Here is a 45,931-nt window from a genome sequence, read left to right on the forward strand (position 1 = left end):
CCAGCAGCGCGCGCACCTCCTGGGCCCCGGGCGACTTCCGATGCACCGGGCGGTACCAGCCCATCCGAAGCAGCTGGGCGATGCCGCGTGCATCCTTCCGATCGGTCTTCACCGTCATGGCCGAAAGCGCCGCCTTCACGTGGCGGGTTTCGAGCAGCACCGCCTCAAACCCCGCCTCGCTCAGCCCGGCATGGAGCCATTGCGACAAGGGACCGGCCTCCAGCCCGATCCGCGCCACCTCCAGGCCGAGGCCGCCAAACCAGGCGATCAGCGCCTCCGGCTCGCTCGCAACCTTGGCCTCGCGCACGATCTTGCCGCCGCCATCCACCACGCACACGCTGCTGTCTTTCAGCGATACGTCGATCCCGGCATAGTACTCCATGGCTGTCCCTCGATGATGCCTGGGGCCGACCCGTTCGGACCCCGTTCCACACACCATCACTCTGAGGGACAGCCGCCCTACCGCCCAAGCCCAGGCGGCCGGCCCATTACGGCATCTAGGTGTCTGGTTGTGAGACCTCCTTGGCATCCTCAGCGATGAGGCATGCGAGGGCGATGTCCTCTGGGCCGGCTCGACCTTCGGGTGTCTCAGGTTTGGGTCTGGCGAGCTTTCGTCGCGCCCGGAGGCGCTCCTTGACGACCTGGTCGGGCGTCCTGCCGTCGAGGACGCGCTGTCGGCGGGCATTATAGGCGGCGTTGAAGCCCCGGAGCAGCTGCTCGAGTTGGGCGTGGGACCAGATGGTGATGCCGAGCACCTCGCTGCCCACCCGGCCGTTGAACCTCTCCACCATGCCATTCGTCTGGGGCGAGTAGGGCCTTGTATGGCGGTACTCCGCGCCGAGCTCGGCGCAGACCCGGGCGAAGGCGGGTGTGAAGCAGCTGCCGTTGTCGGTCAGCACGTGGGTAAGGCGGAAGGGGAAGGCCTTGGCTGCCTCGCGCAGAAAGGCGATGGCGCTGCGCTCGGTCTCGTCATCCTTGACGGCCAGGTGGACGGAGCGGGACCGGCGGTCGATGGCGACATAGAGGTAGCGCTTGCGGCGCTCGCCGTTGGCGGTCTGCAGCTTCGGCAGGTGCTTGATGTCGATGTGAATGAAGCCGAGGTCGTAATCCCGGAAGGTGCCCTTGCCCCGGACGGGCCGGTCAGAGGTGGGAGGACGCCTGCGGCTCAGCCCCTCGGCGCGGAGGATCCGCCAGATGCTGTCGCGGTTCAGGTGCGGCAAGAAGTGGGTCACCACGAAGGTGAGGTCGTCGAGGGCGAAGTGGGTGCTCTCCCGCAGGGCGCAGACCACCGCGCGCTCCTCCTCGGTCGTCTTCCAGGGCAGCTTGTGCGGCCGGGCAGAATGATCCAGGCAGTCCGCAGGTCCTCGCTTGCGCCACTTGCGGATGGTCTCGCTGCTCACCCCGAAGCGGCGGGCCAGGACACCCGAGGGCTCGGAGGAGCGGGCGATCTCAGCCCGGACGGCGGGGGTGGTACGGGCATTGGGGTGGATCTGGAGCATGGCTCACCTTCCTCCCGGCACGGTGCCCTTCAGGCGCTCGAAGCGACCCGCATAGTCTACAATGGCCAGGCTCACCGGATCCCAACAATGTTCCGCGACCTGACAGCTAGGCTTCGGCACGCGGCTGCAACACCTGCTGGAGCGGGAGGGACGGAGGGACGCGCTGGGCCGCAGCTGCAGGCGAAGCTGTTCCCCGCTCACGGCCCGCGGCCGCGTGACCTGGAGGGCACTCCGGGTGGTGAGAAGAAAAGCCGGGGCTCGCCGTAAGCTGGCGTGAACACGGGCGCCCATCCGCGGCTCCGGCGCTGGCAACTGTCTTCGGAGCGCGCACCTGACGGGATTTCGTGATGGCTCGCTGGCAAGCAGCGGGCAATGCGGCAGCGCCTTGAGCCGCTGCTACGCCTCCTTGGCCTTCGGTCGATCTACCTGAGGAAGGCTCATCAGGGGCACTCGAGCAAGTGCGGGTCGGGCTGGGAACCGCGCGCCAACGCTGGGCGGTGGGTTGGACGGCAACCCCGCTATGCTGTGTCGGCGGGAGTGGCTGCCGATGCCGAGGAGGAGCGTGGCACCACCGTACACGACGTGCGCCGCGAGCGGGGTTAATACCAAGTCCCGGAGAGGGCGACTCCTCTGGGATTCCCTTGGTGTCGCTGATCTGATTCAACATGGCGATCCTGGGAGGTTCGCCATGCCCATTCCGCTCCGGGCTGATTTCGACGCGGCTGGTCTGCGATCTGCGGCCCGTCGGACGAGGGACGCAGCCCAGGCCCGCCGGCTGCTGGCCTTGGCTGCGGTCTACGACGGGGCACCCCGCAGCGAGGCGGCCCGGATCGGCGGGGTGACCCTACAGATCGTGCGGGACTGGGTGGTCCGGTTCAACGCCGAGGGGCCGGCCGGTTTGGTCGACCGCAAGGCGCCAGGCCAGCCGTCGCGCTTGAACGACACCCACCGGACGGCGCTGGCGGCGATGCTTGAGAGCGGCCCGACGCCGGCCATCCACGGCGTGGTGCGCTGGCGCCTGATCGATCTGTGCCAATGGCTCTGGGAGGAGTTCCAGGTCTCGGTGGCCAAGCAGACCTTGAGCCGAGAGCTGCGCGCCCTGGGCTGGCGCAAACTCTCCGCTCGGCCGCGCCATCACGCCCAGGCCGAGGGGGCGATCGCGCTTTTTAAAAGACCTTCCCCGCCGTCCTGGAGGAGGTCGCCCGCGAGAAGGGCGTCGATCCCGGCGCCGTAGAGGTCTGGTTCGCCGACGAGGCCAGGGTGGGCAGAAGAACAAACTCACCCGGCGCTGGGCCAGGCGCGGTACCCGGCCCGCGGCGCCACAGGATCAGCGCACCGCCTCGACCTACCTCTTCGGCGCGATCTGCCCAAAGGCGGGCAAGGGTGCGGCTCTGGTGCTGCCCCACTGCAACGTCGCCGCCATGACCCTGCACCTCGCCGAGATCGCAGCCGCGGTGGCGCCCAGTGCACATGCCGTGCTCCTGCTCGATCAAGCGGGATGGCACCTGTCCAAGCGGCTCGTCGTTCCGCCCAACATCACCCTCGTCCCGCTGCCGCCGAAGTGCCCTGAACTCAACCCGGTCGAAAACATCTGGCAGTTCATGCGCGAGAACTGGCTCTCGAACCGGATCTTTCGATCCTACGACGACATCGTCGACCATTGCTGCCACGCGTGGAACAAGCTCACCGACCAGCCCTGGCGCATCATGTCCATCGGAACGCGCGACTGGGCGCATGGGTCCTGATCAGCGGGACTTGGTATAAGCCCGCCGTGCTCGACGCAGTGGTCCGATGGGCGGCATCGCGGTTCGGGGAGGCTGGCGTGGGCGCCATCCCCTCGTTTCGCTGTCTGCCACATTGCGGTTCATGTGCATGGCCACGGCGGTGGCGGCTGTTTCACTCGGCTACCCGCTTACCGGGCGGATCTCGGGCGCGCCGTTCTGCTCGGGGCGGAACTGCTGGCGGCGGCAGACATCCTTGGAACGGCCGCAGCATCGCCCCCCTCGAGAACCTGGGTGCGCTGGGGCTGGTGGTTCTCATCCGAACCTTCCTGAGCGTCGAGATTGAGGGCACTTGGCCATGGCGTCGTCAAGCCCCGCGGCCCGGCACACCGGGGGAGCGTGCGACACTTCACTCCTGGATGGCGCGGGGACGCCGCTCAATTCGGCGCCGGGGAAGACTGCCGCATCTCTCTCGGGGCCCGACAACGTCAACTCGAATTGAGCACTCCTCTGCACCCAGCTGCTCCGCCGTGGAGCGGCGCACTAAGACCGGACCACGTGGAGGAGACCCCGAGACGGCCGGGGCGGGCTCCTCCGCTTCCATGGAATCGTCCTCCGGGCGCGCCGCCCGCCGCCTACGCAGTCAGTTTACGCTCACTCGGACTGTGCTTCGGACCGGCAAAGTCTCGCCCGGCACACGAGCTGCGAGGGTCGCAGTCCATGCGCCAGCCATGGGCAGTTGCGCATGTACTCGGTAGACACCGTTACCCTCGTCGACCGCAATCACCGGCGGCGGGTTGGAACCCTCGGTCATCGTCCAGGATGAAATCTTGTAGCCGGACATGAACATGTCGAAGCGGTGTTCGTAAACGGTGGCGCCACTCACCGGCTGGCCTTCCGGCAGCTTGACCAAGCGCACCCGAAGCTGGGCGTCGGGACCTCGTCGAACCTGGGAATCAAGGACTTCGAAGCGGTAGTTGTCCGCAGTTTTCTCGGTAGGTGAAGCACAGCCCGCGGCAACGATGGCAATCGCCATGGCGGCAGTGCGAAGCACGACATTTCGCATTGGCTACTCCAGACAGGTTCAGAGCTTGCCCCGGTATCGGGCGACCAAACGATGTGTGACCGTGCGATTCCTCATTGTTAGATGTCAGAAACATTGATCCTTCGTCCGCGTCAAGCGCGGAGCCGAACAGTCATCAACGGCTAAGCGCCTTCCTCTCCGGATTTCGAAGATGGCGCCGCCGACCTTGTCTCTCGATGAGTGCTGAATCGAGCGTGAACTTCGGAAAACCGTAGCGGCCAGAATGTACGGACGGGCCGAAGTTTAACATCGCTAGAAGGATTACAGGCTTACAACGATTTATTGCAGCGGCGGCCTGTTCGGACATAGGTGCGTTGACAAGATGCCAGTGCAGGACCCTAGTTTTTTCAACCCGAATCGCATGATCCCGCGCAGTCGGGGGTTCCAAAGATAGCAAGTATAGGAGAGTGCAATGTCTTTTGCCCGAGGCGTGGCGGTCGCAGCGGTTGTGGTGGCGGGATGGCTCTCGGCTTCGGCTGCGCAGGCGCAGAATGCCGTCGAGTTCATCCGCAACCAGAATGACCTGAACATCTTTGCTCGCATCATTGAGCGCAGCGGCTTGACCGAGCGTCTCTCTGGTCCTGGGCCCTTTGCCATCTATGCGCCGACTGACGGCGCGTTTAGGCAGCACCCGTATGCGCATCGGGAGGCAGTGGATCGCGCGCCGCAGCCCGAACTGCAGCGCCTGGTTCTCTCCCACGTGGCGCAGCATACGCGTGAGGAGAGCCTCGTGTCCGGTTCGGGGCCGCGTAGCGAACAGATGCTCTCGGGCGCCAACGTACGCTTTGAGCGTCAGATCCAGGAAGGCGGTGAAGGTGGAAGGTCCGGGGGGGTCACCATCAACGGCATCGGCGTTCTGGACAACAGCCGGGTGTCGAACGGCATCGTTCACCGCCTGAACGGGGTGCTTACCCTGAACTGACCGGCAGCCTGCCCCAATCCCCTCAACTACTGGCGGGTGCAGCAGGTCCGTTCAGGGCATCGGCTGCAGCCGCCAGCACGCATAACCTCATTTGCCCCACATCTGGCCAGAGCCCCGGTCTCGACAGCATCGGGGCGTGCCACTCCATGGGGAGGCGCGCCAGGGGAAGGCATACGTGTTGAAGCTAGCTCCCGCTGCATTACGGCACCTTGTGGCCCGATCCAGTCGGCCGTCGGTGCAGAGGCAGGTTGCGTGGACAGCAAGCGAATTTAAAACTTGCTTCCGTTGCCGGCCGACCCGATTACGGTATCTAGTTCGGCGGATTCAGGGCCACGGCGCGCAGCGCTTCGCTTCCTCTTGAGGTCTGGAGGGCAAGGAAGAGCGCGTCCGATACGATGACACCGCACCTAACCGGCTGGATGAAGATTCGGGCACCACATGCCGGAGTTGGTCTCCCCGGGAAGTGCGGTTGAAGAACCTCCGCTCCGTCCGTCGCAGCCGCCGGCAGATTGTGACAGAGATCCGCGAAGGAGCCCTGGCGCCGCCTAGAGGGATATCCCCTGGAGGCCGTGGTCTACTCCACCACCGAGCAGCGGCATAACTCCAAGGGAGCGGGCAACGGCTTCTTTGGAAACCGAAGCTGCGCATCCCGGACATCCATGAGAACCCCGGGGATCTGCAGCCCTTCGGTCACCCACTCGATACCCGCATGCCCAGCAACAGGTCATCGCGGCCATCCACAATGGCTATCGCTCGCTTAGGTTAAGCCATGAAGCCAATCCGCACCATCGCTCGATGGCTTATTGGAGCTGGGCGCCGGAGGAAGGCGCGCCGCGTGGCGCCTCGCTCTCGCGCGCGGATTCAGATGCAGTCTCGCTCGGCCCCTGATGCGCGCCGTGCCCATGGTGCATGAACAAGTGCATCAGAGGGCAGGCGAGTAGGAGAAGATACGGGAGTGCGCCAAGGGCGTGCTCGTAATGTTCACGGAGCACATAGAATGCGATGATCAGGCCGAAGCCGATCACGGTGATACCGCCCTTGCTGCGCCACCAGGACAATTGAGAAAGACCGTGCATCATGACGCTCCTTGCCTCGTCTTCCACGACCTTGGCGGGAGGCACGGCAAGCCGCCTTGACCTGGGTCAAACCTGGGTGGTGTTGCTCTACTGCGCCGTGCTCAGTGCCGTGCCCAGAGGCGGTCGCCGCCGGACGCGCCAAAGAGGACAACCTCGTAGGGTGTGCCCGGAATGTCCATTCCCGGCGAGGACGGCGGCATGCCAGGCGCGGCCAGTCCTTTGGCGCGCGGGCGTTCGGCGAGCAGACGGCGCACATCGGGAGCTGGAACATGCCCCTCGATCACGTAGCTCCCGATAGTGGCCGTGTGGCAGGACTGGAGAGCATCCGGCACGCCGTTGGCGGCCTTGACCGCCCGGAGATCGGCAATGTCATGCACGGTGGCCTCGAAGCCTGCGGCCCGCATGTGGCTGACCCAGCCCTCGCAGCAGCCGCAGCTCGGATCCTTCCACATCTCAAGCTTCAGCCTTTGGGCCGCTTTAGCCATGCCGACCGGCAGCATCGCCGCGGCCAGCGCCAATCGAAGGATGGATCGCCTGCTTCCCGGAATCAGAAGGAATGTTCCGCTCATCACATGCTTCCTTGCAAGGTTCGGCGTGTTCTAGCAGTCAGCGCTCGATGCTGCGCCTCTGCATCTCCGTCCGCTCGGTGTGGAGCGGCGTGGCTCTATGGTCCCTCGGCGATCTCGTCGAGAATGGGGCACTCTGGCCGATGGTCGCCATGGCAGGCCTCAGCCATCTTTTCCAGCGCCTCGCACATCTGGGTCATCTCGGCGATCTTGGCCCTGAGCTCGGCCACATGCTCGGTCGCAATCCGCTTCACGTCCGCGCTCGCCCGGTCCTCGTCCTGCCATAGGCCGATGAGCTGCTTGATGCGTTCGAGCGGAAGCCCAAGGTCGCGCGCTCTCCGGACGAAGCGCAGCGTGTTCACGTCCCTCGCCGAGTAGACGCGGTAACCGGTTTCAGTTCGAGCCGCTTTCGTGAGTAGGCCTATGCTTTCATAGTACCTGAGCATCTTCGCCGAGACGCCGGACGCCTTCGCTGTCTGTCCGATGTTCATGACGACCTCCACTGCAGGACTCGGGGCCCCGACAACGACAGGACCGTCGGTCCTCCCACGGTGGGAATGTCAAGCTCTGTCTGCAGGAGGTTCTTGCCGCCACACTTGGCCATTTAACGAGTGGGAGAGCTCTTGACCCTCCCATAGTGGGAAGCACCACCTTACGAGTCTTCTGACGGAAACACGGACTCGCGCCACGCGGGTCACAGCGGGGATCAAGGATGAGCGGGCAGCACTCCAGTCACGGGCACGCACATCATCATGGATCGGGCCACGGCCACGATCATCCGACCATGATCGCCGATGACGGTCGTGTCACCGATCCAGTCTGCGGGATGAAGGTGGATCCGGCCACTTCGACGCACCGGCTGGAGCATGGCGGGACGACGTTCCACTTCTGCTCCGCCGGTTGCCGGTCGAAGTTCGAGGCTGACCCCGAGAAATACCTCAGGCCCAAGACGGCAGCCCAAGCCGTCACGGCTCCCAAGGGCGCCATCTACACCTGCCCCATGCATCCCCAGATTCGGCAGCAGGAGCCGGGCAACTGCCCAATCTGCGGGATGGCGCTGGAGCCGCTGGAAGTGACGGCCGACGCCGCTCCGAACCACGAGCTGGCCGACATGACCCGGCGGTTCTGGATCGGGCTGGCGCTGACCGTGCCCGTGGTCATCCTGGAGATGGGCGCCCACATCCCCGGGCTTGGCCTGCACCAGCTAGTGTCGCCCAGGATGTCCGTCTGGATCCAATTCCTGTTGGGGACGCCGGTCGTGCTCTGGGCGGGATGGCCGTTCTTCGTTCGCGGCTGGCAGTCGGTGGTGAACCGCAGCCTGAACATGTTCAGCCTGATCGCCCTCGGGACCGGCGCCGCCTACCTCTACAGCCTGGTCGCGACCTTCGCGCCCAGCATTTTCCCCGAGGGCTTCCGGGGCATGGATGGCACGGTCGCCGTCTACTTCGAGGCGGCCGCGGTCATCACCGTGCTCGTGCTGCTCGGCCAGGTGCTGGAATTGCGTGCCCGGGAGCAGACTGGCGGCGCCATCCGCGCCCTGCTCAACATGGCGCCCAAGACCGCCCGGCGCCTCAAGGAGAACGGCGAGGATGAGGAGATCCCGCTGGCCGACGTCCAGGTCGGCGACCGGCTGCGGGTGCGGCCGGGCGAGAGCGTGCCGGTAGACGGCGAGATCCAGGAGGGGGGTGGTGCTGTGGACGAGTCCATGGTCACTGGCGAATCCCTGCCCGTGGAAAAGGCGCCCGGCTCCAAGGTCATCGGCGGCACGGTCAACGGCACCGGCTCGCTGGTCATGCGGGCGGACAAGGTCGGCTCCGACACCATGCTGTCGCGCATCGTGGCCATGGTCGCCGAGGCCCAGCGCAGCCGGGCGCCCATCCAGCGCATGGCCGACACCGTGTCCGGCTACTTCGTGCCCGCGGTCATCGCCATCGCGGCGGTCGCCTTCATCGCCTGGGCGGTCTGGGGACCGTCCCCCGCGCTCTCCTACGGGCTGATCGCCGCTGTCTCGGTGCTCATCATCGCCTGCCCCTGCGCGCTCGGCCTGGCGACCCCGATGTCGATCATGGTCGGCGTCGGCAAGGGGGCCGGAGCAGGCGTGCTCATCAAGTCGGCCGAGGCGCTCGAGCACATGGAGAAGGTGGACACCCTGGTCGTAGACAAGACCGGCACGCTGACCGAGGGCAAACCCAAGGTCGTGGCCGTGGTCCCGGCGCCGGGGCTGACCGAGGCCGAGGTTCTGCCGCTGGCCGCCAGCCTGGAGCGGTCGAGCGAGCACCCGCTTGCGGCCGCCGTCGTGACGGCGGCCAAGGAACGCGGCATGGCCTTCGGGGAACCGGCGGACTTCGCCTCCGTTACCGGCAAGGGCGTGACCGGCGCGGTGGACGGGCGCCGCGTCGCGCTTGGCAACGCACGGCTCATGCAGGAGCTCGGGGTGGAATTGGGTAACCTCGCGGCCAAGGCGGACGAGCTGCGGCGCGAGGGCGGCACGGCGCTTTTCCTTGCCGTGGACGGCAAACCGGGCGGCGTCGTCGCGGTGGCCGACCCCGTCAAGCAGACCACGCCCGCCGCGCTGCAAAGCCTTCGGGCCGACGGCATCCACATCATCATGCTGACGGGCGACAACCGCATCACTGCCGAGGCGGTCGCGCGGAAGCTCGGAATCGACGAATTCCAGGGCGACGTGCTGCCCGAGGATAAACACCGCATCGTCCGGGAGCTCCGCGCCAAGGGGAAAGTCGTCGCCATGGCGGGCGACGGTGTAAACGACGCTCCGGCGCTTGCCGAGGCTGACGTGGGCATCGCCATGGGAACAGGCACTGACGTAGCGATGCAGAGTGCGGGCGTGACGCTGGTGAAGGGCGACCTCGCGGGCATCGCGCGGGCGCGGGCGTTGAGCCGGGCGACCATGCGCAACATCCGGCAGAACCTGTTCCTCGCCTTCGTCTACAACGTGCTGGGCGTTCCGCTCGCGGCAGGTGTGCTCTACTCTTTCCTGGGCCTCCTGCTCAGCCCAATTGTCGCCGCGTTGGCCATGGCTTTGAGTTCCGTCTCGGTGATCGGCAATGCGCTGCGACTGCGGACAGTGCGCCTTTGAAGCCAGCGCCTTGAGGGATGGGGACGGTCACGTCCCCATCCCAGCCGTTTCAGTGGCGGTGAGCGCCGCCACCGGACGAGGTGCCGCCTTGCGGCTGCATCTGGCTACACTGCGCCATCATCGCCTGCATGTCGGGGGACATCGTCGCCCCGCGGCGCGCATCCGTCTGCATCTGCGAGCAGTGGGCCATCATGTCTTGCATGCTCATGCCCGACATGTTGTGCCCCTGCATGCCGGACATGCCCTGCATGTTGGAATGGTTCATGCCGGGCATGCTCGAGTGGCCCATGCCCTGCATGCCACCGCCGGGCGGTGCGGCGGTCTGAACCGCGGGCTGCAGAGACATTTGGGGTGCCGGGGGAGCTGAGGCCTGCGGCGTCGCACCCTGCGGTGCGCAGGCAGCTGCCGAGAGCACCAAGCCGAGGCCCACGACGAAGCGTGCGGTCCAGTTGCGATGAGAAGCGGCGATCATGCTTCCTCCTTTTTCCGAGCCGCGCCGAACCGGGCTGGCCAGCAGAACAGAGCTCCCGTGTTCGGCGGGATGCCTCCACCGGCGGCAGACCTGGACTGGTCGGCACGCGCGGGTTGGTCCGTCGGCGAGCCACGTTCGTGGCGCTCCGTCGGCGCGAAGCGTGGCAGTAGTCTACACTCCCCGGTCCGTGCCGTCGCCGCCTGGGGCAGGGTCATTTCTTACGTTTTATTGCGGCGTGCCGGACACGATTGATGATGGTGACGCCAGCGTGGATATCAGAGGCAGGGATTCGTTGCCTGGCCGGTCGTCCGAGTAGGACGGCCCGAATACGCATGTCTGCACGCGGGCGTGCCTGTGACCACGGAAGTTGGAGAGGAGTTCTTGGAAATGGCTGAGGTTTCGCTGTTGCAGCGCAAGTTGCTGGCCGTTGTCGTCGCTGCCGACACCGCATCCGCTGTTCCGGGCGCTACCCCGGCCGGGACGAGAGGCGGGCGGGGGTTGCCGCTCGAGCTTCAACTGGCGGCGGAGCAGGAGTCGGTGGGCACCGGGTGCTCCGGATCAGTGCGTTGACTGAGCGGTCCGGCACCGGCGGACCGCACGCCCTTTCGCCGGTTGAGTTGCCTCCCATGTCCGGAGAAGGACGGCACATCCTGGTCGTCGAGGATGACGAGGAACTGCGCAAGCTCCTGCTCTCCCTGCTCCGCCGCAGCGGTTTCCGCGCGAGCGGCGCCCGGGACGGGGTGGAGATGCGCCGCCTCCTCTGCTCCGCGCAGGTCGATCTCGTTCTGCTCGACGTTATGCTGCCCGGCCGGTCTGGGTTCGAACTGTGCCGGGAGGTTCGGGCCGGGGGACGTGTGCCGGTCATCATTCTCACGGCGCTCCGAGAGGCAACGGACCGCGTCGTGGGGCTGGAGCTCGGCGCGGACGACTTCGTCGTGAAGCCCGCCGACCCTGCGGAGTTGATCGCCCGCATCCGAGCCGTCCTCCGGCGCGTGGGCGCCCTCGAGAGCGGCTTGCCGGGCGAGGCTCGCGAAGTGGCCCACTTCGCCGGTTGGTCGCTGGATACCCGGCGGCGCGAGCTGCTGCGACCGGACGGCGTCGCGGTCGAGCTGACCAGCGGCGAGTACGACCTCCTACTCGCCTTCATCGAGCGGCCGCAGCGCATCCTGACGCGCGACCAGCTCCTGGATCTCGCGCGCAACCGCCCTTATGGCGGACTGGACCGTTCGATGGACGTCCAGGTCAGTCGGTTGCGCGCCAAGCTCGGGCCGCGTCCCCATGAGGATGGCGAGCCAGGTCTAATCAAGACGGTGCGGGGTGTCGGCTACATGCTCTCGGCCACGGTGGCGTGGTCCGGTTGAGCCGCCTCCTCCCCCAGTCCCTTGCCGCTCGCACCCTGGCGGCGCTCACTATTGGCTTCGCCATACTGTTCGCGGCCATGGTCGGCCTGCATGACATCATGCTGCGGCGGGCGGTGGAGCGCGGGACCGAGGAGTTGCTGGCCCAGCGGCTGGCTACCCTGATGGATGCGGTGTCCGCTGCTCCCGAGGCCGACCGGGACCGGGTGGCCCATGCGCTGTCGCGGCCGGACCTTGAGGTCCACTGGCGCCGTTACCCGGCGCCGACCCCCGAGCATCCCTCAGGTGCGGAATGGCCGAAGGTCGCGGCCCGGACGAAGGAGCTGAGCAGTCTCGCGGGAGAGGTGCGTGTCCACCCCGGCCGCCGCGACACCGCGTCGAACCGCATCATCGGCATCGGTGCCGTGGTGCGCCTCGCGGACGGCTCATGGCTCGAAGTCGAGCTGGCCTCGTTCAACGTGCTGTCCGCCGAACAGCGCATGCTGCATGCCTATGCCGCCGCCATCGGCCTCGCCTTGCTCCTGGCGGTCGGCTTCGCCGTTCACTCGGTCTCCGCGCCGGTCGCTGCCCTGGCGAAGTCCGTGTCGCGCCTGGATCTGGAGAAGGACCCCCCGGCGCTTTCGGCTTCAGGGCCGCGCGAGGTACGCCAACTCGCTGATGCGCTGGATGAAATGGCAGCCCGCACACGCGACGCCTTCCGCCAACGGACCCTGGCGCTGGGTGCGCTCTCGCATGACCTCATGTCGCCGATTGCCCGGCTGCGGCTGCGGACGGAAGATATCCCGGAGGAGGTTGGGGACCCGATCCGCCGTGATTTGGCCGAGATGGAGACCATGGTCGCCGATGTCCTCGCCTATCTGCGGGGGGGGCATGCTGGCGAAGCCATCCGGCCGCTCGCGGTCACGGCTCTCGTTCGCACCGTGGCGGACGAGTTCACCGACGCCGGAACGCCGGTCGAGGAGGGGCGGATGGATGATGAGGCGGTCATCTCCGGGCGCCGCGTGGCCATCAAGCGCGCCGTGACGAACCTGCTCGCAAACGCCATCCGGCACGGGCGTGATCCGTGGGTGGAGGTCCAGGCTCTCCCTGATGCGGTGCTGGTCCGCGTCGGCGACCGTGGGCTCGGCATCCCGTCGGAGGACGTGCCGCGGGTGACCGAACCCTTCTTCAGGGGCGATCGGGCGCGAACGGCGGGAGGCGGCAGCGGCCTCGGCCTCTCGACGGCTCGGGCCATCGTTGAAGGCCACGGCGGACACCTCTGGATCGAAAGCGCGCCGGGGCGGGGAACCGTGGTGTCCCTCCGGCTTCCCCGCACGCCGCAGAACCCCGACGGTGGCACCCCGGGGAACAAGACGATGTGATCCGGAGGCCGCCCGGTCGCCGCGTCGGGTGCCAGGGCCAGACGGTCCGGGGACGACGCCGGTATTGGTGCTGCGCTCCCTTCCTGGCGACGGCTTCCGGACCCGCCGGACACCCCCTTCCGACCAGCAAGGAGGGACGAGCACCCAAAACCCAATGTTGACATGAGGTCATGCGGCTCAGGCCGTTGACTCCGGCCCTCCTATTCCGTGGAGCTGTCGCTCGTCGGCGCAGCGTGCTGCCCAGCAGTCCGCGCACCGGAGGGCCGCACCACCGAGCGGCCACCGGCATGGCTCCGGTCGAACCCGAGCATAGGCGTGATCCTGAGATGCGGCGGGCGGCGCAAGGGATGAGTCAGGAGCATCAGCTGGAAATCGCAAATCTTAAAGCCTGAACGTCGCAGCAACCGCCTCGCCAGGTTCGGGTTACAGGCCTCGGAGCCGCCACGGCTCTGGCCCTTTCCCGGCTCCCCGTCTGCTTCGTCAGGTTTGGGCCCCCACGTCGTGCGCACCGGCACGCCGCGGCATAACCGCGCACCCAGGGAGTCCACGATGAGCTACGCCCGCTTCGGCGCGATGATCCTGGTGTCCACGGTCGCCATGTTCGGGCTCATGTACCTGAACACCTACGCATTCGAGCACGTGTTCTACAGCCAGACGCGGACGTGGATGGCCATCATGATGGGCGGGGCGATGGCCGTCATCATGATGTTGTTCATGCTGAAGATGTATCACAGCAAGCGCGCGAACCTGGCCATTGTCGCCGGTGGGGCGGTCGTGTTTGCCGCGTCGCTCTTCCTGGTTCGCAGTCAGGCGACGGTCGGTGACGTGGATTACATGAAGGCCATGATCCCGCACCACTCCATCGCCATCATGACCAGCGAGCGCGCCCATATCCGCGACCCGCGCGTGCGACGCCTGGCGGACCAGATTATCGAGGCGCAGGTCCGCGAAATTGCGGAGATGAAGCAGCTGATCGCCGACCTCGAGCGCAATCCGACCGCTCCGGGGGCGCGGGACCTGGAGCCGCGGGTGGCAAGCGCGGCTACGACGGGACGGTGAGGTCGGAACGGACGCTTCCGCTTCCCCGGACGCCCTCGCCCTCTTGCCTAGGCCGCCCCGTAACGGGAGCCGGAGCATGGACGCTCGCCCGGAATCTAGGCGCGCAGGTCTCTCCCCTTGACCTTGCCACAATGGGAAGCCCCACCTCTCGGCGACTGTTGTGGAAAGGGGAATACCATGCGCTTCATCGTCGAGAACATGCACTGCGAAGGCTGCGCCAAGGGCGTGACTGCCGTGGTGAAGGAAGCCGACCCTTCGGCACAGGTCGAGGTCCGGCTCGAAGACAAGTCGATCTCCGTCAACGGCGGCCGCCTTGGCGGCGAGGCGCTTCGAAGCGCCCTGCACACGACAGGCTGGAAAGCCGCCGGGACGGCTGGCTGACGGTAGGCGGGCGTCGGCCTGCGGCGGAAATAAATTGGTGCGCGATTGCCGCTGCCGCACTGCGGCGTCCCGCCTATTCATCCTGCAAGGCTTCCGCCGTCATCGCAGTCGCGGAATCGCCTCTACAGGAGAGACCATGCTTTCACGATTTGCCTTCCTTCGGAACGGCGCGCTCGCTGCGGCCTTTGCGGTCCTGATGGCCCCCGGTGCCGCGTCCGCGCATGCGATGCTGCACTCCTCCGACCCCGCCGACGGCGCAACCCTCAACTCGTCTCCGCGCGCGCTGCACCTGATGTTCACCGAGGAGTGCCGCGTGACGTCGCTGCGCCTGCTCGACGAGGCCGGGAAGGAGCGGCAGATCCGCCGTGAGGGCGGGCGGGAGGCAGCGAGCCACGCGACCGCGACCGTTCCCTCGTCGCTCCCGCCGGGAGCCTACCGAATCGAGTGGCGGGCCATGGGCGGCGACGGCCATGTCATGAGCGGCGCAGTGCGCTTCGCCGTGACATCCTCGCGGTGATCTTGGAGCTGCTCGGGCCGGAGCCGGACCTTTACCGGGCGCTCTCGGCGGCGTGGCGCATCGCCTTCTACGTCACCTGCCTCGGGGCAGCCGGGCTGGGCATCTTTGCCATCGGCTTCAGCCGCCTACAGACCCCCCAGGACGCCGCTTCGTGCCGTCGCTTGACCCGGACCATGGTGGCGCTGGGCTTGGCGTCCAGCCTACTCTGGCTGGCAACGCAGGTTGCCTTGGCGTCGGACGGGGATCCGTTCGACGCCGAGGTCTGGGACATGATGGTCACCTCCCGCCCGGGGATCTCCGTTCTGATCGCCTGGGCGGGCTTGCTCGCGGTGGCGGTTGCTACCTGGATGGGGCAGCCGAGCCTCGTCGTCGGCGCCGCAGGCATCCTGACGATTGCAGCCAGCTTCACAGCCGTCGGCCACACGACGCAGCACCAGCCGCGGTGGCTCCTCGCGGCAGTCCTGGTGATGCACCTCGTTGCGGTCTCCTTCTGGTCTGGCAGCCTCTGGCCGCTCGCTCTGGCCTCGAAGCGGGGCGGTCCGGAGGCGGCATGGCTGGTCGAGGGCTGGGCTCGGGCCGCCACTTGGCTCGTGGGTGGCCTAGTTCTCGCCGGGGCGCTGCTGGCGTGGCTTCTCGTGGGCAGCCTCGAGACCCTGCTGACCACGGCGTATGGCTGGGCTCTGATGACCAAGCTGGCGCTGGTGGGCGTCCTGCTCGGCTTTGCGGCATGGCACCGCTTCCGGCTGACGCCTGCCCTTGCGGCCGACACTCCCGGAGCGGGAAAGCGTCTCGCTGTCTCCATCGGGTGGGAGATCGCCGTCATGGTCCTGGTGTTCTGGGCCGTGGCCGAGATGACGTCCACCAGCCCCCAGGGCGAGGGATAGCTTCCAGCGGTGCCGCGCCTATCCCCTCCCGGCCCAGGACCTGGGCGTGGTGAAGGCGCGGCACCGCGGAGTCCGGCCCCACTCACTGGCAGCATGCAGCGTCGGGGGAGGCAGAGCGGCTACTATTGCTCTTCCGGGGGACGTGCCATCAGCGCCATGCGGGTATCCTCACTGGAATTTGGTGGCAGCAAATTCAGACCCGGAGGGCGCGTCCGAGCTTGCGTCGGCTGGTAGATCTGCCGCCGTGATCGCTTAGGCCAATTTCCATATGCAGCCTCGGGGTTCCACTCCAGTACATGGCAGCGCCAGCCGTTGGCGGTTCACAGCGTTGTCCTATGTGAATCTGGCGGCCGCTTAAACGAAGTTCGCGCATACCCCTGTCCGCTCAGTTCACAGGTAGACACTACATCATTTTGTTGCACGGTGATCCGCTGTTCGACTGAGCCGTTCTCATTGGCCGGTCTCTGCGGGGACTTGGAACTACCTATCCTGCCCGGCCGGTACATTCCTCATCGTGCAAGGAAAACGTCATGGCACATAACCCGCAGCACTTTGGGCTGAGCAGTGGCCGCGATTTCCAGAGAGCGTTCGGTGACTATGACTTGCGCATTGGACAGGCGCACTTCGACTTTTTCTCCGGGTCCGACGCCATGGACGTGCAGTTTGGCCGAGCGAACACGGACATCCTCCTCGGCAATGCTCAGAACGATGACCTGCTCGGCGGTCGCGGAAGCGACGTCCTCGTCGGCGGTGCGGGTATCGATCATATGGATGGAGGCAAAGGCAACGACCTCCTGATTGGTGGCGATGCCGCCGACGAGCTTCGGGGGGCGGACGGGCGAGACTACCTCAGCGAAGGAATGGGCCACGGTGACCTAGAGGGCGGCGCAGGGAATGACGTGCTCTCCGGTGGGCTGGGCGGCGACGCATTCATCGTCGACCCTACCAGCGGTCATGACATCGTCGTCGACTTCCAGCCGGGGCCGGGAATCCTCGATCACATCGCGTTCCGCGATATCACGCCAGAGGAGCTGACATTCCAGGACACGGCTGCTGGCGTGAAGATTAGCTGGGCCGGCGGGGGAGGCTCTGTGCTGCTGGCGGGTATCCAGAAGGCAGATCTCGCCCAGGACGACTTCATGTTTGCGGATGACCGCTATCTTCTCCAGCCCACCAGCGCCGATGCGGACCAGGTATCCGCAGTCAGCTTCGCGAAGGATGAGGGCTTCAACCTCTCCGCGCCGGACATCACCGACGGTACGACGCCCGCCACCACCATCCACTTCGATGAATTCAACGTGCAGATCGGCACAGCGCAGGCAGACGCCTTCGCAGGTTCGGAGGTACGCGACTTTTACTTCGGTCTCGAAGGAGATGACCGCCTCTCGGGTGCGGCCGAGAACGACAACCTGACCGGCGATGCCGGAAACGACACCCTGGACGGCGGCATGGGGCAGGATCACCTGGTGGGCGGGGCCGATGACGATCAGCTCTTCGGTGGCGACCAGGCCGACAATCTTATGGGAGAGGACGGTAGGGACACCATCTACGCAGGCGCAGGTCACGACATGGTCGAGGGAGGCCGCGGCGACGACGTCCTGAACGGAGGGGATGGTGCCGACGCCTTCATCGTGTCCCCCGACAGTGGCAACGACACGGTCACGGGCGGGTTCGATGCTGGCCCTGGGGCGTTCGACCACATCGCCCTCAGGGACATCACGCCCGACGAGCTCAAAGTGGACGACACGGCCAGCGGAGTGCTGGTTAGCTGGACCACGGATCAGGGAACTGGGTCCCTGTTGCTTGAAGGCCTAACGAAGAGCGAAATGGCGCAGGACGACTTCATGTTCAACGCCGACGAGGGCACAAACGGTGCCTTCGTGAATGATGCATCTATCACGGACGAAGGTTCCCAATACCTTTTCCGCCACGCTGTCACGGCCGCCGCTCCGCAGACCGATTACCTGTTTACTTAGTCTGTCGCGGGCTTGCCGTTCTCGCTGAGAACGGCGAGCCCACAGTCTGGGCGCATATTGAGCCTCTCATATCCGAGCTCTCCCGTAGCTGAACAGCGGAGCGCGTGTTGAGACAGAGGCGGCGCTAGCCTGTCATGGCCGGAGAACGGCAGGCCGGCCAAGCCGGCCGGGGAGGCTGGGTGATTGGTCGCGAGCCGCTAGGCGGCTTTGGCACGAAGCGAAGGCTCAGCAGCATGCACCAGTAGCGAATGCGCCAACTTGAATGCCGCCAAGTCTTTCAGCCACGCCGCCACGTTGGCTGAGATCGTCGTCACGACGCCGCGTGTCCACTGTCCACTGGCGCACCGTGTGCTCGGGGCGGTTCAGTAGGCGGGTAAAGCCCCGGTACGACATGTCCAGCAGCGCCAGCACCCTTACAGAAGCAGTTGGGCGTTATCACGCCTCCGTTTCGGCATCCTCCGCACTGCCGCCTCGCCAGCCCGGCGGCCACGGTGCCGTGGCGTGTGCTTCCGCGACGCGGCGCAGCGTCGCCGCCTCGTCGTCGGATAGTGGGCGAATGCCGCGAGGGTAGCGCACCCACTCCCCCCGATCGCACCCCATCTTATCGGAGAACTCGCGCAGTTCGGGTGACAGTGGCGCATGGGCTGCGGCGAGCCCTTCCAGCCAAGCACCGAAGTCGTCGCGGATTTCGTGCCGCCCGTTGGCCATCTGCCGCACCGCGGCCTGCCCGACGTTCAGTCGGCGCGCAAGGCCGCGTTTTGTCCAGCCGATTATTTCGAGGCACTTGGCGAAGCGGGAGGGGGACATAGCCATGCAGGTAGTAATGGCGCGGCAGCGGCGCCTCCCGCAACGCAGAAGACCGCCCGGAGGCGGCCAGCGGCAAAGCGCGGAACGGAACAGCGGAGGCGGGCCGAAGCCCTCCCTCCCCTTCTGCAGGGCAATCATGGCGAGGCCCCGGCGGCGCCCGGTGTACCGTGGTAGGGACCGGCGACGGCAGCGCGCACGACGGCGCGCTCGGTGAGCATGGCCAATAACAGCGCCTCGCTTTCGGCGTCGATCAGGTTGCGGATGATGGCGCGGCCGGTGCCGTCCTCGATCACGGCCAGGAGGTAGGCGGGATCTTCCGAGCTGGTGCCGAGCGCCAGGCCGTTGCCGGCGTCGTCGTTGAGGATGAGCGGAAGGCCCAGGATGGGCAGGGCGTGGCAATCCATGGTGCGGAGCTTTCGACGGGGTGGAGCAGGAGGGAGAAGGAGGGGCGGGGATCGCTCCCCGCCCCGGCCCGTCAGGCGGCGCCCTTGAGGGCCGCCATGCGCTCACCCAGCATCCACAGCGCTCGGTTGAGCTTCACGTCCTGGTCGATGCCCGTGACCTCGCGCGAGGTCACGCGGCGCGGGCGGTTGTTGCCGTCCCTGCCCCATGCCTGGAGGCCGCCGCGGATGGTGTTTTCCTGCACCCGGTTGAAGGTGGTCCACAGATCGTCCGAGGCGTCTGCGAGCCGGCGGGCGCGCAGGAACTGATCCGCCTGGATCGGGGTGGACACGTTGCCCGCCTCGTCTCCGAAGCGCAGCACACGGGCGGCATCCGCGAGGGCGTGCTGTTCGTCGTGGTTGAGGGTGACGCCGGCCCAGGCGTCGGCCGCCTCGACGGCCTGGCGCGAGGCGTCCAGAACCTCGAAGCTGCCCTCGATCACCTGGCGCACCACGTCACCCTTGTGCGGCACCTTCACTGAGCGTTCCGGCCCGTCTGACACCACCATGCCGTTGAGGCAGGCGAGGCGGAACACGCCCGCGGTGACGTGGTAGGCGCTGGTGCCGTCATGGGAGTTGATGAGCACGACCTCGGGAAAGGTCATGCCGACGCGGCGCGGCTGGTTGACCTGGCCCTCGTGGCGGAAGCGGATGAGGTGCTTGGTGTGGCCGCTGCGGTCGGCGTTGCGCGGGCGGGTCTGCCGCGCCAGCACGGGGGCGAAGCCCTCGCGCCGCAGGCCGGCGATCACGTCCGCGGTCGGAATGTAGGCGTAACGCGCGGAGCGGGACGAATGGGCCTCGGTCGCAAAGGCGGACGGGGCGAGCTGCATCAGCTCCCCGTCAGACAGCGGGCCGGCACCCATCGCGGCGCGGGTGGAGCCGAAGGAACGAGAAGAACGGAAGAACGTCATGCGGAGCGCCTTGCTCTAACCGCCGAAGCGAAGCGCCTCGGCTGAGAAGAACATTATCCCTGCCCCACCTACCGGTCAAGGTTTTTAAATTAATAAATCAACCTATTGAGTAACCGACCCGTGATCTTGGCTGTTGCGGCGGCGTAAGGCTCTACACCGCCGGTGTGCTCTCGTTTTTGGTAGCGATGCGGGCCGCGATCATGCCTGCGATGATGGCTTGCGGCGTGACGTTGCGGCCCATCTCGATCGAACGACGGGCGCTTTCCTCTGTGAGTGCGAGCAGGTGCGCGCGAGGAATACGGAGCGTCAGTTGCGCCATGTCACCACCGGCCGGGCGGCCAGGGCGGCGCTTGACCGGGGTGCCAATTGCCGCCGCGTCGGGGCTAGGGCTGTCTGACATGCTGGAATCCTGGAGAACATTCATGCTGGTTGATCAATTAAAAAACTAAACAACCACGATAGCCCCAGATGGGGAAGGCCTCATCGAGGTGTCTAGCGCCAAGTGTATAGTCGTAATACGCTTTACTCATGACGACGTACGGCGTAGTCAAGCCGTATTGACGCTTGCTACCTTGACGCGCGGCGTCATGCGGTTGGAGCAACCATGTCGATCATCACCGTTGCAAGCTCAAAGGGTGGGCCAGGCAAGACAACGCTGTCCCAGATCATCGCGGGCACCCTCGCGGCGCGGGGGGTGAGCGTTGCCGTGCTCGATGCCGACCCGACTGCCGGCCTGTCCCGATGGGCGTCCAGGCTTTACGAGGGAGCCGCCTTCGTCTGCCACCACGAGCCGGACGAGGCGAAGCTGGCCCATCTGATTCATCGGATGGCCCAGGAGGCTGAGGTGGTAGTGGTGGACACAGCTGGTTTCGGCAACCGCGCCGCGACCGTTGCCATGACGGCGGCAGACGGGGTGCTGATTCCTATGGTGCCGGGGGAGGGCGACGTTACCGAGGCCGCCCGCACTGTTGAGCTGGTGGCCGGCGTTGCATCGGCAGCCCGCCGCGAGATACCTGCCCGCGTTGTTCTCAACCGCGTGCGGTCCTCCACGGCACTCTCCAAACACGCTGCGGCCGAGGCAGCGACCCTGCCAAAACTAGCCGCCACCCTGTCCGACCTCGTGGCTTATGGTGAAATGGGCTTTTCAGGGCGGATGCCGGCTGGGAAGGCGGGAGCAGAGGCGGCAGCCCTGGTCGACGAGTTGCGGGAACTGGGATGGCTGCCGGGCAAGCCCTCAGCAGGTGGAAAGAAGAAGACGCCAAGCGCCAAGTCGCACCACGTAAAGTCGAAGGACGTAAAGACGCATACCGTAAAGACGCAGGAGTCGCACCGTTGAAGGGCCTCAAGAGCACCAGGCCAGCGCCGCCCATTTCCCCTGACGAGATGCTACGGGCGGCCGGCGAGGCCGCACCGCAGCAGCCGCCGGCCATCGTCCAACGCCAGGGCGACGACAAGCCGGCTGTCCTGTCTGTCCGGATGACCGAAGGTACCTTGGAAGCCCTGGCCCGCTTCGCGATCGACAAGGGCACGACGCAGCGGCGCGTGATCGCGGAAGCCCTGGCCAAGCATGGCGTGCAGGTATCCAGCCATGACCTGGAAGAGCGGCCCCAGCCCAGGCGCCGTGGGCGGGGTTAGAAACGCAAAGGCGTCTTGCGTAAAGTAGTAGTACGCAAGACAGCTTGGCGCTTGTCAGTCATAGTCATTCCACATGCGAGAAATGCGCGCGCGCAGCCCAAGGCAGAGCATCCCAACAGCCCCACCACCCCAAACCATGCCAAGCGGCTCCCAGAGCGGTTGCCCCGCGTCGAGTGCGGAGCGGATGCCCAGGAGGCCCGCTAAAGCGCATATGATGCCCAGGAAGCCCAGCACGGCCAGCAAGACCCTCGCTGGTCCTCGAGCCAGGTAGAGCAGCGGGGCGAGCAGCAGCCAGGCGGCGGCGCGGAGTGCAGAGCCCACCCCACGGATCGCCCGTGGGAAAGGCGCCGCCACTACGAGCGTGGCCCCGCCGGCGCCGCCGGCGGTGGCGCCTCATCCAGCCACAGCGGCACGGCGCAGGCCCGCCGGCCAGCGGCATCAGCCCAAACCGTCCGCCCTTCGCAGCGCGCCAGCAGGCCTACAAGGTCATTGCGGCGGATGGCGTCGGCCCATGCCCGAGCCGAGGCCGAGCCGTCCGACAGTGCGGCGCGGATAATGCCCGTGGTCTCACGCACTTCCGCAGCCTCCGTCGATCTTCCCCACAGATAGCCGCCGCCCAGCGCGCCCAGCAGCAGCACCGCCGCCCCGGCGCCCGACAGCACGGCCAAACGCCGGGACTGCGCGCCGGCCTGGCGCACGAAGTCAGCCCGGCATGCCTGCACGAGCTGGCGCGTCATCTCGGCCCGCTCCGAGGTGTCCATCGGCTGCCGGCTGGCCTCTACGTGGTCTAGCACCTCGCCCATGGCGCTGAGGCTGGCCCCGAATGCGTCAAGGACCGGACCGAGCGGGTCGCCTTCGAGCTGCGCCTTCGACGCTGCCAAGCGCAGATCGGCGCGGGCACGGCCGATCGCCCCGCGCGGGTCGGAGGGCGCCGCCGAGGTCGTCGTGCTCACGGTATCCAGGACCGGATCGGCGCCAGGGCCGCGGCCAAGTCCGCCATCCACTTGCGGATGCGCGAGCGGTCGAACGGGCCGAGGATAGCGCCGGGCTGGTCTGCCGGGGCTTGGCCATCGCGCGCTTGACCGAAGCGGAGCCGCTTGCCCTCGATCTCGGCCGCAACCCCGGCGTCCAGCCGCGGCATCCAGATCGGCACCGCACCGCGGTCCACGGCGGCCCGGAAGGCGCTGTGCCGCAGCACGCGGGCGAAGGCGTCCTCGCGCGGCATGGTGGGATCGGCCAGACCGGCGTTGAGGATCAGCGCCGTGGCCTGGGGCTGGAAGCCCTGTGCCTCGTAGCCGGCCAGCACGCCCAGGTCATCGACGCGCGGCGACAGGGTGTAGAGCGCGACCGGATGCACGCCGGCCTCTTCCAGGCTGCCGGCCAGGTCGGGCACGTCCTCCAGGAGCTTGCCCATGCTCAGGTCGCCGCCGCCCATGTCGAGCAGGGCGCTCTGCTTCTCGGCCATGACGAAGCCGAGCAGTTCTTCCGCCCAGCGGGCGACGCCTGTGGGATCGTTGGTATCGGGCTGCGCCACGTCGTTGACGAAGGTGGCCAACGACCGGTTCTGCGGATCGAGTGCCGCGGCGATAGGCGCAGGCTTCCCGGGGCGGGCCTCCTCCAGGATGTAGCGCAGCAGCGTGGTCTTGCCGCTACGGCCCGGCCCCATGACGAACAAGGCCTTGGGACGGTCCCCGAGGTCCACGGCCGGGACCGTGGGCAGGGCTGCAGCGGCGCCGTCGCGAGGACGGGCCGCCGGTCCGACCGGGATCTCCCGCTCGCCCTCGATCGAGCGGGCGCGGCCAAACAGACGAGGGCCGGGCGTGGGGGAGGGGTCGGGCTGGGGCGCTGCGGACGGGGTGTTCTTCATGGCTGGTACTCTGGTCATTTCAGGGACGCTGGCTTGAACCGCGGGGGCGGCTTCGGATCGAAGGCGCCTTCGGTCGGATCAAAGGCCGGGCGAGCTGGTGGGGAAGGTGCCGCCGCGAGGGCATGAGGCGCGACGGGTGAAGGAAGCGTCGGGGCGGCCACGGGAGCAGTTGCGGGCGTGCGGGAAGCTCCAGCCTTCGCCGCGGCCATCTCTGCCTTAGACCGTCGCCGCCGCTGTCCCTTGGCGTTCAGGGCGCCTGTGACGCGATGGTAGGCCCGCCGCACCGCTTCCGTTTTTGGCGGTTCGCCGTTGGCATCACGGATGCCCAGCTCGGCCAGGGTGCGGGCAATGCTGTCCCAACTCGGCCGAACCGTGTTCATCCGCTCGGTGATCAGGGCGTGGTGCTGGCGCATCCAGCCGAGCAGGGGGGAGCGGCCCGAGAGCTGGCCGAACGCCTCCTGCGCCATCTTGGTCGCTGGTGGGGTGGAAGAGTCCGCCAAGCCAATCATCCGTGGTTGCAACTGCTCGGAATCGTGGCCCAAGAGAGCCCATAGGTGCAACCCCGCGTTCCCAATTAGATACGGATAAGGCACCGGTTCGACACCACTAAGAGACGCCTAAGACACATCAAAGGGACATCGAAGGTGTAATGAAGGGACGAAGACGGACAGGAACAGACAGAATTGCCCTCCGAGGGGACGAGGGAGGCACAAGGAAGAGATAAGCAGGACACAAGAGACTGGGGAGGAGAGTAGAGAAGGTCACTACAGACCAATGCACCCTAGAAGGTGCTGGCCTCATCTCCTGCGGGGATGGTTCATTGGCGCCTGACCAACTGACGCCGAGGAAGCCGCTATGTCGGACGCCATCACCGCCGAGCTAGCCCGCCTCCGGGACACCGTTGAGACGCTTACCCAAGGGCTGCGGATGATGGTGGAGACACAGGCCACCCACACCGAAATGCTGCAAGCCATCCTTGAGGCGGCGACCGAGGAAGCCGGCGAGAGCCCGCTGCCGGGACTGCTGACGCAGATCGTGGAACGCCTCGACGAGCAGACTGGAATCCTGCACCGTATCGAGGTCGCGGCCAGTGGTGGGCCGGTGGAAGATGCCCAGGACGACGAGGGCCACGCCGGCCGGCGGCCGGGGCCGCCGTCGCGGCAGTAGCAGGCCCGGCCGGTGCTGACCTTCCGCAAGGGCGCGGCCACCGTCACCCCTGGCGGTGCGCGGGCGATGGCCGATCACCTGATGGAGGAGACGCTCTCGCCCGAAGCCGTGGCGATGGGGGATTACTACACCCGGAACCGGGCGGCCGAGCTGGGAGCCGGGCCGGGACCGGATGGCGAGGCGGGACCGGAGGCGCCGAACCGGGGCACCCGGCCGCAGCCGCGGCGGGACATGCACCCCGGCCTGGCGGCGGCGCTGGGGCTGGACCCGCACGGCGTCCCGACCGTGGAGCAGGTCAGTCAGATCCTCGCCGGCCGGCGCGCGGACGGCGGCGACCTGGCGACGAACGAGGCCGCGACCACGCGCAGCGTCAGCTACATCGACCTCTGTTTCTCGGCACCCAAGAGCGTCAGCCTGGCGTGGGCCTTCGCGCCGACCGAGGCCGAGCGGGCGACCATCCTGCAGGCGCACCGGGACGCGGTGGACGCCTCGCTGCGCTACGTCGCCCGGGAAATCGGCCAAGTCCGCCGCGGCAAGGCCGGCAGCGGGGGCACCGAGGCCGGGCACATCGCGTGGATCGGCTTCGAGCACTTCACCGCCCGCCCGACCGCGAGCGTGGTCGTCACCGACCAGAGGACGGGCGAGGACCGCACCGAGTTCTTTACCCTCCGCATGGAGCGCGATCCCTCGGGGGCAGGGGACCCGCAGCTCCACACCCATTGCGCGGTGCCTAACCTGGTCCTGACGGACGGCGGGCATCTCGGCGCCCTGGACCTCAACCCGACCCGTACGCGCATCCACGAGTTCGGCGCCTTCTATCAGGCTCAGATCGCGGCGAACCTGCGTCGCGTCGGAGTGGCGGTGGAGCTGGAGGAGCGCACGGGCATGGCGCGGCTGCCGGCCATCCCGGAGGCGGTCTGCGAGGCGTTCAGCAAGCGCACCCGCGACGGCACCGAGGCGGCGCGCGAGGAAGCGGCGAAGCGCGGTCTCGATTGGGACGCCATGACGCCGGACATGCAGGTGGACTTCCTCAAGGGCGGCACGAAGGCTGCCCGTAAGAGCAAGGCGGACGACCTCAGCGATTTCGCCGCCTGGCGCGGCCAGGCCGCGGCCATCGGGTGGGAACACCGCGGCGTCGTGGCGCCACAGCGTCAGGGCGCCGAGGCGCCACGGGAGCAGAGCCGGGCGGCCCGCCTGAAAGCCGGTTATGAGGCGGCCTTGCCCTTCCTCGAAGCCGAGTTCTCCCGCGCCTCCGTGCTCAACGGAGCGGACCTGCGCGCGGCGGCAGCCCGCGCCCTGATCGCCGCCGGTATGACGCCGGGGGCGGACGGTGGCCGGGCGGATGTGGACGCCCTGACGCGGGCCATGCGCGAGCGCGGGGTGCGCCAGGATGGCCAGCTCACGGGGTTGGTGTGGGGGCGCGACGGCGAGCGCGACGAGGTGAAGGTGACAACGGCGCTGCACGTCGTCCAGGAGGGCGAGGCCGTGGCGCTGGCCAAGGCCGCCGCGGCGGATCGCAGCCGCGCCCTGTCCCCCGCTGCCCTGGCCGCCGCGGTGGAGCGCAGCGGCTTGGATTTCGGTGACGAGCACGGCCAGGCGCAGCACGCCGCCATGCTGCGCCTCGGCACGGGCGGTGCCGTAGGGGTGGCGGTGGGCGTGGCCGGGTCGGGTAAGACCGCCCTGTTGCGCCCGCTGGTGGACGCCTGGAAAGCTCAGGGGAACAACGTGGTGGGCGTGGCCATCGCCTGGCGTCAGGCCGAGCCCTTGAAGGAGGCCGGCGTGGGCAGCGTGGCCGCCCTGACCGGCTTCCTGCACGGGGTCAAAGCTGGCCGAATCTCGGTCGGGATGCGGACGGTGGTGGTGGTGGACGAGCTCGGGCAGGTGGGCGCCCGGCAGATGCTGGAGCTGCTGCGACTGCGCGCGGAACACGGCTTCCGCATCGTCGCCGTGGGCGACGACAAGCAATGCCAGGGCATCGAGGCCGGGCCGGTGGTCAACCTCATGCGCCGGGCGCTGGGGCGGGAGGCGGTGCCGGAAATCCTCACCACGCGCCGGCAGCGCACGGAGCGCGAGCGCGAGATCGCCGGGCTGTTCCGCGACGGCAAGGCGGCCGAGGCGCTGGCCATGAAGCGCGAGGACGGCACGGCCGAGGCGGTGCCGGGGGGCTACGACGACGCCGTGCGGCGGGTGGCCGAGCTGTGGCGGCAGCGGCGCGAGGCGAACGCCGGGGATGCCGGCTTCTCGATCAGCGTCACGGCGCCGACGAACGCGGACGCCCGCGCCGTGGCCCTGGCGCTGCGCGAGGAACGCCGGGCGATGGGCGAGTTGGGGGCGGACGTGTTCAGCGTGCGCGCGACCGACCAGGCCGGCGCCGCCTACAACCTGACCCTGGCGCCGGGCGACCGGGTGCGGCTGTTCGACCGCCTCAACGCCCGCTTCCTTGACGGCGGCCGGGGCAACATCGGTAACAACGGCAGCGTGCTCGAAGTCCGCGAGGTGAACGCGGACGGGATCGTGCTGCGGACAGCGGCCGGCCGCGACGGCGCGGTGTCGTGGGAGAGCCTGGCCGACAAGAAGAACGGGCGAACCCGCCTAGCGCCGGGCGATGTGCTGACCATCGACGCGGCACAGGGCATCACCAGCAGCGAGCACATCAACGCCATGCCGGCAGGATCGGCGAAGGTGCAGGGGTTCAAGGGCTACACGGCCGAGAGCCGGCACAAGGATTCCGCCTTCCTCATCACGTCGGACGGTGCCGAGCGGCGAGAGGTGATGGTGCGCCGGGCGTTGGGCGACGCCCGGCCGGTGGGCGCGGGCGACGTGTGGGAGAATGTGGCGCGGAACCTGGCGCGCCAGCCGGCGAAGACGTCGGCGCTGGACTTCATGGATCGCGCCCGCGACATCGGCCGCAGCGCCGCGCACGCCATGCAGGCCGGTTTCCGCCGTGCCGAGGCGCGCGAGGTGGCCGGCGAGCCGCGGGCGACGCTGGGGGCGCAGCTCCGCGACCGCCGCGACGGCCGGGTGGTGGGTCAGGCGGTGGAGCGGCTGCGGCAGGCGCTCGATGCCCGCTGGCAGGCGGTGCGCGCGCTGGCCGACCGGTTGCGACGGACTGGCGGAACCGTTCTGCAGGACCGCGGGCGCGAGGACCGGCGGACGGCCGAGGGCAAGGCGGGGGCGGTGCGCGACCGGGCGGCGGACAACCAGGCGCAGAGCCGGGCGGCGGCCGAGCGGCACCGGGCGCCGCGGCCGAAGCAGGCCGACCAAGCGCGGCCGGTGGACGCGCCGGCCTACTGGCGGCGGACGGCGGCGGGAGCGAAGGGAGCACCGCAGCCGAGCGTGCGGCGGGCGGCGCAGAGGAAGCGCGAGGAAGGCGCCGTTGCCGTGATCGCGGATCGCTTGGCGCTGGCCCTGGACGAGCGCGGCGCCTTCTTGGCGGGGATGAGGCAGGGCAGGGGCCAGAAGCCCGCCCCGGCGGCCCAGGAGCCGCGCCAGGGCCGCGACGGGGCGCAGGCTCCCGCCCGCCCGGTAGAGCCCGCCCAGGCCGTCCCTGCGCCGTCCCAAGCCGGCCCCTCGCCCATGCCCTCACCGCGGGCTGCGGCAGCTCCGGGGCGGCGCGCGGCGCCGCGCTTCACCGAGGCCGACGCCGCGGCGGACTTCGCCGTGGTGCTGCACCGGACCGGGCTGCGCGTCGCCGGACCGGTGGAGATGGATGGGCGGATGCACCGGGTTCCCGTAGAGGGCGACCGGAAGGGGCAGAAGTCGGGAACCTACGTCGGGCATCTGGACGGCTGGCCGGCGGGCTACATCCGCAACCACAAGACCGGGACCGAGATCCGCTGGAAGGCCGAGCGGCCCGTGGTGCAGATGGCGCCGGCCGAGCGGGCGGCGTTCGCGGCCGAGGCGGCGGCCAGGTCCGCGGATCGGGCGCGCGAGCGCCACGACACCCAGGAGCGGGCGGCGAAGATGGCGCACCGGCTATGGGCCGCGGCGGCGCCGGCCAAGGATCACCCCTATCTCGCGGCTAAGGGCGTGCGGGCGCACGGTCTGCGGCAGGACCGGCGCGGCCGGCTGCTGGTGCCGGTGCAGGGCGCGGACGGGCGCTTGTGGGGGGTGCAGCGGGTGGACCTGGACGGGTCCAAGCTGTTCCTGAAAGGTGCCAGGACCGAGGGCGGGCACGCGCTGATCGGCGGGCGGCCGAGGCCGGGCGTGCCGCTGCTGGTGGCCGAGGGCTACGCCACGGGGGCGACGCTGCACGAGGCGACGGGACTGCCGGTGGCCGTGGCCTTCAACGCCGGGAACCTGGCGGCCGTGGCGAAGGCATACCGGGCGGCCGACCCGTCGCGGCTCATCGTCATTGCCGGGGACAACGACCACCACCTGCCGGCGCGCGCGGTGCCGTTGCCGAACGTGGGGAAGGAGAAGGCCGAGGCCGCGGCGGTGGCCGTGGGGGGAGCTGCGGCGGTGCCGTCCTTCCCGGCCGGGGACCGGGGCAGCGATTGGAACGACTTGGCGCGGCGTCAGGGGCACCAGCCCGTCGCCGCGGCGGTGCGGGGGGCGCTCGATCATCTGCAACGAAGGGCGGCAGCTCGGATGGAGCTGGCCGCGGCGGCATCGGCGACCAGGCAGCAAGAAGCACGTCAGCGTGGACCGCATATGTAATTAGAAAACGGCATCCAGAAGTTTCAGGCTCGCAGGAACACTTGGTGGAACGTACTGCACCCAGCTCTCATCACCACTTCGAATTAGTTCCCTAATTTTAGTTCCAGTCGCTACTTGAAGGCCGGGTTTGATAATGTCGCGCATCACCACTACTTCGTAGCCGATTTCCCTGAGAACCGAAATTTTCTTTGTGTTCCAGGCATCAACAACTGTGGTACAGCAGGGTAGATGGAGTGGCCAAAATTCTTTGAGGCGATCTGGTTTTTCTATGGGGAAAGGTCCTACATCAAATCGGCTAGGCGATACCCCAGCATCTAGTAGAGCCCTAGTGATAATCTGTGTTCTCTGATAATAAGAAAGTGGATTTGATTGAAGCTCTAGGCGGTGAGGCGCGATCTCCCCTCCAATACCGGGCTCTGTAAGAACCCTGGTAAGCCCTATGTAAACTTTTTCCGCAACAGCCAGAGCAGCCATAGCATAGGCAAGATGTGCGTTGTGAAAAGGTTGAAACCTTCCATGAATAGAAACTTTATTGTGCATTGTTCTGCCAATCGTCCCAAATAGCCAGTTTATTTATACATATGTAGATTTACCGATGAGGCTTCGGAATCTGCCCAAATATTCTCAAAGTAATCATGGAAAGCATTGTATGCCGTATTGGTGGAGCCTCCTTTAACATGGTTGGTTAAAACAACTTGTGGATTGTGTCGCCCAGCGTGCTGTCCCCAAACAGTCCAGCCCCACAGACAAATATCCTCGTTGATAAACATTAATCGGAAAAGTTGTCTGTCTATGGGGTCTCTCACCGAATAGAATCTAACTTCGATGGCCAGATTATAACTAATTTTGACTTGGGCAATGCGCCTAAGGCTTTCTCGCACTTTATCACTATACGCTGTTGGGTTGACTCCATTTCGTTTGGCCTGACTTTCGAGCTGTGGATTAGACGGTGGCGATAAGAGGAAGCGGACCTTACTTCCATTGATGGCACACCTCCGCATCGTAGCTTCAAAACTAGGAAGGCTGGTTAACTTATCTCCCCCAATTCCCAAAAAGTCGATTGGACCATTTGCCATGTCAAGCGAAGCAGCGAAACCGATTCCTGCCTCAGTAGTAGAATATGCGTCAACAACGCCGAGGGTGGTGTAACCCCGCAACATAAACCATGAAGCGAAAATGGCTGCGGCTGCTGCAATGACAAACATTGGAAGAGTGTGAAGCGTGCCAATTAAAATAAAGAGCAACACCACGATGGAGGTGTTTGCGGAAGTAATCCGCCAAAACGCAGAAATACGAAAAATTCGGAAAACTCGACGTGATATCCAGATCAGAAAAAGCGCAGCTAATCCGAATATTGCCCATATACCCGAGGCTAGTAAGTTATTATAAACTCCGGGTCCATCGAAATGTTGAAGAGCAAGATCATACAATCCCATTTGTCACCCGAACCAATCTACGAGACCACGAATCCAAAGCGTTAATATTTTCGAGCAACTGACTGATAGGAGTTAACTGAACGTCTGTATGCATGCCCGGTTCTAAACTATTGATCAAAGCCTCTGTTGGCACAGCGACATCAAAGACCAAGCCAGCATGCTGTTTTTCAAAATCATTGGATTGCAGATACAAAATACCCACATAGTTGATTTTGACGTTTTCTGAGAAGGATAGTTCCTCGTACAACTCACGAAGAACAAAGTTTCCATTATCTAGCGGCTGGTCATTGAAGAGGCCGGCTGTGTCGTCGCTCTGCATGTGACCTCCGAAGCTGACGCACCAAGAGTGATGCAGCCGACTTTCAGGCAACCTTTTTGTCCTCTTGTAAGTAAGGATATGGCTTCCTTTTCTGACGATGAAAGTGGGAATTAGCTGTACGTAGTTAAGGCTGGTTTCTGCTTCGGCTCGGGGAACATCAACAGCAAAGTCTAGCAGAGATTGGAAATTATGGGTATAAAGTCCATCCGAGCCGTCTTTTGGCAGCATACTTAGAAAAGTGTCTATTGGTACGGCCTTAATTGTTTCGTCAATGGGATTGATCTTGCGACGCTTGACAGCGAAATCTTTGCCAGCATTCCATTCTCTGAGCATGAAAATAGCATGACCGGCACGCTGGAATTTGGATTGCTCTCCAGAGTTCAGAATATCCATGGATATGCGTGCAGTAATGGTTTTCCAAGGCGTTTTGCCACTTAGCTTGGCCAGATTGCCATCTATGATTGCTCTAGCAATGTCCCTTGCATGCATAGCTTTATTCGAGCTGCGCAGTACAAGTTCTGCTGCGTCAACGTTGGACATTGCTCCATCCTGTTCGATGGAAGCATCGCTAAAGGGTCTATCAGAAATTTGCTGCGGCATCAGCCTATCCCCCAAACTTCAGACGGCAGCATTTTTGATGGGGCATGATGACACTAATCTCCGATTCTATGCAACCTTGTTTGATATCATAGAGTTGTCGCCACTAACAATTTCTATTACGATAGAAATCTCCTTATGACACACAGTATCAAACTGGCTGGGGCGGTGAATATGGTGGAAGAATACAGTTTATCGGAATACACGAAGGATGGCGGTTGTGGTTGCAAGATTCCTGCGGATGTCTTGGAAGAATTGCTAATCAATACTCCCATTTTCGGACATGAGCGGTTGTTAGTTGGAGTTGGCAGTCGTGATGATGCTGCCGTATACCTTCTATCAGAAAATCAAGCCTTGATTGTTTCGAACGATTTTTCTACTCCAATGGTGAGTAGTCCTTATGATTTTGGTAGGATATCTGCTGCAAACTCTATATCCGATATTTATGCTATGGGGGCAAAGCCTATTATGGCTATATCTATCCTGGGGGCTCCCTACGAAAAAGTGCCAATTGAAACCCTGTCTTTGATATCTTCTGGGGGTTACGATGTTTGTGTAAACGCAGGTATACCCGTAGCTGGAGGTCATTCGATCAATTCGAAAGATTTGTTCTACGGGTTAACAGTGATTGGACTTGCAGACCCTCGAAGCATCTTGTTGAACGATAAATGCAATGAGGGCGATAATATAATTATCACAAAGCCGCTGGGTTCGGCTGTGTATGCTGAGGCATCTAGAGCATGCAAACTTCGCGAGCAAGAATACGAGAAGTTTATTCAAGAGGCAGTCCGCCTAAACTCAATTGGGTGCATTCTGGCAGGTATGGAAGGAGTAAGTGCAGCCACAGATGTGACGGGATTTGGGCTGATGGGTCATGCAAGAAACATGGTGAGGAAATCCAAATTAGATATTGTTATCTCAGCGAGCCAAGTTCCGCTGTATGATGGTGTTTTGGAGTATGCCTCTTCTGGTTACACTACTGGAGGTGCCATTAAGAATTGGAGGTCATACAGCAACTTTGTAAAGGTGGCGCCTGGTGTAAGCAGATTAATCTGCATGATCTTGGCTGAGCCGGAAACAAATGGCGGCCTACTTTTTTCTGTTTCGCGAGAACGCACGCAAAGTGTTCTTGAATGTGTGAGATCGAATGGTTGTGAGGGAGCAAATATTGTTGGATCGGTTGTCCCTGGCGATGGAACAATTAGAATTGTTTGACTGGTCTAATTGGCGATTACTAAATTGCATAGGGCCAAACATCTATCCAAGCTGTTGTGCGGCATCAAAATAATCGCTGCCGCACTATTGTTTTGCTGCTGCCGATTACTTGAAGCGGGATTGCTGGAAAACGGCGCCCATCTCATCGGGAGCTGCTGAGTGTTGGTCACGCCGGCAGGCCGCAGGCAGAGGAAAATTTGTCCATTGGCACCCCTGACCGTCGCACCTTCCGAATAGGCTAAGCCCGCCAGGTAACAGGCGGTATGCGTGTCCACGTTCTGCGGCAGTTGCTGCGGGTTTTGCGGGAGTAGGGGTTAGGCCGATGCCAGGGCAGGCATCAGTAGCAGGGCAGCAAGCAGGAGCTTTCGCACGTTGGAAGCCTCAGTAGTAGGGAAGGCAGAACCGGCGCGCGAGCGCCAGGGCTTGGAAATGTCAGCGTGGGGCTTCGCGTCGCTACCATTGTAGAAGCATGTCACCGACTAAATCCCATTGTGGGGACCGTCAGTCTCACGCGGTGGGGGTTGGCACAGAAGGGTGCTGTAGTAGTTGCCACCACCCCAAAGGCCGCCATTCGACACGTCGCGGAGCGGCTGAGTATTGATCAACCGCATCTGATCCCCCGCACGACAACCGCGAGCGCGCAGCATGGTGGCCACCTGTTCGGCTTCTTGGTTCCGCCCATTTGCCCCAGTGACCTCTACGGTGCAGAGCTGGACGATCCGCTCGGTGGGCGCTTGTGCCCGGGCAGGCGGTGCAAGGTCAGAGGCGCCAATCATGGCGACCGAAGCCACCAGGCCGAGCTTCGCGAACGATCCCACCATTTGCGTCATGCCCTGACTCCATATTGACGGCCGGGCGTGGCGGCCTCGGTCGAGGGCGCGGCGGCCGGCTTCGCGACACGGCCGGCAGCGGCCACGCCCTGCCAATATTGCGTTGCAGCCGAGGCTTGCCCCGGCGCAGGCCGTGCCGAGCTGGCACCGGCCGCGGCGGACGCTTCCGCCCGGCGCGGCGCGGTGTCGCGGGATTGGTTGGAACCCTTGGTGTCGGACATGCCGTCCTCCTATTCCGCCGCCTGCTTGTGGAAGCGGCTGGCCTCGATCGCCGCGCGCAGCTCGGCGCGGCGGAAGTAGATCGCGCGCCCGCAGCGCAGCGGCTTGGAGCCGCGGGCGAACACGAAAGCCTCGTCGCCGCGCACGTCCTGCATCAGCTCGTCCGGCCGGATCAGCGCGCGGGCCATCTCGTGCCGGTTCATGCTGCTGCCTTTGGAGCGCGACCCGGCTTCCAGGGGCTTGCCCTGATTGCCGGTATTGCTGCCCTCGCTCTCGGCCAGCACCGAGTGCCCTCCGGCCGCGTCCGAGACGGACTTCGCGGTGTCGGTGTTCTGCACGGCGGCATACATCCGCCAGCTCACGCTATCGAACCAGGCGTTGCGACCCTGCCGGCCCCACTGTTCCACGAGCTGATCCTCGGCCTGGTAGAGCAGTTGCAGGGTGATCCCGTACTTGCGGCCGGCGTCGCGGGCGACCTCCAGAATCTTCATCGGCCCGAGGCGGCGGACCTCATCGAGCATGAACAGCACCCGGCCCTTCACGTTCCCGTCCGCCTCATAGAGCGCGTTCAGCAGGGCGCCGACGAGCACGCGGCCGACCGCGGGGGTGTCGCGCAGCACCTTGAGCGGGACTTGCAGGAACACCGTCAGCTTGCCCCCGGCCAGCTCGGAGGTGTGGCAGGAGGGTTCCGCCCCCTCGGCACCACCCGACACGAGATCGGCGTAGGCGGCGACGGAGAGCCAGGCGGTGTCGCCCGTGGCGTTGCCGTAGATGCCCGAGAAGGTCTCGGGCACGATCTTCTTGATGGTGCCGGCAATGTCGCGGGCCATGGGGCTGTTCGACCCGGCGTGGATGCCTTCCAGCACGTTGCGCATCTGGTCCTCGGGGGTGACGATGCCGGCGCGCAGGGTGCGGAGGGTCTTGGCCGCTGCGGGCATGGTGTCGTCCCACAGCATGTGGGCGAGCAGGCAGGCGGTGAGCTGCTTGCCCCAGTTGCGGAAAAACTTGTCGGCGTCGGAGCTGCCGCCCTCAGCCTCCCCGAAAATCCAACCCACCACGGCGTGGACGTTGGTTTCCGCGAGGGGGTGGGTCACGTCGATCCAGTCGAGGACGTTGATCCCGCCCGGCGTGCCCGGTTCCAGGGAAATGACCTTGTGCCCCATGCCCTCGCGGGCCGCGGCGAGCATCGGCCCCAGCTCGCGCGAGGGATCGAGCACGACGGCGGCGCCGGTCCAATGGACGAGGGTGGAGGCGGCTGAGACAGTCTTGAAGCCACCAGAGCCGGCGAACACCAGACTATGCGTCGGGCCGATCTTGCAGGGGTCCACCAGCAGCGGCGCCTTGCCGCCCTGGCCCCAGGTTTCCCGCTTCTCTGGGTCAAAGGCGATCTTGGCCACCTTGTCCTGATCCACCCGGTAAGCCTCGCCCACGACCACGCCGCCGAAATCGGGATGCGGGCCAGGGAAGCGGTCACGGGCCTCCTTCATGCTCATCCACTCGGCGTGCCCGTGGTTGTCGGTGCTGCCGCGGACGACCTGGCCGGGCTTGGTGACGCGCCCGCCGCGGAGCTGCACCAGACGGTAGATCACCAGGCCAAGGAACACGGAGGGCGCCCCGGCGCCGAACATCAGCCAGCGGCCGACGATGGGGTTGGGCAGGGCGAACAGGGCGTAGCTCCACCACTGGCCGATCCAGGCGACGCCCTGGAAGGGGAAGTAGCGGACCAGGCCGGTGCCCCACAGGAAAACAGCTGAGGCGGCGGCGGTCCAGAGCAGCGCGACAATGGCCAGCAGCAGGCCCCAGGCCGCCAAGCGGCCGGGGGAGGGGAGGCGGCGGCGGTCGCTCACCGAGCGCCGCCGCGGCGCAGGGCGAACAGGTGCCAGGTCGCCGCGCCCAGGATCAGCGCGGCGAGAGCGCCGCTGTTGAACAGGAGCATCCGGCCCAGCAGGAGGATCGAGAACGGCACCAAGTCGTCAGCCAACAGGTGCGACCACCAGCCCCAGGACCAAGCCAGGCCGCGGAGCTGCGGCAGGCGCGGCGCACCGTCCATCAGGACCAGCAGCAGGAAGGAGGCGAGCACCGTCCAGGCGGCGAGGAAGGCGAGGAACGCCGCGGCTTCGTGGGCCGGGCGCGGGAAAGGCGGGCGCATGGCGGCTCCGGTGGGGAAAGCGGGGAGGGGGTCAGGCGGCGCGCAGCAGAGCGGCGGCGGCCTCGCCACGGCGGGCAGCATCGTCCGCGAACCAGACCTCGCGAATGGAGTAGGTGCCGGCGTCGTTGTGCAGGGGTACGATGGCGTCCACGGCGCTGCCGATCATCGCGGCCAGGGTGTCGTCGCCGTAGGTGGCGCCCTGCGGCGTGCCCTTCACCAGATTGAACAGCCGGCGCATGGCCTGCGGCGCGTCGGCGCCGTGGATGGTGGTGAGACTGCCGGGGTGCCCGGTCATCACCTCGTTCAGATAGACCCAGGCGGCGTCGTCGCGCAGCTCCTGCAACAGCACGCGGTCGGGGCGCATCCGCAGCGTGGCTTGCAGCAGCGCGTCGGCGGTGACGCCGCCCATGGTCAGCCCGCCCTTGGAGTAGAGCAGGCGGACGGAGTTGCCGTGCGGCACGACCAGCTCTAGCGCGTCCTCAATCGTGAGGATGCGTTCGCTGCGCGGGATCTCCGACGTCAGGGTCTTGCTCAGGGTGGTCTTGCCGCCGCCCGTGGCGCCGCAGAACAGGATGTTGCGCCGGGCGCGCACCAGGCCGCGGAAGAAGGCCACGGCATTGCCCGCGTCGAACAGCTCCAACAACCCGGAGCTGTCGGCCTGGCGTTGCTCGCGGCGCTTGTCCCAGCGGTTCCAGCGGGAGGTGTCGTAGCGCCCGGCCAGGTCGGACAGGGCGGACACTGTATCGCTCGGCCGGCGGAAGGTCAGCGACACCGTGCCGGGCGGCACGGCCGGCGGCAGCACGACTTGCAGGCGGTGGCCGGTCGGCAGGTCGGTGGAGCACAGCGGGTGCTCGGCGCCGACGTTCTGGTTCCGCAGGGCGCCGGCCAGGATGGCGACACCTTCCAGCATGTCGAAGTCCAGCTCGGGGGCGGCGTGCCGCTCGAAGCGCCCGCCCTGGCGTAGCCAGAACTCGCCGGGGCGGTTGATGCACAGCTCCTCGGTGCGCGGATCGGCCAGGGCGCCGGCCACGGGGGCGAGGGCGAAGTCCAGTTGCGCCGTGGCGTGCATCATCGGCCGGCCTCCCGCGCGAAGGCGAACCAGAGCTGCGCCGGATCGTGGATGGTGGGCGCATCCTCCGGGACCGCACTGGGCAGGCGTTTCGTCTGCCCTGCCGTATTGCCGCTCCCGACCGGCGCCGCGGCGGCCAGGCCGAGGGCGAGCTGCACCCCTGCGTCCTTCACCGGCTGACGAGCCGGTACACGTCCGAGAATTCCAGGTTCCTCGCGACGAACACGGTCATGGGCTCCCCCTGGTTCCGGCGCAGGGTGGAGGGGATGTTGATGTCGGCTTCCAGCGCCTGGCTGGTGGCGCGCTGCCCGCCGGACTGGAACTGGTTGAAGGTGAGTCCGCTGCCGTTGTTCAGGGCGTTGCTGGCGACGGTGGCCGCGGCCTGCAGGCCGGTGTCGAGGAAGGCGAGCAGCATGGCGCCGCGGAACCGCTCGAAGAAGTGGCTATTGACCTCGCCGTCCAGCCCGGCCTGTCCCATCACGTCGGCGCCGGGGCTGTTCAGCTCCATCTGCACGCCGCCGGGCGTCAGGGCCTGGGTCATCACCACGAACAGGCGCCGCGAGCCGCGGGCCAGGCCGGATCGGACCTCGCCCACGATGCGCGTCCCGCGCTCCATCAGCACGACCGTCCCGGTGGAACCCCGCACGTCCACGGGGGTGATGCAGGAGAAGAAGCCGGCGACCGTGGAATCAATCGGCATTTCTGGGATGCAGGCGATGCGCGTGCCCATCGGCACCGTCAGTTCGGGGTTCCGCAGCACAGTCGCCCGGGCCGCTGCCATCCGCGACGGCCGCAGGCGCGACGAGAGCGCGTCGTCGGGCTCGTTGGCACCGCCGGCCAAGCCGCCGCCGGGGACTGTAGCAGGCGCCCCGGGCCGGGCGCGGGGCGTGCCCGTCACGTCCTGCACGGGCTGCGCGGCCTGCGGCGCGGCGCGGTCCTCGTAGCTCATGATCGGGGTGGGGTTGGGGGCCTGGCGCCCGCCGCCGAAGGCCGCGGCGCTGTGCGCGCCGGGCATCGGCATCCCCAGGGCGGCCGGCGTGGCCGGGATCGGCATGGCCGCGACCGCCGCGGCCGGGGTCGGTGCCGGCGGGGCGGCCGGCTCGGGCATCGGTCGGTAGGGCAGGGAGCGCCCGGCCTCCGCGACCGGCTGCTCGCGCTCGCGCTCCGGGGCCGGGCGGGAGGCGGGCCACATTGCGACCAGGCCGCAGGCCGCGAAGATGCCCACCCCAATCATCACCTTTTCCCGGCCCGTCAGCAGGCGCCGGCCGCCGGCCACGGGCGAGACGGGATTGTTGGAGGCGACGGCGCCCCCTTCCACGGCGCCGCTCATCGCCTGATCTCCCGCACCACGTCGGGGCTGGTGGTGCCGGTGCCGGGGTTCCGCCCGGTGGCATCGTGCGCCCGGTTGAAGATGCAAAGCACCAGGCCGCCGTCCCGCAGCCGCAGGGCCGGGCCGGTCTGGTGGATGGTGATGAGGCCGGCGGTGTTGGCGGAGTAGTTCACGGCCGCCTCGCGCCCGTCCGCGAGGACGGAGAAGATCGCGGGCACGCGGCGATTGCCGGGGAAGCGCAGGAAGGTGGATTGCCCATCGTCCCAAACCTCGGCCGGCGCCAGCTCGCGGTCGCCCTGGCCGTCATAGTTCCAGTTCATAACCCCCAGCGTAGCGGCGTTGGTGCTGGCCAGCACCAGGCGCTCGCGTGCCTGGCGCTCGGTCATCTCGCGACGGCGCGTCTCGGCCGCGGCGGCGGCGGCCTGGCGCCGGGCCGCGGCTGCGGCCGCCGCGGCGGCGCGCTCCTCGGCCGGGTAGGTGAAGCGCACGAGGTAGTAGGTGTTCGGGGCTTCCGCGGTCAGCGGCCCCTCGCGGGTGGACAGCTCGAAGGTGTAGGCGCGCATCACCTCCCGCCCGGTGGTGGGGTCGGTGCTGCGGCCGATGATGAACAGCGGCTGCGGGTCCAGATCCCGCAGGGGCTTGAGCATAACGAAGTTGCCGCGGACGGCGGTGAACAGGTTCCGGTCGGTGGACGCCCCGCGGCCAGCGCCGGCCCGCTCGGAGGGGGCGGGGCCGCCGGCCATGGCTAGCGGGCCGGTGCCAAGGCCGGCGGGCTCGGGCGGGTCCAGGAGGGTCTGATCCGACACCGGCAGGCCGGCCACCGTCTCGCCAGGGGCGAGCTGGATGGTCAGGGTGGCGCCGGGCACGGCGTAGAGCTTGACCACCTGCTGCGGATCGTAGGCGATCACCCGCACCCGCGGGTCGCGCCCGGCCGGGGCAGGGGCCTCGCCCGCGGCGGCCGGGGCGCCCCAGGCCAGCGGCAGGGCGACGGAGGCGGCCAGCAGCAGCCGCAGGGCGGAACGGGTGCGAATCATCGCGCCTCTCCCAGGGTCGGCACGCCCTCGCGCTCGGGCGGGCGGTATTCGGTCACGAGCACGCCCAGCGGGTTGATCGTCGTCCCATCGGTGAAGGCGATGTTCTGGCCGGCGCGGTAGCGCAGCGTTGTGACCCAGGTGGACACGACCGGCGGGCGGCCGTGGGCGCGCTCGGTGCGGCGGAAGCGGAGCTGATAAATCTCGTCGGCCTGCGCGGTGTCGTTCGGCAGCAGGGCGCCGCTGATCTGCTCCACGGTGACAGTCGCGCGCGTGCCCCACACGGCTTGCGGGCCGGGGGCTTTGTCGAGGTTGAACCACTCCTGAAAAGCGGTGCGGACGGCGGGCGCCGACATGCGGCTCACCACGTCGTAGGCATATTGCGCCTCGCCCGAGGACCAGCCTTCGCGCAGGCGGACATACTGGAACAGGGTGGCGCGCACGGTGCGCTCCTGCACCGCGGCTGGCAGGGCGTCGCCGTGGACCACGGTGGCCATGCTGCCGTCCGGCTGCGGCACGGCCACGACCGGCACCACGCGGACGAGGGGAAAGAGCTGGAGGGCGGCGAGGGCCTGCATCCCGACCACGCCCAGCAGGCCGACGATGGCCCAGGTCTTTCCCGTGCTGATGCGCTTGGCGCGGCGGGCGTCGCGGAGCTGGCGGGCCTGAGTCTCGGCATAGAGGCGGTTCAGCTCGCTCCGCGGGATCACCACGGCGGCGGCCATCTCGGCGTCGGAGGGGCCGCCCGCGGGGGAGGCGGACAACGGCACGGGCTGGCTGGGCGGGGAGATGGCGTTCAACGCACGACGCTCCCGGCCGGGGCGACCACGGGCGCGGCGGCAAAGTTGGCCGGCGGCAGCATCCGGGTCGGGTTGAGCTGGAACACCTCGCCGCGGCAGGCCGCCGGTTCGGAGACGCCGGCACAGGCGGCCAGAGCCAGCAGGGACAGCAGCAGGGCGGGCTTCATCGGGGCTCCAAGGGGACGGAGGAGGGAAGGGGCGCGCACGGGATCAGCCCTTCGGCGCGGTGTTGGCGGCCGTCGCCTCGGCGGCGGTGGCCGTGCGGCTCTGATAGGCTTCCTGTCGTCCCTGGGAGGCGGCGGCGGCCTTCTTGTCGGAGCGGCGCTGCATCGACGCCATGCCGCGGTCGATGGCTTCGCCCAGGGCTTGCGTGTGCGGGGCGAAGGAGCCGGCCAGGCCGCCTCCGATGGAGTAGGCCACACCCGTCAGTGCGCCGATCAGCAGCAGGCCGCACCAATACCAGGCGCCGACTTGCAGCAACGCGCCGATCTTTTCGTCTATGCTGCCGCCGGGGTTGGCCTGCGCCTGGCGGACGTAGCCGTTAAAACCCGTCATCAGCAGTTGGAGCATGACACCGATGCTCAACTGCACGAGCGTCAGCGAGACGAGCTTGCCCACCCAGCGGTCCACGAAGGGGCGCGTGGCATCGAACAGGTAGAGGCCGATCAGGAAGGGGCCGAGGGCGATCACCATGCCCATGACAACGCGGGCGATTACCCACATGAGGAAGATGACAACGAGGGCGACGAAGGAGATGGCCATGAGGGCGCGAATGGCGAGGCGTTCACCGAGTTGGGTGTAGCCGTTGGCCTCCGCGAGCACGGTGGCCGCCATGCGCTGCGTCGCGTTCCACAGCGCGTCGAACTGCGCGGCCGGCGCATAGGTGGTGCCGCCCGTCAGCGCAGCGCCGACCGTGCTAGGAATGTCCTGCAAGAACAGGTCACGGACGTAGGTGTTGAAGGTGCCGGCCGAGGTTAGGAGTGCTGCGACGGCCATGATCCGCAGCACGCGCCCGGCCAGCACGTTCTTGTCCATGCGCCCGGTCAGAACGAGCCAGCCGGAAATCAGGATGAACAGCGTGGCCGCCGCCCGCACCTGCGGACGCGCGAAGGTAAGCCCGCTATTGATGACCGTATCAATGCCGGTCATCAGGTTGGTATCGAACGTCATCGACACCTTCTGGAAGAAGTCAGCGGCCACCGGAGGCTCCGCCCCGGTAGCGGTCGAGCTGGTAGCAATAGGGTGTCAGAACATCGCTGCCAGGACCCCGGGTCGCGCAGGCGTTCCGCAGGTTGGAGTAGCCCAGCGGGTTCGTGCGCGGGTTGAAGTCCGGTTCCGGCAGACCGCTGCTGTCAACGGGCGGCGGTTGGCGGCCCTGGCCAGCGCGCGGCAGGGTGTTGGGCAACGGCCGACCCATGCGCGAAGCCCCCGCGGCTTCGGCGTTCTGGCAATCCCAGGTCGCAGCCAGGCGGGCGTCGCGGTGGCAGCGGCGCAAGGTTTCTTCGAGGACTTGCGGCCGAGCTTGGTACCAGGGCACGTCGCGGACCTCGCGCGACTGCTGCGCGAGGACGGGCGCGGCGCCCGCGGCCACCAGGGCGAGCGCGAGCACCGCGCCGCGCATCACTCGTCCCCCAGCGGCGGCAGGCTATCCCGCCACTGTTCCGCACTCTGCCGCTGCGCTTCCTCGGCCCGCAGAAGATCGCCCTGCTGCTGTACCGCGGCCATCATCTGCAACTGCGCGAGCTGCTGTTGCTGCGCCGAGAGCAAGGCGTGCTCGGCCTGGATGCGGTTGTTCAGCGCGGCCGACGCCTGCACGTCGGGTTGGCCGTCGATCTCGCCCATCAGCTCGCGCAGCCCGGCGATGCGCTGCTCGGACTGACGCACCCCCTGCATCGCCGCGGCTTGGATACCGCCTAGGCGCTGCGCCCGCCGCGTCAGCTCGGTCGCGGAGAAGTCTGTGCCCGAGGATTGGAAGAAGCGCAGGTTGGCTACCTGCTCAGCGGTGCCGGCCATGCTGCCGGCGCCCGTCATCATGCCGCCGATCTCGGTCGCGCCGAAGCCGTTGGCCACCCTGCCGAGACCGCTCGCGTAGCCCGAAACGCTGGTGGTGTGGGCGAGCACGTTGTAGGTCGCTTGGAGCTGCGCGTACTGCTGTTCGAGCTGGCGCACGGTCGCGACCGCCTGCGCGACCTGCTGGTAGAGCTGGGAGTTGGTGATCTGCGCTTGCGCGTTCGCGAGCGCATCCGTCACCGGAATCTGCGCCCTGGCCGCGCCAGGCATCGCCAGGGCCAGGGCGGCGACGGCCACGCCCGCCAGTAGGGTCCGCTTCATGGTCTGCGCCTCCATCAGGTTGCCGCTTCCGGCAGGCGGCGGTGGAACTCGGGCAGGAGCGCCGACGGCTCGTCGGTCCCCAGCTCGCGCCGGATCTTCCGCAGCAGGCGGACCGTGCCGACCTTGCCGCTCAGCACCGCCAGGTGCGGCGCCATGGCCGGGGGCAGCTCCACCCGGCAAACCACGGAGCCGGCGTCGCGCTTGACCAGCATGGAGCGCGCCCCGGCGGCCATGTCCTCGGTGACGGCGCGATACTCGCCCGGCGTGCAATGCAGACTCTCGGAGCCGTCGCCCACGTCGCAGTAGGCGGACCGGCTGGCCGACTGGTTCGGAAAGAGAACCTTGGTCGGCATGTTGCTGACCAGGGTGGCGCCGATGGGGTGACGGAGCACCTGTTGCGGCTGCTGGGTGGCAATGACGAGGGCGCCGTTGCCCTTGCGGAGCGTCAGCGCGAAGTCCTCAAAGGCGCGGGCGAACCGCTCATCGGGCAGGTAGGCCCAGAACTCATCGGCCGCGAGCACGAAGCGCCGGCCGTCGATCACTGAGCGGACCCGGTGCAGGAGGTAGGAGGCAGCGGGGCCGCGCACCGTCTCGTCCTCCATCAGCGCCGAGAAATCCACGCCCACCAGGCCGGCGTCGGGATCGAAGGCGTCGGCCTCGCCGTCGAAGGCCCAGCCGAGGTCGCCGTCGCGGCCCCAGCGCTCCAAGCGCTTGCCCGCACTGCTGGCGCCCTCTCCCACCAGCCAGGCGCAGAGCCCGGCGATGGAGCGCAGGGCAGCGGGCATTCGCATCTGGAAGGCAATGGCCTTGGACAGCCGGCGCAGCTCGATGGCATCGGGCTGCGGCCCGTCATCGGCGCGGATCAGGCCCACCACGAAGCGCAGCAGCCAGGTTCGCGCCTCAGGGGTGTTGGGCAGTGCCCGCAGCGGCGCGAGGCCGCTGTCCTCGCCAGCCCGGAGAGTCAGGTAACGACCACCCATGGCGCGGACGAGGATCTCGTTGGCGTTGTCCTTGTCGAACACCACCACGGTCCCGCTTGGCCCCGTGACCCGCTCCAGAGCGGCCACCAGCATGCCGAGGAACACCGTTTTGCCCGACCCGGAGGGGCCAAAGATGGCCATGTGCGGCAGCCCGCCGACGTGCAGCGACAGGTCGAATCCGGTGCTGGCCGAGGTCAGCAGCCGCAGCAGGGGTGCCCCCCACTCCGGGGACGGGCCGCCCCGCGGGTAACCGTCCAGGGACGAGAAGCCGACGAAGTTCCGCGAGCTGATATCGCCGGGACGGGTGCGCCAAGCGGCGTTCCCGGGGAGCTGCGCCCAATAGGCGGCCTCCGTCCCAAGGTCCTCGACGGCGACGCTGGCACCCGCGTTGGTCAGGGCGGCGCGGACTTCGCCCGTGCGGCGTTCCAGCTCCGGCAGGCTGTCGCAATGCAGGGCGACGGAGACGTGGTGCGATCCCATGGTGGCCTGGTTGGAGGCCACGTCATCCATGGCATCGTGCAGCGCGTCCATCTGGCTGAGCGCCCGGTCACCCGCATTGGCCATCTGCGCCTGCTTACGGGCCAGGCTGCCGGTCGCCGCAGCACGGGAGTGGAAGCGGAAGGAGTTGGTCAGCACCACCCGGCAATCGGCCGAGAGCAGGTCGTTGAGCATCCCCGGCCGGGTGCGGTCGGGGTACTCCTTGAACCCTATGAGGGTGCCGAAGGAGGGGCGGCCGGGGCTGCGGACCTCGAAGCCACGCCGGCCGCAGATCACCCGGTCCGTGTAGATCGAGCCCCCGAGGGACCCGCTGACCATCGGCACCGGCAGAAAGCGCGCCGTCAGGAACAGGCGCAGGGCTTCGGCAATCTCGGAGAACAGCACGCCGCCGGCCTCGCGTACGCCCAGGCGCACTGGTCCCATCTCGGCGTAGGCCTTGGCCAGCACCAGCATCCGGTCGTCCAGGGTGCGGATCAGCTCGTCACTGGCCGTGGTGGCGGCGGCCTCCTTCTTGCGCCCCAGGCGCGAGCGCAAGGCGTTGAGGCCGCGGGTCACGGGGGCACGGGGCGTCACAATCACCGAGACGAACCACTCGTTGACCCGCTCCCGCCCAGCCAGCACTTCGCGGCGGTAGGCGTTCTCGAGATCGGCAGCGAAGGCGGAGCGGTAGGCGCCGGTCGGCAGTGGCGCCACGCCGTCGTGCCGCACCATCGTCTCCACGACCGTCAGGGTGTCGTCGGCGATGTTGCGGAGGACCGCGTTGCGGAAGCGGTGCCGGCTGTTGCGCCGGGCGTGCTCCTCCAGCGCGAAGGGGGCACCCACTAGGCGCAGCATCCCCATCACGGAGCCGTCCGTCCGCAGCACCGCGTCGTCCCGGACGTGACCGACGTAGGGCACGTAGTCGTCGGCGCCGCGCTCGCTCCACCCGGAGGCGGACAGGAAGGGGTTACGCATGGCGCATGCCGCGCGGCCCCCGCGCGCCTCCCACGGGCAGGGGGGCGACGGAGGCGCCGCCCCAATCGGCGCTGTCGAGGGCGCGGGCGCTGGTGTTGAGCCAGAGCACCGCGACGCCAACCGCGTTGTAGTCGCGGGCGACGAGGAACCGGGCGGCAACCCAGACCGGGGCGACCAGGGCGAGCGCCCAGGCCACGCCGGTCAGGCCCTTGAACACCACCTGCACCTCGGCCCCGATCACGAAGAGGGCGAGGGCCAGCGGAAGCGGCAGGCCCCACATCATGGCCGGGCGCGTCGCCGCAACGTGCAGGGGATCCTCGGTCAGGGGTTCCACGCCGCGCAGCTCCTCAGAAGCCGAAGTAGCCGGCGATGGTGTCGGCATTGGCCAGGATCAGGCCACCGGCCACCACGGAGGCGATCACGCCGACCGAGAAGCGCATGACGAACAGGCCGATCGCGACCGCGATGATGCCCATCATGACGAGGCCACGGGCCACGTTGGTCATGAACCACTGCGTCAAGCTGTTGACGACGCCGGAGCCGCTGCCGCCCACCTGCGCGTTCGCCAGGTCGGGCAGGATCAGCGTGGCACAGGCCACGGCGGCGAAGAGGGCGACGTTCCGCGCGTTCGGGGAAAGGGTCATTCTGCGGTCCTCGGGGGCTCGGTGGCGGTGGCCCGCTCGGCGCCCCCCGACGCCGCGGGAGCCTCACGAG

At 67.1% G+C, this 45,931-nt stretch carries 49 protein-coding genes and 1 pseudogene; 16 read left to right on the forward strand and 34 right to left on the reverse strand.

Features of this window, described 5'->3' with window-relative positions; genetic code table 11:
- Together ACO1BU_RS23655 and ACO1BU_RS23660 are read right to left on the reverse strand one after the other, a co-directional pair.
- Positions 1-382: IS110 family transposase (locus tag ACO1BU_RS23655; protein ID WP_424138432.1), on the reverse strand; the 382-nt coding region annotated here is incomplete at its 3' end.
- A gap of 115 nt (positions 383-497) precedes the next feature.
- The gene (locus ACO1BU_RS23660) at positions 498-1,499 is read right to left on the reverse strand and encodes a DDE-type integrase/transposase/recombinase (protein WP_424138433.1); all 1,002 of its coding nucleotides are present in this window, start codon (positions 1,497-1,499) and stop codon (positions 498-500) included.
- Positions 1,500-2,187: 688 nt separating this feature from the next.
- Between ACO1BU_RS23660 and ACO1BU_RS23665 the strand changes: the two are divergent.
- Both ACO1BU_RS23665 and ACO1BU_RS23670 read left to right on the forward strand, forming a co-directional pair.
- A pseudogene (locus tag ACO1BU_RS23665) lies at positions 2,188-3,244 on the forward strand (IS630 family transposase).
- Between the two features lie 123 nt (positions 3,245-3,367).
- A complete protein-coding gene (locus ACO1BU_RS23670; RefSeq protein WP_424138434.1) occupies positions 3,368-3,553 on the forward strand; it encodes a DUF1622 domain-containing protein in 186 nt (61 codons plus the stop codon).
- Positions 3,554-3,863: 310 nt separating this feature from the next.
- Here the strand turns inward: ACO1BU_RS23670 and ACO1BU_RS23675 are convergent, their stop codons facing one another.
- Complete coding sequence (locus ACO1BU_RS23675) at positions 3,864-4,256, reverse strand: FixH family protein (RefSeq protein ID WP_424138435.1); 393 nt, start codon at positions 4,254-4,256, stop codon at positions 3,864-3,866.
- A gap of 478 nt (positions 4,257-4,734) precedes the next feature.
- Between ACO1BU_RS23675 and ACO1BU_RS23680 the strand changes: the two genes are divergently transcribed.
- Complete coding sequence (locus ACO1BU_RS23680; protein ID WP_424138436.1) at positions 4,735-5,226, forward strand: fasciclin domain-containing protein; 492 nt, start codon at positions 4,735-4,737, stop codon at positions 5,224-5,226.
- 800 nt (positions 5,227-6,026) lie between these two features.
- Here the strand turns inward: ACO1BU_RS23680 and ACO1BU_RS23685 are convergent.
- The 3 genes from ACO1BU_RS23685 to cueR all read right to left on the reverse strand — a co-directional run bounded on the left by ACO1BU_RS23685 (position 6,027) and on the right by cueR (position 7,359).
- Positions 6,027-6,302, reverse strand: coding sequence for a DUF2933 domain-containing protein (locus ACO1BU_RS23685; protein ID WP_424138437.1), 276 nt, complete (start codon positions 6,300-6,302; stop codon positions 6,027-6,029).
- Positions 6,303-6,403: 101 nt separating this feature from the next.
- The gene (locus tag ACO1BU_RS23690) at positions 6,404-6,871 is read right to left on the reverse strand and encodes a DUF411 domain-containing protein (protein ID WP_424138438.1); all 468 of its coding nucleotides are present in this window, start codon (positions 6,869-6,871) and stop codon (positions 6,404-6,406) included.
- Positions 6,872-6,966: 95 nt separating this feature from the next.
- The gene (gene cueR, locus ACO1BU_RS23695; RefSeq protein ID WP_424138439.1) at positions 6,967-7,359 is read right to left on the reverse strand and encodes a Cu(I)-responsive transcriptional regulator; all 393 of its coding nucleotides are present in this window, start codon (positions 7,357-7,359) and stop codon (positions 6,967-6,969) included.
- A gap of 293 nt (positions 7,360-7,652) precedes the next feature.
- Here cueR and ACO1BU_RS23700 point away from each other — a divergent pair, with 293 nt between their 5' ends.
- The gene (locus ACO1BU_RS23700; protein ID WP_424138440.1) at positions 7,653-9,965 is read left to right on the forward strand and encodes a heavy metal translocating P-type ATPase; all 2,313 of its coding nucleotides are present in this window, start codon (positions 7,653-7,655) and stop codon (positions 9,963-9,965) included.
- A 49-nt stretch (positions 9,966-10,014) separates the two neighbouring features.
- Here ACO1BU_RS23700 and ACO1BU_RS23705 read toward each other — a convergent pair whose 3' ends face one another.
- Positions 10,015-10,437, reverse strand: a complete 423-nt coding sequence (locus ACO1BU_RS23705; RefSeq protein WP_424138441.1) for a hypothetical protein — start codon at positions 10,435-10,437, stop codon at positions 10,015-10,017.
- A gap of 626 nt (positions 10,438-11,063) precedes the next feature.
- Here ACO1BU_RS23705 and ACO1BU_RS23710 point away from each other — a divergent pair.
- The 7 genes from ACO1BU_RS23710 (at position 11,064) to ACO1BU_RS23740 (ending at position 17,973) form a co-directional block, all read left to right on the forward strand.
- On the forward strand, positions 11,064-11,798 hold the full coding sequence (locus ACO1BU_RS23710; protein ID WP_424138442.1) for a response regulator: 735 nt from the start codon (positions 11,064-11,066) through the stop codon (positions 11,796-11,798).
- Positions 11,786-13,156, forward strand: coding sequence for a sensor histidine kinase (locus tag ACO1BU_RS23715; protein ID WP_424138443.1), 1,371 nt, complete (start codon positions 11,786-11,788; stop codon positions 13,154-13,156). The genes ACO1BU_RS23710 and ACO1BU_RS23715 overlap by 13 nt, the downstream gene beginning before the upstream one ends.
- 549 nt (positions 13,157-13,705) lie before the next feature.
- On the forward strand, positions 13,706-14,215 hold the full coding sequence (locus tag ACO1BU_RS23720) for a DUF305 domain-containing protein (protein ID WP_424138444.1): 510 nt from the start codon (positions 13,706-13,708) through the stop codon (positions 14,213-14,215).
- Between the two features lie 177 nt (positions 14,216-14,392).
- Positions 14,393-14,596: a heavy-metal-associated domain-containing protein gene (locus ACO1BU_RS23725; RefSeq protein WP_424138445.1), complete on the forward strand. Its 204-nt coding sequence runs from the start codon at positions 14,393-14,395 to the stop codon at positions 14,594-14,596.
- Positions 14,597-14,732: 136 nt separating this feature from the next.
- Positions 14,733-15,113: a copper resistance CopC family protein gene (locus ACO1BU_RS23730; protein WP_424138446.1), complete on the forward strand. Its 381-nt coding sequence runs from the start codon at positions 14,733-14,735 to the stop codon at positions 15,111-15,113.
- Entirely contained in the window at positions 15,110-15,997 is an 888-nt protein-coding gene (locus ACO1BU_RS23735; protein ID WP_424138447.1) for a copper resistance D family protein, read from the forward strand. Before ACO1BU_RS23730 ends, ACO1BU_RS23735 begins: the two co-directional genes overlap by 4 nt.
- Positions 15,998-16,527: 530 nt before the next feature.
- Positions 16,528-17,973 carry a calcium-binding protein gene (locus tag ACO1BU_RS23740; protein ID WP_424138448.1) on the forward strand — a complete coding sequence of 482 codons (1,446 nt, stop codon included), beginning with the start codon at positions 16,528-16,530 and terminating at the stop codon, positions 17,971-17,973.
- A gap of 435 nt (positions 17,974-18,408) precedes the next feature.
- Here the strand turns inward: ACO1BU_RS23740 and ACO1BU_RS23745 are convergent, their stop codons facing one another.
- From ACO1BU_RS23745 to ACO1BU_RS23760, 4 genes are all read right to left on the reverse strand, one after another.
- Positions 18,409-18,786, reverse strand: a complete 378-nt coding sequence (locus ACO1BU_RS23745; protein ID WP_424138449.1) for a hypothetical protein — start codon at positions 18,784-18,786, stop codon at positions 18,409-18,411.
- Between the two features lie 128 nt (positions 18,787-18,914).
- Positions 18,915-19,184 (reverse strand): hypothetical protein, encoded by a 270-nt coding sequence (locus ACO1BU_RS23750; RefSeq protein WP_424138450.1) that lies wholly within the window; start codon positions 19,182-19,184, stop codon positions 18,915-18,917.
- 71 nt (positions 19,185-19,255) lie between these two features.
- Positions 19,256-20,131 carry a DUF932 domain-containing protein gene (locus tag ACO1BU_RS23755; protein WP_424138451.1) on the reverse strand — a complete coding sequence of 292 codons (876 nt, stop codon included), beginning with the start codon at positions 20,129-20,131 and terminating at the stop codon, positions 19,256-19,258.
- 151 nt (positions 20,132-20,282) lie between these two features.
- Positions 20,283-20,555 (reverse strand): hypothetical protein, encoded by a 273-nt coding sequence (locus ACO1BU_RS23760; RefSeq protein WP_424138452.1) that lies wholly within the window; start codon positions 20,553-20,555, stop codon positions 20,283-20,285.
- Between the two features lie 180 nt (positions 20,556-20,735).
- On the opposite strand from ACO1BU_RS23760, the gene ACO1BU_RS23765 reads away from it, so the two are divergent.
- Positions 20,736-21,467 (forward strand): nucleotide-binding protein, encoded by a 732-nt coding sequence (locus tag ACO1BU_RS23765; protein WP_424138453.1) that lies wholly within the window; start codon positions 20,736-20,738, stop codon positions 21,465-21,467.
- A complete protein-coding gene (locus tag ACO1BU_RS23770) occupies positions 21,464-21,766 on the forward strand; it encodes a hypothetical protein (protein WP_424138454.1) in 303 nt (100 codons plus the stop codon). The genes ACO1BU_RS23765 and ACO1BU_RS23770 overlap by 4 nt, the downstream gene beginning before the upstream one ends.
- Before the next feature lie 54 nt (positions 21,767-21,820).
- Here the strand turns inward: ACO1BU_RS23770 and ACO1BU_RS23775 are convergent, their stop codons facing one another.
- From ACO1BU_RS23775 to ACO1BU_RS23790, 4 genes are read right to left on the reverse strand one after another with little or no spacing between them, the layout of a single operon-like run.
- Entirely contained in the window at positions 21,821-22,087 is a 267-nt protein-coding gene (locus ACO1BU_RS23775) for a hypothetical protein (RefSeq protein WP_424138455.1), read from the reverse strand.
- Between the two features lie 32 nt (positions 22,088-22,119).
- Positions 22,120-22,719 (reverse strand): hypothetical protein, encoded by a 600-nt coding sequence (locus ACO1BU_RS23780; protein WP_424138456.1) that lies wholly within the window; start codon positions 22,717-22,719, stop codon positions 22,120-22,122.
- Positions 22,716-23,633 carry a DEAD/DEAH box helicase family protein gene (locus ACO1BU_RS23785; protein WP_424138457.1) on the reverse strand — a complete coding sequence of 306 codons (918 nt, stop codon included), beginning with the start codon at positions 23,631-23,633 and terminating at the stop codon, positions 22,716-22,718. Before ACO1BU_RS23785 ends, ACO1BU_RS23780 begins: the two co-directional genes overlap by 4 nt.
- Positions 23,634-23,647: 14 nt before the next feature.
- On the reverse strand, positions 23,648-24,133 hold the full coding sequence (locus tag ACO1BU_RS23790) for a hypothetical protein (protein WP_424138458.1): 486 nt from the start codon (positions 24,131-24,133) through the stop codon (positions 23,648-23,650).
- Between the two features lie 355 nt (positions 24,134-24,488).
- On the opposite strand from ACO1BU_RS23790, the gene ACO1BU_RS23795 reads away from it, so the two are divergent.
- On the forward strand, positions 24,489-24,800 hold the full coding sequence (locus ACO1BU_RS23795; protein WP_424138459.1) for a hypothetical protein: 312 nt from the start codon (positions 24,489-24,491) through the stop codon (positions 24,798-24,800).
- A gap of 12 nt (positions 24,801-24,812) precedes the next feature.
- The gene (mobF, locus tag ACO1BU_RS23800; RefSeq protein ID WP_424138460.1) at positions 24,813-29,459 is read left to right on the forward strand and encodes a MobF family relaxase; all 4,647 of its coding nucleotides are present in this window, start codon (positions 24,813-24,815) and stop codon (positions 29,457-29,459) included.
- On the opposite strand, the gene ACO1BU_RS23805 is transcribed toward mobF, so the two are convergent.
- Genes ACO1BU_RS23805 through ACO1BU_RS23815 form a run of 3 tightly spaced genes read right to left on the reverse strand, consistent with a single transcriptional unit; the run spans position 29,460 to position 31,814 of the window.
- Entirely contained in the window at positions 29,460-29,999 is a 540-nt protein-coding gene (locus tag ACO1BU_RS23805; RefSeq protein ID WP_424138461.1) for a hypothetical protein, read from the reverse strand. It lies immediately after the preceding gene.
- Positions 30,000-30,028: 29 nt separating this feature from the next.
- Entirely contained in the window at positions 30,029-30,895 is an 867-nt protein-coding gene (locus ACO1BU_RS23810) for a hypothetical protein (protein ID WP_424138462.1), read from the reverse strand.
- A complete protein-coding gene (locus ACO1BU_RS23815) occupies positions 30,882-31,814 on the reverse strand; it encodes an HTH domain-containing protein (protein ID WP_424138463.1) in 933 nt (310 codons plus the stop codon). The genes ACO1BU_RS23810 and ACO1BU_RS23815 overlap by 14 nt, the downstream gene beginning before the upstream one ends.
- 135 nt (positions 31,815-31,949) lie before the next feature.
- Here ACO1BU_RS23815 and selD point away from each other — a divergent pair, with 135 nt between their 5' ends.
- Positions 31,950-33,026 (forward strand): selenide, water dikinase SelD, encoded by a 1,077-nt coding sequence (gene selD / locus ACO1BU_RS23820; protein WP_424138464.1) that lies wholly within the window; start codon positions 31,950-31,952, stop codon positions 33,024-33,026.
- Positions 33,027-33,505: 479 nt separating this feature from the next.
- Here the strand turns inward: selD and ACO1BU_RS23825 are convergent, their stop codons facing one another.
- Genes ACO1BU_RS23825 through ACO1BU_RS23900 form a run of 16 tightly spaced genes read right to left on the reverse strand, consistent with a single transcriptional unit; the run spans position 33,506 to position 45,861 of the window.
- Positions 33,506-33,856, reverse strand: a complete 351-nt coding sequence (locus ACO1BU_RS23825) for a hypothetical protein (RefSeq protein WP_424138465.1) — start codon at positions 33,854-33,856, stop codon at positions 33,506-33,508.
- Entirely contained in the window at positions 33,853-34,077 is a 225-nt protein-coding gene (locus ACO1BU_RS23830) for a hypothetical protein (RefSeq protein WP_424138466.1), read from the reverse strand. Before ACO1BU_RS23830 ends, ACO1BU_RS23825 begins: the two co-directional genes overlap by 4 nt.
- A 9-nt stretch (positions 34,078-34,086) precedes the next feature.
- Positions 34,087-35,922 carry a type IV secretory system conjugative DNA transfer family protein gene (locus tag ACO1BU_RS23835; RefSeq protein WP_424138467.1) on the reverse strand — a complete coding sequence of 612 codons (1,836 nt, stop codon included), beginning with the start codon at positions 35,920-35,922 and terminating at the stop codon, positions 34,087-34,089.
- Positions 35,919-36,224 (reverse strand): hypothetical protein, encoded by a 306-nt coding sequence (locus ACO1BU_RS23840; RefSeq protein ID WP_424138468.1) that lies wholly within the window; start codon positions 36,222-36,224, stop codon positions 35,919-35,921. The genes ACO1BU_RS23835 and ACO1BU_RS23840 overlap by 4 nt, the downstream gene beginning before the upstream one ends.
- 31 nt (positions 36,225-36,255) lie before the next feature.
- On the reverse strand, positions 36,256-37,296 hold the full coding sequence (gene virB11 / locus ACO1BU_RS23845; protein WP_424138469.1) for a P-type DNA transfer ATPase VirB11: 1,041 nt from the start codon (positions 37,294-37,296) through the stop codon (positions 36,256-36,258).
- Positions 37,293-37,466 carry a hypothetical protein gene (locus tag ACO1BU_RS23850; RefSeq protein WP_424138470.1) on the reverse strand — a complete coding sequence of 58 codons (174 nt, stop codon included), beginning with the start codon at positions 37,464-37,466 and terminating at the stop codon, positions 37,293-37,295. Before ACO1BU_RS23850 ends, virB11 begins: the two co-directional genes overlap by 4 nt.
- Complete coding sequence (locus ACO1BU_RS23855) at positions 37,463-38,623, reverse strand: TraB/TrbI/VirB10 family type IV secretion system protein (RefSeq protein WP_424138471.1); 1,161 nt, start codon at positions 38,621-38,623, stop codon at positions 37,463-37,465. The genes ACO1BU_RS23850 and ACO1BU_RS23855 overlap by 4 nt, the downstream gene beginning before the upstream one ends.
- Positions 38,620-39,657 carry a TrbG/VirB9 family P-type conjugative transfer protein gene (locus ACO1BU_RS23860; protein WP_424138472.1) on the reverse strand — a complete coding sequence of 346 codons (1,038 nt, stop codon included), beginning with the start codon at positions 39,655-39,657 and terminating at the stop codon, positions 38,620-38,622. The genes ACO1BU_RS23855 and ACO1BU_RS23860 overlap by 4 nt, the downstream gene beginning before the upstream one ends.
- On the reverse strand, positions 39,654-40,454 hold the full coding sequence (locus tag ACO1BU_RS23865) for a VirB8/TrbF family protein (protein ID WP_424138473.1): 801 nt from the start codon (positions 40,452-40,454) through the stop codon (positions 39,654-39,656). The genes ACO1BU_RS23860 and ACO1BU_RS23865 overlap by 4 nt, the downstream gene beginning before the upstream one ends.
- Positions 40,451-40,621, reverse strand: coding sequence for a hypothetical protein (locus tag ACO1BU_RS23870; RefSeq protein ID WP_424138474.1), 171 nt, complete (start codon positions 40,619-40,621; stop codon positions 40,451-40,453). Before ACO1BU_RS23870 ends, ACO1BU_RS23865 begins: the two co-directional genes overlap by 4 nt.
- Positions 40,622-40,664: 43 nt before the next feature.
- Entirely contained in the window at positions 40,665-41,654 is a 990-nt protein-coding gene (locus ACO1BU_RS23875) for a type IV secretion system protein (protein WP_424138475.1), read from the reverse strand.
- On the reverse strand, positions 41,644-42,075 hold the full coding sequence (locus ACO1BU_RS23880; protein WP_424138476.1) for an EexN family lipoprotein: 432 nt from the start codon (positions 42,073-42,075) through the stop codon (positions 41,644-41,646). Before ACO1BU_RS23880 ends, ACO1BU_RS23875 begins: the two co-directional genes overlap by 11 nt.
- Positions 42,075-42,800, reverse strand: a complete 726-nt coding sequence (locus ACO1BU_RS23885; protein ID WP_424138477.1) for a type IV secretion system protein — start codon at positions 42,798-42,800, stop codon at positions 42,075-42,077. The genes ACO1BU_RS23880 and ACO1BU_RS23885 overlap by 1 nt, the downstream gene beginning before the upstream one ends.
- On the reverse strand, positions 42,800-45,217 hold the full coding sequence (locus ACO1BU_RS23890; protein WP_424138478.1) for a VirB4 family type IV secretion/conjugal transfer ATPase: 2,418 nt from the start codon (positions 45,215-45,217) through the stop codon (positions 42,800-42,802). The genes ACO1BU_RS23885 and ACO1BU_RS23890 overlap by 1 nt, the downstream gene beginning before the upstream one ends.
- Positions 45,210-45,551 (reverse strand): type IV secretion system protein VirB3, encoded by a 342-nt coding sequence (locus ACO1BU_RS23895; protein WP_424138479.1) that lies wholly within the window; start codon positions 45,549-45,551, stop codon positions 45,210-45,212. Before ACO1BU_RS23895 ends, ACO1BU_RS23890 begins: the two co-directional genes overlap by 8 nt.
- A 13-nt stretch (positions 45,552-45,564) precedes the next feature.
- Complete coding sequence (locus ACO1BU_RS23900; protein WP_424138480.1) at positions 45,565-45,861, reverse strand: TrbC/VirB2 family protein; 297 nt, start codon at positions 45,859-45,861, stop codon at positions 45,565-45,567.
- Between the last annotated feature and the right edge of the window lie 70 nt (positions 45,862-45,931).

This window comes from Roseomonas chloroacetimidivorans, from assembly GCF_049629625.1.
In the GTDB taxonomy this organism is placed as follows: domain Bacteria; phylum Pseudomonadota; class Alphaproteobacteria; order Acetobacterales; family Acetobacteraceae; genus Roseomonas; species Roseomonas chloroacetimidivorans.

Excerpts from the sequence above, each read along its gene's own strand:
- ACO1BU_RS23660 (WP_424138433.1), bottom strand. The coding sequence starts at position 1,499 with ATGCTCCAGATCCACCCCAATGCCCGTACCACCCCCGCCGTCCGGGCT.
- ACO1BU_RS23675 (WP_424138435.1), bottom strand. The coding sequence starts at position 4,256 with ATGGCGATTGCCATCGTTGCCGCGGGCTGTGCTTCACCTACCGAGAAA.
- ACO1BU_RS23685 (WP_424138437.1), bottom strand. The coding sequence starts at position 6,302 with ATGCACGGTCTTTCTCAATTGTCCTGGTGGCGCAGCAAGGGCGGTATC.
- ACO1BU_RS23690 (WP_424138438.1), bottom strand. The coding sequence starts at position 6,871 with ATGAGCGGAACATTCCTTCTGATTCCGGGAAGCAGGCGATCCATCCTT.
- cueR (WP_424138439.1), bottom strand. The coding sequence starts at position 7,359 with ATGAACATCGGACAGACAGCGAAGGCGTCCGGCGTCTCGGCGAAGATG.
- ACO1BU_RS23700 (WP_424138440.1), top strand. The coding sequence starts at position 7,653 with ATGATCGCCGATGACGGTCGTGTCACCGATCCAGTCTGCGGGATGAAG.
- ACO1BU_RS23705 (WP_424138441.1), bottom strand. The coding sequence starts at position 10,437 with ATGATCGCCGCTTCTCATCGCAACTGGACCGCACGCTTCGTCGTGGGC.
- ACO1BU_RS23710 (WP_424138442.1), top strand. The coding sequence starts at position 11,064 with ATGTCCGGAGAAGGACGGCACATCCTGGTCGTCGAGGATGACGAGGAA.
- ACO1BU_RS23720 (WP_424138444.1), top strand. The coding sequence starts at position 13,706 with ATGAGCTACGCCCGCTTCGGCGCGATGATCCTGGTGTCCACGGTCGCC.
- ACO1BU_RS23725 (WP_424138445.1), top strand. The coding sequence starts at position 14,393 with ATGCGCTTCATCGTCGAGAACATGCACTGCGAAGGCTGCGCCAAGGGC.
- ACO1BU_RS23730 (WP_424138446.1), top strand. The coding sequence starts at position 14,733 with ATGCTTTCACGATTTGCCTTCCTTCGGAACGGCGCGCTCGCTGCGGCC.
- ACO1BU_RS23740 (WP_424138448.1), top strand. The coding sequence starts at position 16,528 with ATGGCACATAACCCGCAGCACTTTGGGCTGAGCAGTGGCCGCGATTTC.
- ACO1BU_RS23745 (WP_424138449.1), bottom strand. The coding sequence starts at position 18,786 with ATGGCTATGTCCCCCTCCCGCTTCGCCAAGTGCCTCGAAATAATCGGC.
- ACO1BU_RS23750 (WP_424138450.1), bottom strand. The coding sequence starts at position 19,184 with ATGGATTGCCACGCCCTGCCCATCCTGGGCCTTCCGCTCATCCTCAAC.
- ACO1BU_RS23755 (WP_424138451.1), bottom strand. The coding sequence starts at position 20,131 with ATGACGTTCTTCCGTTCTTCTCGTTCCTTCGGCTCCACCCGCGCCGCG.
- ACO1BU_RS23760 (WP_424138452.1), bottom strand. The coding sequence starts at position 20,555 with ATGAATGTTCTCCAGGATTCCAGCATGTCAGACAGCCCTAGCCCCGAC.
- ACO1BU_RS23765 (WP_424138453.1), top strand. The coding sequence starts at position 20,736 with ATGTCGATCATCACCGTTGCAAGCTCAAAGGGTGGGCCAGGCAAGACA.
- ACO1BU_RS23785 (WP_424138457.1), bottom strand. The coding sequence starts at position 23,633 with ATGAAGAACACCCCGTCCGCAGCGCCCCAGCCCGACCCCTCCCCCACG.
- ACO1BU_RS23795 (WP_424138459.1), top strand. The coding sequence starts at position 24,489 with ATGTCGGACGCCATCACCGCCGAGCTAGCCCGCCTCCGGGACACCGTT.
- ACO1BU_RS23805 (WP_424138461.1), bottom strand. The coding sequence starts at position 29,999 with ATGCACAATAAAGTTTCTATTCATGGAAGGTTTCAACCTTTTCACAAC.
- ACO1BU_RS23810 (WP_424138462.1), bottom strand. The coding sequence starts at position 30,895 with ATGGGATTGTATGATCTTGCTCTTCAACATTTCGATGGACCCGGAGTT.
- ACO1BU_RS23815 (WP_424138463.1), bottom strand. The coding sequence starts at position 31,814 with ATGCCGCAGCAAATTTCTGATAGACCCTTTAGCGATGCTTCCATCGAA.
- selD (WP_424138464.1), top strand. The coding sequence starts at position 31,950 with ATGACACACAGTATCAAACTGGCTGGGGCGGTGAATATGGTGGAAGAA.
- ACO1BU_RS23825 (WP_424138465.1), bottom strand. The coding sequence starts at position 33,856 with ATGACGCAAATGGTGGGATCGTTCGCGAAGCTCGGCCTGGTGGCTTCG.
- ACO1BU_RS23830 (WP_424138466.1), bottom strand. The coding sequence starts at position 34,077 with ATGTCCGACACCAAGGGTTCCAACCAATCCCGCGACACCGCGCCGCGC.
- ACO1BU_RS23840 (WP_424138468.1), bottom strand. The coding sequence starts at position 36,224 with ATGCGCCCGCCTTTCCCGCGCCCGGCCCACGAAGCCGCGGCGTTCCTC.
- virB11 (WP_424138469.1), bottom strand. The coding sequence starts at position 37,296 with ATGATGCACGCCACGGCGCAACTGGACTTCGCCCTCGCCCCCGTGGCC.
- ACO1BU_RS23855 (WP_424138471.1), bottom strand. The coding sequence starts at position 38,623 with ATGAGCGGCGCCGTGGAAGGGGGCGCCGTCGCCTCCAACAATCCCGTC.
- ACO1BU_RS23860 (WP_424138472.1), bottom strand. The coding sequence starts at position 39,657 with ATGATTCGCACCCGTTCCGCCCTGCGGCTGCTGCTGGCCGCCTCCGTC.
- ACO1BU_RS23870 (WP_424138474.1), bottom strand. The coding sequence starts at position 40,621 with ATGAAGCCCGCCCTGCTGCTGTCCCTGCTGGCTCTGGCCGCCTGTGCC.
- ACO1BU_RS23880 (WP_424138476.1), bottom strand. The coding sequence starts at position 42,075 with ATGCGCGGCGCGGTGCTCGCGCTCGCCCTGGTGGCCGCGGGCGCCGCG.
- ACO1BU_RS23885 (WP_424138477.1), bottom strand. The coding sequence starts at position 42,800 with ATGGAGGCGCAGACCATGAAGCGGACCCTACTGGCGGGCGTGGCCGTC.
- ACO1BU_RS23890 (WP_424138478.1), bottom strand. The coding sequence starts at position 45,217 with ATGCGTAACCCCTTCCTGTCCGCCTCCGGGTGGAGCGAGCGCGGCGCC.
- ACO1BU_RS23900 (WP_424138480.1), bottom strand. The coding sequence starts at position 45,861 with ATGACCCTTTCCCCGAACGCGCGGAACGTCGCCCTCTTCGCCGCCGTG.